50 protein-coding genes and 2 pseudogenes (2 of these 52 only partly in view) are annotated in these 57,671 nt (G+C 55.3%); 44 read left to right on the top strand and 8 right to left on the bottom strand.

Features of this window, described 5'->3' with window-relative positions; translation table 11 throughout:
- From ACR0NW_RS02655 to ACR0NW_RS02635, 5 genes are all read left to right on the top strand, one after another.
- A protein-coding gene (locus tag ACR0NW_RS02655; protein ID WP_170650623.1) for an extracellular solute-binding protein crosses the window boundary here: on the top strand, positions 1-837 show its 3' portion. The gene continues 273 nt to the left of window position 1, outside the view; the window shows 837 of its 1,110 coding nt (coding positions 274-1,110); its start codon lies beyond the left edge, outside the window; the stop codon is at positions 835-837.
- 87 nt (positions 838-924) lie between these two features.
- Complete coding sequence (locus tag ACR0NW_RS02650; protein WP_480448998.1) at positions 925-2,067, top strand: ABC transporter ATP-binding protein; 1,143 nt, start codon at positions 925-927, stop codon at positions 2,065-2,067.
- Positions 2,068-2,117: 50 nt separating this feature from the next.
- Positions 2,118-3,026 (top strand): ABC transporter permease subunit, encoded by a 909-nt coding sequence (locus ACR0NW_RS02645; RefSeq protein ID WP_480449599.1) that lies wholly within the window; start codon positions 2,118-2,120, stop codon positions 3,024-3,026.
- The gene (locus ACR0NW_RS02640) at positions 3,027-3,869 is read left to right on the top strand and encodes an ABC transporter permease subunit (RefSeq protein WP_170650620.1); all 843 of its coding nucleotides are present in this window, start codon (positions 3,027-3,029) and stop codon (positions 3,867-3,869) included.
- Between the two features lies 1 nt (position 3,870).
- A complete protein-coding gene (locus ACR0NW_RS02635) occupies positions 3,871-4,503 on the top strand; it encodes a TetR/AcrR family transcriptional regulator (protein WP_480448999.1) in 633 nt (210 codons plus the stop codon).
- 25 nt (positions 4,504-4,528) lie between these two features.
- On the opposite strand, the gene ACR0NW_RS02630 is transcribed toward ACR0NW_RS02635, so the two are convergent.
- Entirely contained in the window at positions 4,529-6,988 is a 2,460-nt protein-coding gene (locus ACR0NW_RS02630; protein WP_480449000.1) for a GcvT family protein, read from the bottom strand.
- Between the two features lie 187 nt (positions 6,989-7,175).
- On the opposite strand from ACR0NW_RS02630, the gene ACR0NW_RS02625 reads away from it, so the two are divergent.
- On the top strand, positions 7,176-7,955 hold the full coding sequence (locus ACR0NW_RS02625; RefSeq protein ID WP_480449001.1) for a class I SAM-dependent methyltransferase: 780 nt from the start codon (positions 7,176-7,178) through the stop codon (positions 7,953-7,955).
- Positions 7,956-7,988: 33 nt separating this feature from the next.
- Here the strand turns inward: ACR0NW_RS02625 and ACR0NW_RS02620 are convergent, their stop codons facing one another.
- The 4 genes from ACR0NW_RS02620 to ACR0NW_RS02605 are packed head-to-tail and all read right to left on the bottom strand — an operon-like array spanning position 7,989 to position 13,720.
- Positions 7,989-9,368, bottom strand: a complete 1,380-nt coding sequence (locus ACR0NW_RS02620) for an aminotransferase (protein WP_480449003.1) — start codon at positions 9,366-9,368, stop codon at positions 7,989-7,991.
- A gap of 13 nt (positions 9,369-9,381) precedes the next feature.
- Entirely contained in the window at positions 9,382-10,557 is a 1,176-nt protein-coding gene (locus ACR0NW_RS02615) for an aminomethyl transferase family protein (RefSeq protein WP_480449004.1), read from the bottom strand.
- Complete coding sequence (locus tag ACR0NW_RS02610) at positions 10,554-12,086, bottom strand: phytoene desaturase family protein (RefSeq protein ID WP_480449005.1); 1,533 nt, start codon at positions 12,084-12,086, stop codon at positions 10,554-10,556. Before ACR0NW_RS02610 ends, ACR0NW_RS02615 begins: the two co-directional genes overlap by 4 nt.
- On the bottom strand, positions 12,083-13,720 hold the full coding sequence (locus tag ACR0NW_RS02605; RefSeq protein WP_480791499.1) for a phytoene desaturase family protein: 1,638 nt from the start codon (positions 13,718-13,720) through the stop codon (positions 12,083-12,085). The genes ACR0NW_RS02610 and ACR0NW_RS02605 overlap by 4 nt, the downstream gene beginning before the upstream one ends.
- 139 nt (positions 13,721-13,859) lie before the next feature.
- Between ACR0NW_RS02605 and ACR0NW_RS02600 the strand changes: the two genes are divergently transcribed.
- Positions 13,860-14,498: a TetR family transcriptional regulator C-terminal domain-containing protein gene (locus ACR0NW_RS02600; RefSeq protein ID WP_480449007.1), complete on the top strand. Its 639-nt coding sequence runs from the start codon at positions 13,860-13,862 to the stop codon at positions 14,496-14,498.
- A gap of 27 nt (positions 14,499-14,525) precedes the next feature.
- On the top strand, positions 14,526-15,878 hold the full coding sequence (locus ACR0NW_RS02595; RefSeq protein WP_480449008.1) for an MATE family efflux transporter: 1,353 nt from the start codon (positions 14,526-14,528) through the stop codon (positions 15,876-15,878).
- Between the two features lie 21 nt (positions 15,879-15,899).
- On the opposite strand, the gene ACR0NW_RS02590 is transcribed toward ACR0NW_RS02595, so the two are convergent.
- Complete coding sequence (locus ACR0NW_RS02590; protein ID WP_480449009.1) at positions 15,900-17,192, bottom strand: NAD(P)/FAD-dependent oxidoreductase; 1,293 nt, start codon at positions 17,190-17,192, stop codon at positions 15,900-15,902.
- 90 nt (positions 17,193-17,282) lie between these two features.
- Here ACR0NW_RS02590 and ACR0NW_RS02585 point away from each other — a divergent pair, with 90 nt between their 5' ends.
- The 29 genes and pseudogenes from ACR0NW_RS02585 (at position 17,283) to ACR0NW_RS02445 (ending at position 47,362) form a co-directional block, all read left to right on the top strand.
- Positions 17,283-17,600: a DUF6614 family protein gene (locus tag ACR0NW_RS02585; protein WP_480449010.1), complete on the top strand. Its 318-nt coding sequence runs from the start codon at positions 17,283-17,285 to the stop codon at positions 17,598-17,600.
- A 173-nt stretch (positions 17,601-17,773) separates the two neighbouring features.
- Positions 17,774-18,442: a TetR/AcrR family transcriptional regulator gene (locus ACR0NW_RS02580; protein WP_480449011.1), complete on the top strand. Its 669-nt coding sequence runs from the start codon at positions 17,774-17,776 to the stop codon at positions 18,440-18,442.
- 75 nt (positions 18,443-18,517) lie between these two features.
- Positions 18,518-20,584: an oxidoreductase gene (locus tag ACR0NW_RS02575; RefSeq protein WP_480449012.1), complete on the top strand. Its 2,067-nt coding sequence runs from the start codon at positions 18,518-18,520 to the stop codon at positions 20,582-20,584.
- A gap of 53 nt (positions 20,585-20,637) precedes the next feature.
- A complete protein-coding gene (locus ACR0NW_RS02570; protein ID WP_170650606.1) occupies positions 20,638-21,090 on the top strand; it encodes a GNAT family N-acetyltransferase in 453 nt (150 codons plus the stop codon).
- A gap of 92 nt (positions 21,091-21,182) precedes the next feature.
- Positions 21,183-21,380 (top strand): annotated as a pseudogene (locus tag ACR0NW_RS02565) (DDE-type integrase/transposase/recombinase); the annotation flags it as partial.
- Positions 21,381-21,511: 131 nt separating this feature from the next.
- The gene (locus ACR0NW_RS02560; RefSeq protein ID WP_480449013.1) at positions 21,512-22,840 is read left to right on the top strand and encodes an alpha/beta fold hydrolase; all 1,329 of its coding nucleotides are present in this window, start codon (positions 21,512-21,514) and stop codon (positions 22,838-22,840) included.
- 410 nt (positions 22,841-23,250) lie between these two features.
- Positions 23,251-24,513, top strand: coding sequence for an ABC transporter substrate-binding protein (locus ACR0NW_RS02555; RefSeq protein WP_480449014.1), 1,263 nt, complete (start codon positions 23,251-23,253; stop codon positions 24,511-24,513).
- Positions 24,514-24,701: 188 nt separating this feature from the next.
- Positions 24,702-25,526, top strand: a complete 825-nt coding sequence (locus ACR0NW_RS02550) for a helix-turn-helix transcriptional regulator (RefSeq protein ID WP_480449015.1) — start codon at positions 24,702-24,704, stop codon at positions 25,524-25,526.
- A 172-nt stretch (positions 25,527-25,698) separates the two neighbouring features.
- Positions 25,699-26,712, top strand: a complete 1,014-nt coding sequence (locus ACR0NW_RS02545; RefSeq protein WP_480449017.1) for a branched-chain amino acid ABC transporter permease — start codon at positions 25,699-25,701, stop codon at positions 26,710-26,712.
- Positions 26,713-26,715: 3 nt separating this feature from the next.
- Positions 26,716-27,801 carry a branched-chain amino acid ABC transporter permease gene (locus ACR0NW_RS02540; protein WP_480449018.1) on the top strand — a complete coding sequence of 362 codons (1,086 nt, stop codon included), beginning with the start codon at positions 26,716-26,718 and terminating at the stop codon, positions 27,799-27,801.
- Positions 27,794-28,573: an ABC transporter ATP-binding protein gene (locus ACR0NW_RS02535; protein WP_480449020.1), complete on the top strand. Its 780-nt coding sequence runs from the start codon at positions 27,794-27,796 to the stop codon at positions 28,571-28,573. The genes ACR0NW_RS02540 and ACR0NW_RS02535 overlap by 8 nt, the downstream gene beginning before the upstream one ends.
- Complete coding sequence (locus ACR0NW_RS02530) at positions 28,566-30,749, top strand: Tm-1-like ATP-binding domain-containing protein (RefSeq protein ID WP_480449022.1); 2,184 nt, start codon at positions 28,566-28,568, stop codon at positions 30,747-30,749. Before ACR0NW_RS02535 ends, ACR0NW_RS02530 begins: the two co-directional genes overlap by 8 nt.
- Positions 30,736-31,581, top strand: coding sequence for a phosphoenolpyruvate hydrolase family protein (locus ACR0NW_RS02525; RefSeq protein WP_480449023.1), 846 nt, complete (start codon positions 30,736-30,738; stop codon positions 31,579-31,581). Before ACR0NW_RS02530 ends, ACR0NW_RS02525 begins: the two co-directional genes overlap by 14 nt.
- 13 nt (positions 31,582-31,594) lie before the next feature.
- A complete protein-coding gene (locus ACR0NW_RS02520; RefSeq protein WP_480449024.1) occupies positions 31,595-33,841 on the top strand; it encodes a flotillin family protein in 2,247 nt (748 codons plus the stop codon).
- Between the two features lie 12 nt (positions 33,842-33,853).
- The gene (locus ACR0NW_RS02515; protein ID WP_480449025.1) at positions 33,854-34,297 is read left to right on the top strand and encodes an SRPBCC family protein; all 444 of its coding nucleotides are present in this window, start codon (positions 33,854-33,856) and stop codon (positions 34,295-34,297) included.
- Positions 34,294-34,728, top strand: a complete 435-nt coding sequence (locus ACR0NW_RS02510; RefSeq protein ID WP_480449026.1) for an SRPBCC family protein — start codon at positions 34,294-34,296, stop codon at positions 34,726-34,728. Before ACR0NW_RS02515 ends, ACR0NW_RS02510 begins: the two co-directional genes overlap by 4 nt.
- Before the next feature lies 1 nt (position 34,729).
- Positions 34,730-35,545: an FAD binding domain-containing protein gene (locus tag ACR0NW_RS02505; protein ID WP_480449027.1), complete on the top strand. Its 816-nt coding sequence runs from the start codon at positions 34,730-34,732 to the stop codon at positions 35,543-35,545.
- A gap of 3 nt (positions 35,546-35,548) precedes the next feature.
- Positions 35,549-36,028, top strand: coding sequence for a (2Fe-2S)-binding protein (locus ACR0NW_RS02500; RefSeq protein WP_480449028.1), 480 nt, complete (start codon positions 35,549-35,551; stop codon positions 36,026-36,028).
- Entirely contained in the window at positions 36,025-37,770 is a 1,746-nt protein-coding gene (locus ACR0NW_RS02495; RefSeq protein WP_480449029.1) for a xanthine dehydrogenase family protein molybdopterin-binding subunit, read from the top strand. The genes ACR0NW_RS02500 and ACR0NW_RS02495 overlap by 4 nt, the downstream gene beginning before the upstream one ends.
- Before the next feature lies 1 nt (position 37,771).
- A complete protein-coding gene (locus ACR0NW_RS02490) occupies positions 37,772-38,782 on the top strand; it encodes a xanthine dehydrogenase family protein molybdopterin-binding subunit (protein WP_480449031.1) in 1,011 nt (336 codons plus the stop codon).
- A 3-nt stretch (positions 38,783-38,785) separates the two neighbouring features.
- Positions 38,786-39,658, top strand: coding sequence for an AAA family ATPase (locus ACR0NW_RS02485; RefSeq protein ID WP_480449032.1), 873 nt, complete (start codon positions 38,786-38,788; stop codon positions 39,656-39,658).
- Positions 39,655-40,782, top strand: coding sequence for a VWA domain-containing protein (locus ACR0NW_RS02480; RefSeq protein WP_480449033.1), 1,128 nt, complete (start codon positions 39,655-39,657; stop codon positions 40,780-40,782). Before ACR0NW_RS02485 ends, ACR0NW_RS02480 begins: the two co-directional genes overlap by 4 nt.
- Positions 40,782-42,347 (top strand): isochorismatase family protein, encoded by a 1,566-nt coding sequence (locus tag ACR0NW_RS02475; protein ID WP_480449034.1) that lies wholly within the window; start codon positions 40,782-40,784, stop codon positions 42,345-42,347. Before ACR0NW_RS02480 ends, ACR0NW_RS02475 begins: the two co-directional genes overlap by 1 nt.
- A 10-nt stretch (positions 42,348-42,357) precedes the next feature.
- Positions 42,358-43,113: an SDR family NAD(P)-dependent oxidoreductase gene (locus tag ACR0NW_RS02470; RefSeq protein ID WP_480449035.1), complete on the top strand. Its 756-nt coding sequence runs from the start codon at positions 42,358-42,360 to the stop codon at positions 43,111-43,113.
- A gap of 30 nt (positions 43,114-43,143) precedes the next feature.
- Positions 43,144-43,884 carry an SDR family oxidoreductase gene (locus ACR0NW_RS02465; RefSeq protein WP_480449601.1) on the top strand — a complete coding sequence of 247 codons (741 nt, stop codon included), beginning with the start codon at positions 43,144-43,146 and terminating at the stop codon, positions 43,882-43,884.
- Between the two features lie 19 nt (positions 43,885-43,903).
- Positions 43,904-44,761: a fumarylacetoacetate hydrolase family protein gene (locus ACR0NW_RS02460; RefSeq protein WP_480449036.1), complete on the top strand. Its 858-nt coding sequence runs from the start codon at positions 43,904-43,906 to the stop codon at positions 44,759-44,761.
- A 51-nt stretch (positions 44,762-44,812) separates the two neighbouring features.
- Positions 44,813-44,992, top strand: a pseudogene (locus ACR0NW_RS02455) (DDE-type integrase/transposase/recombinase); the annotation flags it as partial.
- A gap of 212 nt (positions 44,993-45,204) precedes the next feature.
- Positions 45,205-46,278 (top strand): hypothetical protein, encoded by a 1,074-nt coding sequence (locus tag ACR0NW_RS02450; protein WP_480449037.1) that lies wholly within the window; start codon positions 45,205-45,207, stop codon positions 46,276-46,278.
- 31 nt (positions 46,279-46,309) lie between these two features.
- Positions 46,310-47,362 (top strand): TAXI family TRAP transporter solute-binding subunit, encoded by a 1,053-nt coding sequence (locus ACR0NW_RS02445; RefSeq protein WP_480449039.1) that lies wholly within the window; start codon positions 46,310-46,312, stop codon positions 47,360-47,362.
- Between the two features lie 19 nt (positions 47,363-47,381).
- On the opposite strand, the gene ACR0NW_RS02440 is transcribed toward ACR0NW_RS02445, so the two are convergent.
- A complete protein-coding gene (locus tag ACR0NW_RS02440; RefSeq protein ID WP_480449040.1) occupies positions 47,382-49,253 on the bottom strand; it encodes an ExeA family protein in 1,872 nt (623 codons plus the stop codon).
- A gap of 496 nt (positions 49,254-49,749) precedes the next feature.
- Positions 49,750-50,700 carry a hypothetical protein gene (locus tag ACR0NW_RS02435; RefSeq protein WP_480449041.1) on the bottom strand — a complete coding sequence of 317 codons (951 nt, stop codon included), beginning with the start codon at positions 50,698-50,700 and terminating at the stop codon, positions 49,750-49,752.
- A 309-nt stretch (positions 50,701-51,009) separates the two neighbouring features.
- Between ACR0NW_RS02435 and ACR0NW_RS02430 the strand changes: the two genes are divergently transcribed.
- The 7 genes in view from ACR0NW_RS02430 to ACR0NW_RS02400 are tightly spaced (at most 23 nt apart) and all read left to right on the top strand, a layout consistent with a single transcriptional unit that may run on beyond the window.
- Entirely contained in the window at positions 51,010-53,424 is a 2,415-nt protein-coding gene (locus ACR0NW_RS02430) for an AAA family ATPase (protein WP_480449042.1), read from the top strand.
- The gene (locus ACR0NW_RS02425; RefSeq protein ID WP_480449043.1) at positions 53,421-54,026 is read left to right on the top strand and encodes a Pvc16 family protein; all 606 of its coding nucleotides are present in this window, start codon (positions 53,421-53,423) and stop codon (positions 54,024-54,026) included. The genes ACR0NW_RS02430 and ACR0NW_RS02425 overlap by 4 nt, the downstream gene beginning before the upstream one ends.
- A complete protein-coding gene (locus ACR0NW_RS02420) occupies positions 54,023-54,646 on the top strand; it encodes a hypothetical protein (protein ID WP_480449045.1) in 624 nt (207 codons plus the stop codon). The genes ACR0NW_RS02425 and ACR0NW_RS02420 overlap by 4 nt, the downstream gene beginning before the upstream one ends.
- A 23-nt stretch (positions 54,647-54,669) precedes the next feature.
- A complete protein-coding gene (locus tag ACR0NW_RS02415) occupies positions 54,670-55,581 on the top strand; it encodes a hypothetical protein (RefSeq protein WP_480449046.1) in 912 nt (303 codons plus the stop codon).
- A 12-nt stretch (positions 55,582-55,593) separates the two neighbouring features.
- Positions 55,594-57,192 carry a phage tail sheath family protein gene (locus ACR0NW_RS02410; protein ID WP_480449047.1) on the top strand — a complete coding sequence of 533 codons (1,599 nt, stop codon included), beginning with the start codon at positions 55,594-55,596 and terminating at the stop codon, positions 57,190-57,192.
- A gap of 22 nt (positions 57,193-57,214) precedes the next feature.
- A complete protein-coding gene (locus ACR0NW_RS02405; RefSeq protein WP_170650596.1) occupies positions 57,215-57,655 on the top strand; it encodes a phage tail protein in 441 nt (146 codons plus the stop codon).
- Between the two features lie 12 nt (positions 57,656-57,667).
- Positions 57,668-57,671 carry the 5' portion of a hypothetical protein gene (locus tag ACR0NW_RS02400; protein WP_480449048.1) on the top strand. 359 nt of this gene lie beyond the right edge of the window, so 4 of the gene's 363 nt are visible here — the first part of the coding sequence; it begins with the start codon at positions 57,668-57,670; the stop codon falls past the right edge of the window.

Here is a 57,671-nt window from a genome sequence, read left to right as displayed (position 1 = left end):
ATTAAGGCAGGAATTGTTGCCCCGCTCGATATGTCGAAGCTGGATAACATTAAACACATTGATCCGGCCATTATGGAACAGCTGGCTAGTGAGTGGGATCCAGGCAACCAGCACTTCATTCCGTATATGTGGGGAACACACGGGGTCACATATAACGAAGAACTTGTGAAAGAGACTTATCCCGACGCCCCCATCGGGTCGATGGATATGGTGTTTGATCCTGTGCACATGAAAGAACTGTCCAAGTGCGGCGTTTCATTCTTGGATTCTCCGGGCGACATTATACCGATGGCTTTAGCGCATATGGGGTTGGATCCGAATTCCACGAATGCGGAAGACTACGAGAAGGTCGGAGCGATGCTGGCTGAAATTCGGCCGTACATCAAAACCTTCGATAACTACGCATATCAAAGGATGCCTCAGAAAGAGTTCTGTGTCTCAACCACTTGGGGGCCGGATGGTCTTCTTGCGATGTCTGGCGCAGCTGAGGCCGATACTGGTGTCGTGTTAGACTTCTTCTTGCCCGAAGGTGATCGCACAGCGCAACTGTGGATAGATGGTTGGCTGATCCCGGAAGACGCGGCCAACAAAGAAGATGCTCATCTTTTCTTGAACTACATGATGCGACCAGAGGTTGGGGCCAATGATAGCAACTTTACCTGGTACGCGACTGCCAATCTGACGGCCAAGCCAATGATTGATGAGGCTGTCACCTCCAGCCCGGCTGCGTTTCCAACATCAGATCAGGTTGCCAAGATGTACACAACTGCGGTTCTTCCTCCCAAGGTCGAGCGTTTGCAGACGCGTACCTGGACTGACTTCAAGGCCGGAAATTAATCCACTCACTGTGGCAGGTGCAGCAGCGAATCCCGTCGGATCGCTGCTGCATCTTCCAACCCATACTGGCAGACTGCGAGGCCCAAATTGACTGTTACCACAACTGTCAGTCCAGCACCTTGGCTCGAGCAAAAAGAGCAACAACCTTTGGTTCAAATCAAAGGTGTAACCAAGAAATACGGTGAAGTGACTGCCGTCGATAACGTCGATCTGGATATCTATAAGGGAGAGTTATTCTGCCTTCTGGGAGGATCAGGATGCGGAAAGTCGACACTGCTTAGAATGCTTGCAGGGTTTGAGGATTTGAATGCGGGCACAATTACGATCGACGGTGTTGATATGGCCGATGTGCCGGCATACGAACGTCCAACCAACATGATGTTCCAAAGCTATGCGTTGTTCCCGCATATGACCGTCGAAAAAAACGTGGCTTTCGGGTTGGAACAGGACCATGTCCCCAAGTTCGACATAGCGGACAGGGTTCACGACATCCTTAAGCTCGTAGAGTTAGAAGGTTTCAAAAAGAGAAAACCCAAGCAGTTGTCTGGAGGACAACGTCAGCGCGTTGCGTTGGCAAGGGCCTTGGTTAAACGTCCCAAGCTTCTGCTCTTGGATGAACCATTGGCTGCGCTAGACAAGAAACTGCGTAAGCAAACACAGTTTGAGCTTGCCAACATTCAGGACAAGGTCGGTGTCACTTTTATTGTAGTGACCCACGATCAAGAGGAAGCGATGACATTGTCTTCGCGAATGGCGGTCATGGACGCTGGTCGTTTCAAACAGATTGGAACGCCGACAGAGATCTACGAGTTCCCTGAGTCCCGCTTTGTCGCCGATTTTATCGGATCCGCAAATATTTTTGAGGGCAGGGTAACCGAGGATGGGGCGGACCATGTTCGGGTTGAGACTGAATTCTGTGAAGTTTTCATTGATCACGGTCATTCGGTAAAGGTTGGCAGCAAGATTTGGGTTGCGTTGAGGCCTGAGAAAATTCGCCTTGAGAAATCGGATGAAGCTGTTGCGGGCAGCAATCAAACCTCGGCTGTAATCGACGACGTTGGATACTTGGGTGAGACCTCGATCTATAAAGTAAGGCTTCCCAATGGGGAGATCTTTGACGTCACCATGCCCAACCAATCGAGGCCGACACACGAAACGCAGCGAATTACCTGGGAAGACAAGGTGAATATCAGCTGGGATCCGTCCAGCGCCATGTTGCTCCATTCATGACTGATTTCACGGAGGATATACCTGAATCGCTTCCGGTTGAACGGCAGCCAATGTTCCGTCTGGTAATGCGGCGCATACAAAACAGATGGCGCCAGATCGTTACCGTCATACCGTTCTTCTGGCTGCTTGTTTTCTTTCTGGCGCCGTTCTTTATTGTCGCCAAAATAAGTTTGGCCGAACTTGCCATCGCAAGTCCCCCGTTCACCAGTTTGATTGAGTGGACGGACAGCGGGATCGTAACGATCCGTCTGGTGTTCGACAATTTCATCTATATCTGGGAAGACAGCCTTTACTTCGACACCTACGTTAATTCACTAAAAATATCAGTGACTTCCACGTTCTTCTGTCTCTTGTTTGGCTACCCAATCGCCTATGCAATCGTGCGATCGGGGCCTGTCGCAAAGCCACTATTGTTGTTTGCGATAATTCTTCCGTTTTGGACGTCCTTCTTGTTGCGGGTCTATTCGTGGATGGGGTTGCTTGCGGATCAGGGCACGATCAACAATCTTCTGATAGCGCTGGGTATAATCGACGAGCCGATCCGCATGCTATACACGGAATTCGCCGTCTATATCGGGATCGTCTATACCTATATGCCGTTCATGATCTTGCCGCTCTACGCGAATATGGAGAAGTTGGACAACAGCCTGAACGAAGCTGCTGCAGACCTTGGATCCCGGCCAACGAACACATTCTTCAAAGTAACGTTGCCGCTGACGATGCCGGGTATCGTTGCCGGTTCGCTGTTGGTCTTCATCCCTGCAACCGGGGAATACGTTATCCCCGATCTGTTAGGGGGCGGAAACGTGCAGATGATAGGACGGGTTCTCTACAACGAATTCTCTAGAAACAGTGACTGGCCTGTTGCCGCGGCGGTGGCGATTGTTCTGCTGTTTATTCTGGTGCTGCCCATCATGGTGTTCCAGCACTACCAAGGCAAAGCATCTGAGGAGCAATAAATGTACGCCAAACGCTCCCGCTTTTTGACCATCATGCTGACCGTGGGATTGGCATTCTTTTACATCCCGATGATCCTGTTGGTCATTTACTCATTCAACTACTCCAAGCTTGTTCCCGTTTGGGGCGGATGGTCTTTGCGCTGGTACAAGGAGCTTTTTCAATCTGCCGAAGTCTGGAGTGCTGTCTCGCTCAGTCTTCAGATTGCGGTTGTGAACGCGACCTTTGCGACAGCGCTCGGCACCTTGGCAGGGCTGGCCATGGTGCGATTTGGCCGGTTCAAGGGGCGTACTTTGTTTGGTGGCATGTTGGTCGCGCCTTTGGTGATGCCCGAAGTGATAACCGGATTGTCCTTGTTGGTTTTCTTTATTTCACTGAACCAGCTGATAGGTTGGCCGGCGGAGCGCGGTTTTGCGACGATTACGATCGCGCATATTACCTTTTCCATGGCCTATGTTGCGGTAACAATTCAGGCGCGATTGACCGGGGTGGGGCAAACTTTAGAAGAAGCGGCTGCCGATCTTGGTGCAAAACCTTTCAAAGTCCTGACTGCCATCACAATCCCGCAGCTGACACCAGCCCTAATTTCAGGATGGCTATTGGCGTTTACCCTGTCTCTCGATGATCTGGTCATAGCAAGTTTTGTTACTGGACCAGGTGCAAATACCTTGCCAATTTTGATCTTTTCGCGCATTCGACTAGGCCTCAGGCCGGATATTAATGCGCTGGCGACCATCATGATCCTTGTGATCGCCATTTGTGTCGCTATCGCCGCTATCGTTATGTTCCGGCAACAAAGGGCGGATTTGCTGGACAGGCAAATGGCTGAACGAGAGGAGAGTTAATTTGGAGACGCATGAGCTTCAAAAAAAACGACGCACCGAACCTCCTGAAGTTCGTCGCTTGCAGTTGATTATGGCGGCCATAGACTCGATCGCAAAGCGCGGTTTTTCTGACACAACACTAAAACACGTGACTGAAACGGCCAATCTGTCCCATGGCGTTGTGAATTATCACTTCGACAGCAAGGAAGCACTGTATGACGCTGCGCTGGGTTTCCTTGCACAAGAACACTATGAGAATTGGCTAAAATCTTACGACGCTGCGGAACCCACAGCCGCGCACAGGCTGGCTGCCATCATTGGAGCGGATTTTGACAAAAACATCTGCACCCACAAGCGCTTGGCTGTCTGGTTTGCCTTCTGGGGACAAGCAAAGTACCGCCCTAATTATTTGAAAATACACAATAAATATGACAATGAGAGATACGACAGAATTCTGCAATTGTGTGGTGAATTGATCGCCGATGGTGGTTACGACGACCTCGACCCGGATAAAACAGCCCGGGCTGTAGAGGCGATGTCTGATGGGGCTTGGCTCAGCTTGATGTTGTATCCCAAGGTGGCTGATCGGCGGGAATTCAGGGATGTTTGCATGCTTTCGCTGTCGCGGTTTTTCCCAAAACACTTTCCAGTCTGAGCTAAAGGCATCGAACAGTAGTGCTTCAGCACTTTATCTTCTGCATGCCGGGGTCATATAGCGGCTTTAACGAGGCGGTCGCATCGTGTTTCTCGTCGGCAATTTCGATCTGCCATTGCCCCGTTGCGACTACGTCTGCAGTTAGCGGTTCGTCAATCTCTGCAAAACCAATACCGACCGCAGCGCCGAGAGTGTGCCCATATCCTCCAACTTGAATATATCCGACTTCCTTGCCGTTTAGATAAATCATCTCGTTGCCGTACATGAGAGGCTCTGGGTCTTTTAGCAGGAACTGCAACATTCGGTTCTTGGGCATGCCTTTTGCTTTGATCGCGGCTAGTGCCTCCCTGCCGATGAATCCGCCGGGTTTGTCCAATTTGATGGCAAAGCCAAGTCCGGCCTCAAACGGGTTGTCTGTGTTGTCCACATCAATTCCGAAATCACGATAGGCTTTCTCGAGTCGCAGGGAATTAAGGGTTTGCATCCCGGCATTGCGAACGCCCAAATCACGACCTGCATCCATAATCAGATCATATGTCTGCACTGCCTGAGTGGCAGGTACGTGAAGTTCCCAGCCGAGTTCACCGATAAAGGTCACGCGATAGGCCATTACCACGGCGTACCCGATGTCGATTTCTCGCGCAGTCATGAAGGGAAAGCCTTCGTCCGACAAATCAGCACCGGATATTCTACTCAATAGTTCGCGTGACTTTGGGCCGTGAACGTTGATCTGGCAGCGTCCTGCGGTGATATCTGTGATAACTACGTTCTCATCGTCCAGAATGTGCCGTCGCATGCGCATCTCAGTATGGCCCGCCGAGTTTTCGCCCACGATAACCCAGTATTTCTGATCGGATAGCCGGGTAACTGTAAGGTCAGCCTCAAACCCACCTCGTTCATTTACCCAGGCTGTATAGACGACCCGACCGGGCTCAACATTGACTTCATTGCAAGAAAGGCGAGAGAGGAGGGCGCATGCATCTGGGCCTTCGACGCTGAAGCAAGCCATTGATGTCATGTCCATTACGATGACATCCTCGCGTGCTGCCCTGTGTTCTTCGGCGTGCCATTCAAACCAATTTTGGCGATACCAACTGTATTTCTCGACCTTGGCCTGTTCGGGCGTCGGAGCAAACCAATCAGGTTGCTCCCAACCATTTCCTTCGCCGAAAAAGGCCCCGGCCTGTTTGAGACGGTCATAGAGTACTGAACGCTTAACATTCCTGGCCGTCTTGTAGTTCTCATTTTGGTAGTGCTGGCCAAAGAGTTTTCCCAGCAATTCAGGTGTCCTGTCGCGTCGAAAGGCCGGTGTCGCCATTTCACGTGAGAAGCGATTGACGTTTATGCCGGTGACATCGATTGGCGGCAGGCCATCCACCATCCAATGGGCCAAAACCATGCCTGTGCCCGCGCCATTCAGGATGCCAAGTGAGTTCATCCCACAAGCAACCCAAAGATTGCGCAGTTCTGGCGTTGGGCCAACAAGCGGCGCAAGATCAGGCGTAAAGCTTTCCGGTCCGCAAAATAGTTTTTTGACGCCGTAGTTCATGGTGTCAGGTACGCGCGAATAGGCCTTCTCCAGGTCGGGCCCAACACGTTCCCAGTCTGGCTCGATCTCTCCAAATTGCCATTCATCCGGGATGCCATCGAGCTTCCAAGCCGCAGCGCCGGGTTCAAAAAGCCCCAACATCATCCCCCCGACTTCCTCACGGTAATATGTGTAAGTTGAAGGGTCTTCCAGAACCGGCAGATCGCGAGGTAGGCCCGGGATACTTTCCGTTATCAGGTAGTAATGTTCAGCCGCCTGAAGCGGGAGATTTACACCGTGTTTGGCGCCCAGTTGGCGAGACCACATGCCACCGCATATCACAACGTTTTCGGCTGTTATGGTGTAACCACTTGCGGTTCGGACTCCTGTCGCAGTGCCGTTCCTGGCCAAAATCTCTTCGACCCGCACGCCTTCGAAGAAACGCGCGCCTCTGTTTTTGGCTCCCTTGGTCAGTGACATTGTCACGTCCACCGGGTTGGCCCGCCCGTCCTCCGGAATCAGGAAGGCTCCAACGACGTCTGATAGGTCCCCAATAGGGAACATATCCTGCGCTTCTTTTACTGAGACCTCGTGGTTGTTTATTCCAAAACGCCGCATGAAGGCTGCAATCCTGCGCATTTCGTGCAGGCGTTCTTCGTTAGTTGCAATTTGCAGATACCCGACATCGCGGAAACCTGTGGATATACCGGTTTCCTTCTCTAGGTTCGCATAAAGGTCTCGACCGTGCGTGTAGATGGCGCACTCAGCTTCCGACTTGAGAAGGCCGGCTACAATCAGGCCTGCGGCATGCCAGGTTGTTCCTGATGTTAACTGCCCCTGTTCCAGAACCGCAACATCGGTATGGCCGAGCTTAGTCAGGTGGTAGGCCGTGTTCGCGCCAATAGATCCCCCTCCAATAATCACGGTTTGGACATGCGTCGGTAGGGTGTTGTCCATAGCGGAAAAATCCTTTCTTGGCGTTCGTTTTCCCGAATATCACTCAACACGCTTAATGTCTATTGACTGAATGATCATTCAATTTAGATCGTGCCGCTGACCTTCGATTTAGCAATAAAGCTTGTCTGAACAGGGAGAAAAGGCTTCACTACAGTGATTGACTGACAATCAGATGCGGGGAAATCCTATGTCAGACGAAATCCTTTATGACCGGCAGGCAATCAACTTTCTGGAAGAGCTTTGGGGAGAAGGGTTTCTTTCACCGGGAGGCCCTGAAGAAGTTGCTCGAGTGGTTGAAGGGGTTGATCTGAAGGATAAGCATATCCTTGATATCGGTTGTGGATCTGGGGCTATCGCGGTGTTGATGGCAAAGGAATTCGGCGCCGCTAGTGTGACGGGAATCGATGTAGAGGCCCCAGTCTGTGCCGCTGCGAGAGAGCGGGTTAGGCAGGCGGGTCTGGAAGGAAAGGTCGAAATCCTAGAGGTCACCCCGGGCCCAATGCCATTCGAAGATGGTACTTTTGACGTCGTGTTTTCAAAGGATTCGATCATCCACATCCCCGACAAAGTTGCGATGGCTTCGGAAGCCTATCGTGTGCTCAAGCCAGGTGGTCATTTCGCTGCTTCTGACTGGCTGACCAATCATGACGGGGAAATGTCACCTGAGATGGTGCACTACGTAAAGATGGAAGCCTTGGAGTTTCAGATGGCGTCGCCCTCTAAGTACCGAGCTGCTATGGAGTTGGCTGGCTTTGAAGACGTGGAGTTAGTCAACCGTAACCCATGGTATGCCCAAGTTTCTGCTGCGGAACTTGAGGAATTGACCGGGCCAAACAGAGGTGACTGGGAAGCCCGGCATGGCGCGGAGTTTATCGAACACCAAATCGAGATCTGGGACGCCATGCAGCCGGTTTTGAAAACCGGAGAGCATTGCCCACATCACATCCGTGGTCGGAAACCAGCCTGAACTGACTGGTAACTTGTCTTAGCGCGGCAGCTGTTATGCGCCGTAATCCTTGCTGACCCGCTCCATCCCGGCTTCCATAATGTCGAACATGTCGTCTATCTGCGACGGAGTTATGATCAGAGGGGGCGAGAACACGGCCATGTTTCCAAATGGGCGCAATAGCAATCCCATCTCCTCGCACGCATCGTCCAGTTTCTGCCCGAACTTAACATGCGCTTCGTAGCTCTCGGCGTTCAGTCCAGGGCGGCATTCTATACATCCAAGAAGCCCGTCACCGCGCACATCCCCAACTATTGGGAATTTTTCCTTGATTTGATGTAAGCGTTCCTGGAAGTGGGGTGTGACGCGTTGAACGTGTCCTAGAATATCCTCGCGTTCCATGATTTCGATGTTTTTGATAGCAGCCGCGCAACTCACCGGGTGCCCTGAATAGGTATAACCATTATAGAAAACATCATCGCCCGGTGCTTCGGAAATTCGTTTCATTACAGCGTCCGAGATTACGCAGGCGCCTAGCGGCAGATAACCAGAGGTTAAACCTTTTGCGCATGTAATGATGTCAGGGACGATGCCAAAAACGTCTTCTGAGGCGAACCACTGGCCCAGCCTGCCAAAGCCGGTTACGACTTCATCCGAAATGTACAAAATGTCGTTTGCCCGGCAAATTTCGAGCGTACGCTTGTGGTAACCCGGAGGCGGAACGATAACACCGCCGGAACACAGGATCGGTTCAGCTATAAAAGCGGCAATACGGTCGGCGCCTATGTCGGCAATCAGGTTCTCAAGGTCAGCAACTTTGGCATCGCACCAGGCATCAACACTCATCCCTTCGGGCCGGTGGTAAGGATTTACGTCGGGAAGGAAGCGCACCAGATCCTGAGCTTTTTCAAAGCTTGTTTCGAAACGCTCTTTCCCAGTGACAGTAGCGGCTAGAAAAGTGGATCCGTGGTAGCCTTTTTCCCTGCCAATCACGATTCTCTTTTCCGGTCGGCCAAGCCGTTTGTTCATGAAAAGCGCGGTTCGCAGTGCGGTATCAACGGCCGTTGACCCACCTGTTGTGAAGTGCACCGTGTTCAGATCGCCTGGTGTGCGTTCTGCGATCATTCGTGCCAAAACGGCTGCGGGCTCAGTCGTAAACGACCATGGCGATGCGTAAGGCATCTTCATAACCTGTTGGGAAATGGTATCGGCCATCTCCTGACGCCCGTATCCGATCTGTGTGCACCACATACCACCGGGGCCATCGATATAGCGCTTCCCGGCAGCATCCCAAAGGTAGATACCATCCGCTGTATTTACCCGCATGTACTCGTCGGACCCAAAGCCGTCGGTTCCGGCCCAAGGATGTAGGTGATGGTCGCGATCCCAAGCGACAAGGTCGCCGTCGGTTGGTGTATTGCCTAGGGTATTCACGTCTGCTTCTCCTTTAGGTGCGGGCCGGTGGCGTAGCACGTGCGCGGGGCGGTGCAAAAAAGGCTGTGGTGACAGGTGTAAGGCGCGCCATTCTGGTGTCCCATTTGCCTTCTTGCAGAGTGTAAATTTCCGCCTTTAAGCCGGATGACCGGTCTGCATCCGGCATACGGACATGCGCCAACGCGATGTTGCGTTTGGCGGTCGGTGACCATATTCCGGACGTTATGTGCCCAACTTCTTTTTTGCGCCGGTTGTAGATCAATGATCCTTCCGAGGGTTTGAATCCTTCGACATCGAAACGCATGAGGAGGCTTCTCGGAGTTTCTCGCTTGGACAGCAGCTCTCGTCGGCCATTGAAATGACCTTTGTCGAAGTCGACTAGCCGACCCAAGCCGAGTTCAAAGGGTGTTTGGCCTCGGTGCAACCGCTCGGTCGCATGAACTGGTTGGAAATCCACGCCTGCAGTCAGAAATCCTGCTTCGATGCGGGCCAAATTTACAGCTTCGTACCCAATGGCGCGTAGTCCCTGATGTGCGCCACCTTTCCAAATCCTGTCCCAAAGCACTTCTGCCTTGTCCCAATCGCACCAGAGTTCGTAACCTAAATCACCGGTAAAACCCGTCCGCGAAATCATGAGGCCAGGGTCCGTCTGGATTAGATCGAATGGCTTCAGCTTGCTGACATCTAACCCGGCGGCTTCCAAAACTGCATAGGACGTCGGACCCTGCAACGAAAGACCAGAAACACTGTGAGTCTCGTCGATTACTGAAACGTCAAAACCCCATGCTGCGTCTAGTAACCATGTCAGCATTTGTTCCTGACAGCAAAGGCGCCAATCGTTGTCGCCAAGATGGAAAAGAGTCCCGTCATCGATGACCATCCCCTCTTCATCACACCAGATTGCGTACCCCACGCGACCCACGCCGATTTTTCGGACGTCCCGTGTCACGAGGCGATTGAGCATCGCGGTCGTGTCCGGCCCGGTCAATCGGTACTTGTGCATTGGTGAGATGTCGAACAAGGACGCCTGATTGCGCAGGGCGAAGTACTCGAACTCGACACTGTCCAGCACACCCGGGGCGGCATAACCCGCCCAATCGTACCAATTTTGCGCGCGATTTTGCTCTTCAAGTTTTTTGTGAAACGGCCCGGGTATCAAGCCGAGTTTCGGATCGGTAAAGATGCTCATGGTTGAGCCTCCAGCGCTGCCAGCGCCGCGTTGCGACCAGCGAGACCCATGACATCACCACCGGGGTGCGTTGCTGCACCGCATTGGAACAGCCCTTTCGGCCCCATGGAGTATCTGGCCATCCCGTTCGCGGGCCGAAGTGTCAGCAGCTGATCCAAAGACATTTCCGCATGGTGCCAGTGGCCCCCTGGCGCTCCGGTCGCACTTTCGATTTGATCCGGTGTTATGACCTGTTTGCCTGCGATTTGATCACCCAAGCCGGGCAGGGCACGGCTAAGAGTTTCAACTGTGATTTGGGCAAGCTGTTCCTTGGCAGTCTCGGTCCAGCCGCCTTCAAGGTCAGATGGCGCATATTGCACTATGGTTGACAGCCAGCTTGCCCCATCGGCTGTCTGCATTTTGAAGGCTTCAATCACTGGTGCTTTAGACATTTGACGATACTTGGCTGGATTAAACGCAGCTTCGACGTACTCAACAGAAGGGGCATAGATCAGACGTTCGTGGGCTAGTTCGTTAGGCAGGCCGGGCAGGGAGGAGCCGTCCTTAAGCCGTAGGTTGACCTTAGCCGCTGTTCCACGAGCCCGAATATTTCGAACTCGCCGCATCGTTTCGATGTCAAAAGCAGAGGGTCCGGTCATTCGGCATGTTAGTCTTGGGGCAAGGTTGCTGAGCACAATGGGTGCGGTCAAAGTTCTCCCATCAGTCGTTACAACGCCAGAGACTGCATCCTCGTCCAACAGAATGCGGGAAACCTCAGTTTCCGGCATCAGCACGCACCCCGCCTTTTGTGCCGCTTCGACCATCAAATCGGTCAGCGCAGACATCCCACCTGCCGGTTGGGTGATGTTACCTCCGTGACCCAGCCGATAAATCAGATTGAACACGGTGCCCGGAGATCGCGGACCGGTGGCTGACCCCCAGATTGCATCAGCAGCAAGTATTCCAGCCACCGGCCCTTCCGGCAAGTCATCCAGGATAATGTCGTGGACATTAGATAAGACGGCCTGTAGGAAACGCCGCATTTCAGATTTGCCAAGCTTTTTCAGGCCGATGCCCAGCTTTGCCAGGCGCAAAAACTCATTTAGTCCGCCCCGCGAAAGGATAGCTTTTTGACCGCCGGGCGGTGGGGCCTCGGCGAGTTGACGCAAAAGGCCTCCATACGTAATCAACTGCTGTGTCAGATCGGACCAGGCGTTGGATTTCGGGTGTTTTGTTCCGTCGCTCCAATAGACGCCTTCGTTCCTGAAGACTATGTGCCGTCCATCCTCAGACAGAGAGACCGTGGACACGGGTTCGCTGGACAATACAGGGTGTTGAGGATCTAAGCCGATGTCACTCAAAACCTGCGGGCTCAGGTTGTATAGTGATTGGGCGAGAGTTGGGCCGCCGTCCACAGAATAAGAAGCCATGCCTCCAAACCTGTTGGATTTCTCAATGATACAGACATTCTTGCCGCGTTGACCGAGGAGTGCTCCAGCAATCAAGCCGTTTACACCGCCGCCAATGACAATCGCATCAAATTGGCTCATGCGGCATACCCCGTCATTCGGCCATGCCGTGTTTCTTTCCTAAGAATTGCGCGGGCAGCGTTTGCACCGGGTGCCCCCATAACCCCTCCGCCTGGATGGGCGGACGAGCCGCACAGATAAAGTCCTTTGATAGGTAGACTGTACTGCGACCAACCCGGGACCGGCCGATTGAAGAAAAGCTGATCAAACGTCAGTTCGCCTTGGAAGATGTTGCCCTCCGTCAGACCTACCTCGCGTTCGATCTCCATCGGTGAGCGAACTTCCATATGAACAACGCGCTCACGAATGTCAGGACAGGCCACAGACATCTGGTCGAGTACAGTTTCTGCCATCGCACTGCGCTGCTTTTCGTCCCAATTCTCTGCTGATCTAACGCCGTCGACTTCCAAATCATAAGGAGCATATTGGACAAAAACGGTCATCATGTGGGCACCTGTCGGCGCCATAGTCGGATCAATCTGGCTAGGGATTAGCATGTCGATATAGGGCTTTTCAGACCAGCGCCCGACTTTCCAATCATCATAAGCCTTTTCAAGTTCTAAGAGGCTCTGTGACACATGCAAATCGCCCCTTAGGAAGCTGGTGTGCTCGGGTGCAGCTGGAAAATTTGGAAAGCGGTCAAGGGCTATGTTGAGTTTCGCCGACGAGCCACGAATTTTGAAGTTTCGAACCGCCTTGGTGAAGTCATCCGGCAACTCAGCCATGTCAACGTGATGCAGAATAGTGCGTTTGATATCCATATTGGATGCGACGACGGGGGCATAAAAAACCTTGCCGTCCTCAAGAGCGACGCCTTCAACGCGCCCATCTTTGCTGAGGATTTTCTCGATCCCCGAACCTGTGTGGATCGTACCCCCGTGATCTTTGAAAGAGGCTGCAATGGCATTTGAAATTGCGCCCATTCCACCGCGCGCGAAACCCCAGGCACCGATGCCGCCATCAATGTCACCCATGTAGTGGTGCAGCAGCACATAGGCCGTACCGGGGGAATACACCCCGAGGCCGGTGCCGATAATACCGGAGCCAGCCAAATGGGCCTTGATCAGGTCGTTTTCGAAATGCTCATCCAGAAAGTCACCAATGGACATTGTCCAGAATTTCAGCGTTTCACCGAGTTCCCGACTTCCCAGCCCATGTGCCTTTTTTACGAGGTAAGCCAGTTCGCCGAGATCGCGTGGGTGGAGCGAAGCCGGGTCCGGTGCGTCTCGAAGCAGAAATGGACGGATAAAACGGCATTGCCGCATAATGGCTTGCGAATAGCCGCGATAGGCGTCGGCATCTCGTGCAGAATGACGCGCCATCTCACGCTTAAGGGCGTTGTGATCGGAATAATAGGCGAAGTAATCTCCGTCGCGCGTGAAGCTCGCGCCGCCCTCGTAGGGAATAACCTGAAGCCCGTATTTTGGTAGCTCGAGGTCCCGGGCGATCTCGCGCCTGAGAAGGGAACAGACGTACGAGCAATTCGAGTACGTCCATCCCTCGTGCAGCGACCGGCTGACTGCAGCGCCTCCAATCCAGTCGTTCTTCTCGACCACCAAAACACTCATGCCAGCGCGCGCCAAATAGGCGGCGGCAGTCAGTCCGTTGTGACCAGCACCAGCCACAATCACGTCGTATCTGTTCTCAACCGTCAAATTTATCCATCCCTTTCTCTCTCGTTTACAGATCAGGTGCGGGTTCGTAAAGTTTATTTGAGCGCTCAAATAAATTTCAAGCTATTGACGCATGTTTTTTGCGCGCTGTAGATGGCTGTATTCGTAGGAGGAGCGGCAATTGGTCGAAGCAGAGCGTAAACGCCCCCGCAAAGAGCGGAAGGAGAACGCAGATCGTCGTCGCCGACAGCTGCTGGACGCAGCTTGCCGCTCTATATTGGCGCATGGGTTGGCAAAAACGACGCTCGCAACGGTCGCGTCTGAAGCTGAGCTTTCTCAGGGTGTTGCGGCTTTTTACTTTAAGTCGAAGCTCGGTCTACTGACCGAAGCTTTGCGTGACCTTTACCAGCGCTATGAAGACCACTGGACAGCTTCTTTAGAGCGAGCAGGGGATAAGCCAGCCGAAAAGATAAGGGCTCTGATAAAAGCTGATTTCCACCCTGATGCATGTGGTCCGGGTGTCTTGCCCCTTTGGTATGCATTTTGGGGCGAGCTGCGATTTCAACTGCAGTACGATGAAGTTGCCGAGCATTTCGAAACACGTCGAAGAGAGACCTTGCGTGTAATCTGGAATGAACTGCTGTCCGACGATGACGTTGCTTCACCAGATCAAATGGCTGAATGGATGGAGACATTGACGGATGGCTATTGGCAGCGCTTGCATCTTGCTCCTCAAGGCCTGAGCCGAAAGCAGGCGGAACAGGCTGCTTGGGGGTGCCTCGTTCGCCTGGTTCCGGAATTACTTGGGGATACGGCTTAGTCAATTGCGACTGAAGGGCCCAACAATATGACGCGAGTGCGGATATCACAGCAGCCTCGGCCATCTTGGGGCGTCATCTTAAATGAGGCGCGCTACCTTGCGCGTCTTGCTTTGCCGATAGTTATCTCTCTTGCTGCAGCTGCTTTGATTGGCGTCGTTGACACCGTGATGGTGGCCCCGTTGGGAACACTTCCTCTCGCGGCGGTCTCGATCACAGCCTCGGTACTGATCATTTTCTACTCGGCGCTGTACGGCTTTGTGTCCGCAATTGGTGTGCGAATGGCTGAAGCCTTTGGGAAAACAAGTGACCGAGGGCTGGCATCGGCCACAAGCGCTGGGATTTTTGTTTCCTTGGTCGTTGGTGTCGTTGGCGCTGCTGTAATGATCTGCCTCAAGCCCGCCCTTTCCTGGATTGGACAGCCGCCCGAAGTGGTCAGTCTGATTGGCGGCTACTGGATTGCGATGAGCCTCCTTTTGGTGCCCTTCACGGTTTTCTATGCTTTGAAAGCGCTCTTTGACGCCATGAATCGCCCGTGGATTGGGGTTGGCCTCGCGTTCCTTGCAGTCGGATTCAACATCCCTTCAAACTATGTTTTGATCCACGGAATTGCTGGTTGGCCGGGTCTGGGTCTCGTCGGCGCCGGGATCGCAAGTCTGCTGTCTCAGATGGTGCCGTTAATTGTGGCATTCGTGATTTTGTGCGCGTGGAGAAGGAAGAAGGGTTTCCTAAAGGCCGCAGGTTTTGATTGGTCCGAGGTTAAGGCGCAGATCAAAGAAGGGTTCATTATTTCCGTCGGTTACCTGGGGGAGGGGGCAGCTTACGCAGTAGCTGGCCTTATGCTCGGTTGGTTCAGCGCAGCCGCGCTGGCTGCGCATCAAATCGTTTCTGCGGTCAGCGACGTCATTTACATGGTGCCCTTGGGCGTTTCGATTGCGATTTCGATACGAGTAGCTCAGGCAATTGGTGCCGATGAAAAAGAAAGGCTCAAGCCGATTGTGTTGGCGTCGCTGATGGTCGTTGTTGGTTGGATGGCTGTTGTCGTTGCTGGTATTTTGATAGGCCGCGCGCCTTTGGCCAATAGCCTTTCAGATGACCCAAAGGTTGTTTCTCTCGCGATATCGATGTTCCTTGTGATTGCAGCAATGCAGATTGCAGATGGTGTGCAAGGGACAATGCTGGGCGCTTTCCGAGGCATGATGGACAATCACGTTCCTGTTGCCATTACCCTGATTGCCTATTGGGTTTTTGCATTGCCGCTTGGATATGCGCTGGGCTTTTGGCTTGGGTTCGGCCCCAATGGAGTTTGGATTGGGTACGGCTCAGGTCTCTCTTTGGCGGCTATCGCGTTGACCTATCGCTTTTTCTCCAAAAACCGCTAGGCGACGCTGTTTGCTAGCTTACTAAAGGCCCAACTTGTCTAAGAGTTTGAGGCGTAGGATTTCTGCTTCCACAAGAGTTTCTTTCGCGAACGAAAAAGGTAGTGGTTTGAGGGGGGTGGCCGGAAATTCCAGCTCGTCCGCTTTGGTTCCTGTAGCCCATTTGGCGAGGACGCGCCCCATTGCCGTTGCGATTGCAACACCGCGCCCATTGTATCCCAAACCTGTCATAATCCCCGGAGCGAGCTCGTGCAGGTGTGGATAATGATCTTTTGTCAAAGCGACAAAGCCACCCCATTCGTATTCCCACTGAACTCCGGACAACTGGGGGAAAAGTTCAACAGAGATGCGTTTCAAACGCTCAATTTGTTTGAGAGTGGAATTGTCGTTGTAGGTGCCGCGACCTCCCATCAGAAAGCGACCTTCCGCGTCTTGCCTGAAGTACAGAAGTAGGCGTCGGGCGTCTGACAAAGCGTTGCCTTCTGGCAGAATTGTTTGGCGTATATTGTCGGACAAAGGCGAGGTAGCAACCTGAACTGACCGAACGGGCAAAACTGACTGAGCCAAGCGCGGGTGCAGATCTCCAGAGTAGCCGTTCGTACAAATCAGCACTTTGTCTGAAGTGACAGCTCCTTTGGGAGTTTCAACCCGAAGGCGCCCGGCCTCTGATATTATCTGGTTGGCGGGCGTTTCGCCGAAGATTTTCACGCCGTTGCGGCGACCTGCTTCAGCCAGCCCAAGCGCATAATTCAGTGGGTGTAAAACACCGCTGCGGCGATCCAGTACGCCACCAAGGTAAGCCGTGGTCCCGGTCAGACGCTGCATTTCGCCCTGATCAAGCTGGATCATACCCCCGCCGTGGTTGTCCCAATCCTCAGCTAGTTTGTGTAATTCACTCAGTGTTTTGTGAGTATGAGCAGCGCGCAGCCAGCCTGGGCGTTTTGCGTCACACTCAATGTCGTGTCGAGCGATTAAGTCGAACACAAGATCCGCAGCGTTACCGGCCATTCGGATCATTCTGTTTCCCCAGTGATCACCAAATTTGGTTTTGATGCCTGTCGGTCCATCCTTGAGGCCCACATTGATCTGACCGCCATTGCGTCCAGAAGCTCCCCAGCCCGGATGCTGGGCATCGATAACAACAACTTTGACGCCTTGCTCGGCCAGATGAAGTGCTGCCGAAAGTCCGGTGAACCCGGCGCCAATCACGGTCACGTCAGATTGCTGTTCGCCAACGAGCTGCGGGTATTCTGCAGAATAGCTTGCGGTTGCAGACCACAGGCTATTTGCGATGACTGGGTTTTCGTTACGGATCATCTAGTGGCCTCGCGCTTGCCTTGCGGGGGGAATTGCATAGGTTTGGCTGGTGATATCTTTCCGGTCAGTATGTGAAGAATGCCGAGACTTTTGAACCAATTCGAATTGAAACCAACCGTCGAGCTTGACGCGTTCGAACAGGCTTGGAATGCGTTTGTCGAACATTTGGTCGAGACAGGTCTGGCCACGAAAGGGACGCCTTTGTGTAAACGTATCACCGAAAGTGGTTACGATACCGACGAGCAGCGCAACCATACGCTTATGGCAGTTATCGAATTCAGGGATCAATTGCAGGCCGACACTGCTTGGGCCGCCATTGAAGATCGCATTGAGCCTCTGGGAGCTTTGCATCGCAGTGTTATTTCTTTGGTGCATGACCCAGTTTTCACTTTTTGGTCGGAACTCTAGATCGATGATTGCGAACATCCGGGTTGCTTTCACACTATTTTCTCTTCATCATTGAATGATTGTTCAATCAATGTCATATTTCCGTTAGATGTCAAATGCGCACTCGCTGGAGAAGTTTGGCTGTGGGGCCAGGCACGACCGATGAAGTGCTTTAGCAGATGGGATGCATTCCGGTGAGACAATCGCCAATCGAAAAAACAAAGCCTGAAGGGCGGCGGCGCACCGAGTCCAAAGAGGTGAGGCGTCAACAACTCATCGACGCAACAATCGACTCGATCGCCCAAAACGGAATTGGTGGAACGACCATGTCCACCGTGACCGAGATAGCCGGCTTGTCGCTGGGCATCGTCAACTTCCACTTCAAAAGCAAACGGAACTTGCTGGAGGAAACGCTGCTGTTTCTAGCAAAGGAACATCACGAGCAGTGGCTGGAAGCCTTTGACAATGCGGGATTGTCGGCGCCTGAAAAGCTGTTGGCTATTGTCGATGCGCACTTTCACCCGCAGATTTGCACTCCAAAGAAGCTAGCCGTTTGGTTCGCGTTTTTTGGAGAGGCAGGGCGGCGCAAAGTTTACCGCAGCCTGATCAATGACATCGATCAGGAGCGCTACAACATTGCGCTACGCCTGTGTTCCGAAATTGCTGAGGACGGTGGATACGACGACATGCCGCCAAGGCAAGTCGCCAATGTCCTGGAAGCTCTTTACGACGGAATCTGGTTGGAGCTTTTGACCTATCCGGAAAATTTTCGACGTCCCGAAGCCCGAGATCACATCGTCGCCTTCCTATCCAAGGTCTATCCGGATCACTTTCGAATGCCTGAGTTCAAACACGGTGGTTGAAACAGAGCGGGTATAATTTCCGGTTATCCAGACAGGACGAGCCTGTGCACAGCGCAGCTAACTAAGGGCAAAAAAATGAGCAGGGACCCTCGCTACGACATCCTTTTCGAGCCAGTGCAAATCGGACCAGTCACCGCACCAAATCGGTTCTATCAGGTTCCGCACTGTACCGGCATGGGTTGGCAATACCCCCGTACACTTGCCGCGATGCGCAAAGTGAAGGCGCAAGGTGGATGGGGTGTCATATGCACGGAATACAACTCAATCCATCCCTCTTCTGACGACCTGCCGCATCCCTACGCGTCGCTTTGGGATGACAGCGACGTTCGGGCACACGCGCTGATGACGGACGCGGTGCACGAACACGGCAGCCTTGCAGGCGCTGAACTATGGTACGGAGGCGTTAACTCGAACAACTTGTTTTCCCGGTTGCCGAGCATGGATGTCGACAGCCGACCAAACACGAAAGGACACCCCTTTCAGACCCGCGCAATGGACAAGCAGGACATCCGGGATCTACGCCGCTGGCACCGAAAGGCGGCTTTGAGGGCGCGAGACGCGGGATTTGACGTTGTCTATGTTTACGCAACGCACGGATACTTGATATCGAACTTTCTGCATCCGCGGGTGAACACACGTACTGACGAATATGGCGGCACGTTGGAAAACAGGGTGCGTCTGACCCGAGAACTGATTCAGGAAACCAAAGACGCCGTTGGGGATCGGTGCGCCGTGGCTGTCCGCTTCTCGGCAGACGAAGAGATCGGCGAGGATGGCCAGCCCATCTATGGTGAACGACGAGAAATGTTTGAGATGCTCTCTGATCTTCCGGATTTATGGGATATCAACATCGCAGATTACTCGGTCGAGATGGGTGTGTCCCGTTTTGCCAAGGAAGCAGCTCTTGAACCCTATATGCATTGGGTCAAGTCCGTGACGGATAAGCCTGTCGTGACTGTTGGTCGCTTCACGTCACCTGATACCATGGTCTCGCAAGTCAGGCGGGGGATTACTGATTTCATTGGAGCAGCGCGCCCGTCGATTGCTGATCCTTACCTTCCAAGGAAGATCGAAGAAGGACGCTTGTCAGCGATCCGCGAATGTATCGGATGCAATGTCTGTTACGCCAGCGACTCGATCGGGGTGCCGATCCGATGCACTCAGAACCCAACAATGGGGGAGGAGTGGCGCAAAGGCTGGCACCCTGAAATCATCCGAACGAAATCTTCAGACGCGCGCGTTCTGATCGTCGGGGCCGGGGCTGCCGGACTGGAGGCAGCAAGGGCACTTGGTGTGCGTGGGTATGATGTCCTGTTGGCAGAAGCCTCTCGCGAGTTGGGCGGCCGGGTAGCGCGCGAAGCGGCTTTGCCCGGCATGAGCGAATACATTCGCGTCAAAGACTACCGTGAACAGCAATTGATTGAGATGCCCAACGTTGAAATCTACCGTGAAAGTCCTCTGGCAGTAGACGATGTCTTGGCTGTTGAGGCTGACCACGTTGCAATTGCGACCGGCGCGACTTGGCGAAAGGAGTATTTTGACGAAGAACGTTTCGTCCCGGTCGCAGAAGGAGTCGCTCTAACTCGCGTTTTCACCCCCGATGACATCATGGATGGAAAGCTTCCCGTTGGACCAACGCTCGTTTTTGATGGCGATGGCTACTATATGGCCAGCGTTATTGCTGAAAAAATCAGAGCGCAGGGACATGCCGTCACGCTGGTCACGCCGTCTGACAGTGTTTCTGAGTGGGCGGGAAAAACGTCCGAACGTTGGCGCATCCGAACTCATTTGCTTCGCTTAGGGGTCGAGGTCCTGCCGTCAAAGTCGATTAACCAATTTGATGGCGAAATCGCGGAGTTAGAGTGCACCTATGGCGGGCCAAGTGTGTCCGTTCCAGTTGCCAATATTGTCATGGTTACTGCCCGGAAGCCAAATGATAGTCTTTACAGGGGAATACTGGGCCAAAAGAGTCCTGAGGACTTGCAGTTCAGTCTTCGTCGCATTGGAGATTGCGATGCTCCTGCGATTGTTGCAGCAGCGGTTTATGCAGGCCATCGATACGCCCAGGAATTGGACGATGCAGTGGATGAGGACATTCCACTTAAACATGATCGTGTAGACGTCGGCCAGCAACACATTTGACTGCGCTCTGGGATATCTGCGGTACGCTCTCAAAAAAGCAGGAGAAATCATCCATGCCGGAAGGCCTAGTTATCCGTCCCCTTGAATTGAAAGATAACGATGAGTGGCGCCGCTTATGGACGGCATATTTGGATTTCTACGAGACTTCTGTCTCAGAGGAAGTCTATGAGGTTTCATTCAACAGGTTGCTGTCGACGGATGCAGGTGAATACAATTGTCTCATCGCTGAGTTAGAAGGAAAACCGGTTGGATTAGCGCACTACCTTTACCATAGGTTCATGTGGTCGGTGGAGGATACGTGTTATCTTATGGATCTTTTCACTGATCCGCAGGTCAGGGGAAAAGGTGTTGGTCGAGCTCTAATCGAGTCTGTTTTTCAGATCGCCAAGCAGCACGGTGTTCCAACTACCTACTGGACAACTCAAGAATTCAACTACCCAGGTCGAGTTCTGTACGACAAAGTGGCTAAAAGAACGCCATTTATTGTTTATGAAAAAGATGAATGACCGTGAGCAGCCTCATCTGACTGGCCCAAATTGATTGTTAGTGCACCGTCGACCTGCAATCCATCGGGATGATGGTTTCAGGTGCAAGCGGGCGGCATTATCTTTGGCGGGATGTTGATCACGAAGGCGAGGTGCTGGAAGTCGTTGTCACCAAACGCCGAAACAAAGCTGCAGCACCGAAATTCCTCAAGAAGTTAATGAAGCGCCATAGGTGTACCGATGAGATCGTGACCGACCGTTTTGCATCTACTAACGCTACGTTCAGACAATTGGGTGCACTAAAAAACAAAGGACGGGCAGCCCATCCGGATGCCTAGTTAGTCCTTAGCTAGCTGGATTTGAGGCCCTCATCGCGATAGCATTCCCTACAGAGAAGCTTTGCAGGACGCGGCACGTTAGGGACGGAAGGGCGACCAGGCGAATGCAACCTGAAACAAAATTTACGCAAAGTGGCGAAGTAAGCATTGCTTATCAAGTTGTAGGGTCCGGGCCGCTTGATCTGCTGATCGTGCCGGGGTTCATCTCTCATCTTGAGCAGACTTGGGAAGATCCGGCCTTTAGTCGGTTTCTCCAACGTCTGGCGTCTTTTTCTCGGCTAATTTTGTTCGATAAGCGGGGCACAGGGCTTTCCGACCGAATTTCAGGAATTCCTACTTTAGAACAACGGATGGATGACGTTCGGGCAGTGATGGATGCGGTTGGCTCCAAAAGAGCGGCACTTTGGGGGATCTCTGAGGGCGGCCCAATGAGTATTCTGTTCTCTGCAACGTATCCCGAGCGCACGTCTGCTTTGATCTTGTACGGTAGTATCGCAAAAGGTTCCTGGGCTCCTGATTATCCTTGGGCCGAGAAATTGGGCAAAGAAACGGATGATTGGTTAGAAGGTTTGCGAAACGAATGGGGTGGCCCGATTGGCATCGAATTTTGGGCACCTACGGTGGCCGATGATCCGATCTTTCAGCAGTGGTGGGCCAAATACTTGCGATTGGGTGCGAGTCCCAGCGCCGCCATCAATGTGTTCCGCATGAATTTACAGATCGATGTTCGGGATATTTTGCCAACGGTTCATTTGCCCACGCTCGTCCTCCACCGCTCGGGAGATCAGGCAGTTCACCCAGAGGAGGGGCGGTATCTTGCGCAACACATTCCATCGGCAAAGTTCGTCGAACTGGATGGGGACGACCATTTGTGGTGGGTTGGCGACTCAGATTCGATTGTGGATGAAGTTCAGGAATTTCTAACCGGAGAGCGACCTGTTACGGAACCTGACCGCGTGCTGGCAACGGTCCTATTCACCGATATTGTGGACTCAACCAGACATGCAACAGAAATGGGAGATCGCCGCTGGACAAATCTCCTGGATCGTCACAACACGGTGATGCGGACCGAGATCAACCGGTTTCAAGGACAGATCGCAAAAAACACGGGTGATGGATTTCTGGCATCATTTGACGGCCCTGCTCGTGCCATCGATTGCGCATTTGCGGTGAATTCACACATGGAACGATTGGGAATTGAACTCCGGTCAGGTATTCATACTGGAGAAGTCGAGCTGAAAGACGGTGACGTTCGAGGTGTTGCTGTCCACATTGCGGCAAGGGTGTTGGAGCAGGCGAAATCAAATGAAATCTGGGCCTCACGTACCGTCAGGGACTTAGTGGTCGGATCAAAATTCCAGTTCAATGAAAAAGGTAGCTATAGCCTCAAGGGGGTTGAAGGCGAATGGCCGCTATTTACCATTGGCATTTGAACATCTCCCGAGGGTGTCTCCTTTTTGATGCCTGGTTGTGGCACGAAACTAGCAGAACTTGAAAAGCAGCAAACGGAAGCACATAGGACATTCGGATCTTCTTTCGAACGGTAGGTTTGTCCGCACAGCGGTCATTGAGGCTATGATCGGTATTCGGGTGCCTTTCTCTACATTGCTGAGAGATGCGGGCTAGCAGGTCAGCGACGAGCCCCTGGAGCGTCTATGTGCACTTGCCGGGCGCAGATCCAAGTGTCTAAAGCTGACATGCATTTCCAGACAAAAATGAGACCCTGAGTTAAATGGGCTTAAATCGGAAAATGGCCAAACACCCATGAACTGTCATCCTAACCCGGCATTTCTGAGCGCTCATAGCGGCTTGGATTCTGTGGAGACGCATATGGGAGGAGACAATGAAGTTAAGAGTAAGCATGCTCGCAGCAACGACCGCATTTGCAGTGCAGATGGTCGCGGGGTCGGCGTTGGCGGAAACCTTAAAAATTGGTTTTCTGGCGACCCTTGAAGGTACTTACACAATACTGGGTGAGGACAGTAAACGCGGCTTTGAGCTGGCCTTGGAACAAGCGGGGCACAAGATTGCTGGACGCGACCTTGAGATATTCATCGGAGCGACGGATGCCAGCCCTGAGAGCGCACTTCGCGCTGCGCGCAAGGTTGTTGAGCAAGATGGCGTGGACATCGTTGTCGGACCGCTTTCAGGTTCGGAAGGGATCGCCCTTAGGGACTATTCCAAAACCCAGCCTCAGGTGACGTTCATCAACGGGATTTCCGGGGCTCAAGAAACCACGATGGTTGAGCCTTCGGAGAACTTCTTCCGGTTCAACATGGATGGTGCTCAGTGGGGCATGGGGCTGGGAAGCTACGTTTTTAATGAAAAGGGATGGGAAGTGGTCGCGACCGTGGCCGAAGACTATTCCTTTGGCTATACGAACCTTCTTGGTTTCGCGATGGACTTCTGTTCCGCCGGTGGTGAGATCACGGAACGCCTTTGGGTGCCGCTTGGAACCAAAGACTTTGCATCGATCATTGCGGCGCTGCCGGACGATGTGGATGCGATCTATCTGGGTCTTGGCGGCGGTGACGCAGTCAACTTCCTGAATCAGTACCTTCAGGCAGGTGGCGATGCCAATCTGATTGGCGGCACCATCATGGTTGATGGCACGGTTCTGAGCTCGAAGGGGCGCGCCAAGGAAGTTCTGATTGGCACCCCATCTTCTGGTCCGCAGGCCGACACTTGGGATGATCCCAAATGGCAGGCATTTGTGAAGGATTATCAGGACGCATGGCCGCCGGAAAAACGCTTCCCGTCGCCCTCGTTGCTGGCAACAGGTTACTACAACTCAACCAATGCCATGATCCAGGCACTTGAGGCCGTGAATGGTGATCTGTCGGATGGCCACGCAGCGTTCCGTCAGGCTCTGATGGATCTGGAGTTAGACGCGCCGAACGGCAAGATCACCCTTGATCAGAATCGACAGGCCATAGGTTCTAACTTTGTCACCGAGGTTGTCGAGGTCGGTAATGGCGAGCTGGCAACCCAGCTGGTGGCCAAGATCGACGGTGTATCCCAGACCTTGGGACTGGATCCGGAAGTCTTCTCGGCCGAAATCGGCACACCCAGCAGGGAAACACCAGTCTGCAAGAAGTGGTTCTGATCCGGGCCAACAAAATCGCAAGGGATCTACCTAGATTCCGTATCCGTCACCCCCGAAAAACCCGGGGGTGACGGCTTGCATTTTGGCAAGTTTGGAAATCGTGAGAAAACGGGAAACTTGCAAAATGTGGATTTTTAGGCCCGAATTGGTCTCAAAATCTGATAAAGCAGCCAGGGGAGGGCTGATTTATGGGAGATGCAGTTGCTGTTTATCACGGCCCGTTTGGTCGTGTTGCAATTTACAATCTCAGAGATCCGATGGTGACTCACGCGCACCGCGAGGGGCACCTGACTTTCTACGTGGACGGCCCCTTTTCGCAAATGCCGGTCATGGAGACGCCATACGAGTTGAACCCTGAAACCGTTGTCGCGTGTTCACCATGGCAGCCACACTCTTTTTCGCCTAGTGAATTGGGAACACCGTCGATGTTCCTTGTGCTCTACATCAAGCCCATCTGGTATTCTGAGATTGCCCGGAATCCGCGACCGGGCCTACAGTTCGGCAGCAATTTCTTTTATCGGACCGCAAAGATTGCTGGCTATGTAAACAAGCTGATCAATCTTCTGTTTCTAAACGAAGAGACTGATTTGATTGACGGTTATCTCTATGAGCTTACTCAAGAGTGTTACGATGAGTCCTGGAAACAAGCTGAAGCGCTGGATCGAGGGATCGAACTGATAGCAGTTTCGGATTTTCGGGTCCGGCGGGCCATTCAGCTCATGCGAGAAGGCATTGGGGAAACCATGATCCTGGATGGCATTGCGCATGAATCCGGATTGTCGAGGCCGCATTTCTACAAGCTATTCAAGCAGCAGACGGGTCTGACGCCGAACCTGTATCTCAACACGCTGCGAGTCGAGACTGCGTTGAGTGATCTGTCCGATCAGAGCAAGACGATAAATTCGATCGCTGAGCACCTGGGGTTTTCCTCGCAGGCCAGTTTTTCCCGGTTCTTTTCGTCGAACGTGGGGCTGGCTCCCTCGCACTATCGGCGGGTGGCGTCCTTCATCTGATTCGGGGCGCCAACCTGGAATTCCGGACTGGAATTTCGGAGTGGCGGTTATCTCATGAGACTGTGCGGTAAATCCAAATCGACCTGAATCTGCGATCCTAAGTCAAAGCTTAGACTTGGGAGGAACGCCGGATGAAAGGTGAGGGGTGGATTGTGCATGGCCGGAGCGCGGGATGAGCGCGTTCTGGAATAGGCACCCGATCTGGTCGGCGATTTTAGCGGTCGCGGCCTTCGTTCTTTTGTGGCTGATCTTTGCCATCTGGCCGCCGGAACTCATTGCAGTAATCGGCAAGAAGAAAGTCTTTGTGAATGCTCTATTGAACGGCATTACCCTGGGCGCACTTTATTTCCTCGTCGCATCAGGATTCACGTTGATTTTTGGCTTGATGCGCAATGTGAACCTTGCACATGGGTCTTTGTATCTTCTGGGGGGGTACATAGGTTACGAAGTGGCAACCCTGACCGGTTCTTGGTTACTGGCTTTCCCGGCTGCCTTTTTGGCCATCGCATGTCTTGGCCTGGTCCTTCAGGTCCTCGTGTTCCGGCACCTTGATGGGCAGGACTTGCAACAGACCCTGATCACCATCGGCATTTCGATCGTTCTGGCGGACTTGATGCTGTGGGTTTGGGGCGGCGATTTTTACCAAATCCTTGCGCCAGATATGCTGTCTGGTCCGATTGAGACTTTCATCCAAACTGGAGTGAAGCGCTCTACGGGTGCTCCGATCTTCCTTAAGTATCCGGCCGTGCGTCTGGCCATACTTCTTGCTGCGGTCGTGATCGGTCTTGGGATGTGGCTCATCCTGAACCGCACCCGTATCGGAATGTATGTGCGCGCAGGTGTTGACGATCGCGAGATGCTGTCGGCGTCAGGTGTCCGTGTACAGTTGGTTTTCATCTGTGTCTTTGCATTTGGTGCAGGCCTCGCGGGGATGGCCGGTGTCGTAGGCGGGACATTCCAGTCGATGGCCCCGGGAGAGGACACCCGTTTCCTGCTTTCTTCGCTGGTGGTGGTGATCGTTGGGGGCATGGGCTCAATTCCTGGCGCTGCGCTTGGCGCTTTGCTTGTGGGATTGGCCGAACAATTCGGCTCGGTTTACATGCCGACCTATGCGGTCGTTCTGACTTTCCTGATCATGGTTCTGGTGCTGGCTTTCAGGCCCCAAGGCCTCATGGGGAAGGGCTGAGCCATGGCCCAATCTGAAACGATCGCTGCAAATGAGACCACGAACGCCCGCAAAAGTGAGCTGGGTCGCAGGCTTAGTGCCGTGCCTGCGCGGGTCTGGGCTGTCGCCATACTTTTGTTGCTGGTCCCCACATTCACCGGAGACTTTATCCAGTATCAGGTGTTCGGCTGGTCCTTTGTGCTGGGTCTGATCTCACTGAGCCTGATGTTTCTTGCCGGATACGGCGGCATGGTCAGCTTGGTGCAGATGACTGTTGCGGCGGTGGCGGGTTATTGTGTGGCGATCTTTGGAACCAGCGGGGTGGCCGAAATCAGCATGGGCTGGCCCTGGTACCTTTCGGTCATCGCCGCAATCCTGATTGCCACCTTGTTTTGCGTTCTGACTGGGGCACTGGCGGTGCGAACCGAGGGTATTTATACCATCATGATCACGCTGGCGATCGCGTCAGCGTTCTTCTACTTCACACGCCAGAACTACACCATTTTCAATGGGTTCACCGGCTTCAACGGCGTACTTCCACCGCATCTTTTTGGGATCGACTGGCGTTCACCAACTGCGTTCTACTACCTCTCGCTTTTCTGGGCTGCCGCCGGATATTGTGCCGTTGTCTATGTGTCGCGCACGCCTTTTGGACTGGCTCTGCAAGGGGTTCGGGATAACCCTCGCCGGATGGCTGCCCTTGGATATTCGGTCAATGCACACAGGATTGCGGCTTATGCTTTCTCCGGTGTTCTGGCTGCCGTTGGAGGCATCCTTCTGACTTGGTCGAACGGGCAGATTTCCCCCGGAACCGCTGCGATCGGCCCTGTTATCGACATTCTGGTCATTGCCGTAATCGGGGGCATCAACACTCCCATCGGCCCATTTATCGGCGCTTTGATCTACGTTGTGTTGCGCACCTATGCTTTGGACTTTCTGGTCGCCGTAAACCTGAGCGGCGAACGCTTCAAACTGCTGGTTGGGTTGGGTTTCCTCATCATCGTCTATTGGTCTCCCGACGGTGTTTGCGGACTGTGGAACAAGTTTGCTCCAAAGCTCCGCCTTCAGCGGAAAGAATTGGGCGCGACGGAAGGCAAGGTCGATGTCTGAGCAAAGCCTTAAACAAGACATCGGAACCGAATACGCGTTGGAGTTGCGCGGTGTGACGAAAAAGTTCGGAGCTCTTAGTGCTTTGACGGACATCACCATGTCCATTCGGCCAGGAGAACGCCGCGCTGTGCTGGGTTCGAATGGAGCCGGGAAAACCACACTCTTCAACTGTATCACGGGCGATTTCCCCCCAACGAGTGGTAGCGTGATGTTCTTTGGTGAAGACGTGACGGCTTTTCCAGCCCATGAGCGCATTCGTCGGGGCTTGCGCCGGACTTATCAGATTTCACTGTTGTTCGATGGTTTGTCCGTACGTGACAACGTTTATCTCGCCTGTCGTGGGGTCTCGCGCGGTCGGTTCTCAATGCGTCGGGCCAATGGCGATGACGCACTTATGCACGCCGCAGAGAACCTGATCGACATTGTCCATCTGGATGACGTTCGCGAGGCGACCGTTTCTGACTTGTCTTATGGCCAGCAACGCCAGCTTGAGATTGCGCTTGCTCTGGCTGGAGCGCCGCGACTGGTGCTTTTGGACGAACCGGCGGCCGGACTGTCCCCGTCGGAACGCAAAGATCTGGTGTCCATTCTCGGGCGGCTCCCCGCACATATGGGCTACGTGATTATCGAGCATGACATGGATGTTGCTCTGCGCGTCGCTGACCGTGTGACGATGATGCACAACGGGAAGATCTTTAAGGACGGCGCGCCAGACGAAATCGAAAACGATCCTGAGGTGCAAGCGCTTTACTTGGGAGGGGGCCATGACTGATCGGAACTCTGCCCCGGCGCTGGATGTTCGTGGTCTCAACGTCTTTTACGGTGCGTCCCACGCGTTGCAGGGCGTTGATCTGACGTTGCCTGGTGGGGTTTTGTCCGTGGTCGGGCGCAACGGGATGGGTAAGACCACGTTGTGCAAGACAATTATGGGGCTCATTCCGGCCCGGTCAGGCTCCATCAATTTTGGAGGCACGCCGTTGCTGGGCCGCGATCCCGGCTCCATCGCGCGCATGGGCATCGCCTATGTTCCTCAGGGGCGTCGGCTGTGGCCTTCGCTGACAGTGGACGAACACCTCAAGATGCTGGGAAGTGGCAAGGGTTCCTGGACACCTGAGCGTATTTATGACGTGTTTCCTCGTTTGGCCGAGCGCAAGCAAAATGGTGGTGGACAGCTCTCGGGCGGAGAGCAGCAGATGCTGGCGATTGCCCGCGCTTTGCTTTCCAACCCCAGCCTGTTGATTATGGATGAGCCGACCGAAGGACTGGCTCCGGTTATCGTCGATCAGGTGACCGAAATGCTGATCTCTCTGGCCGCGCAGGGCGAGATGGATATCCTGGTCATCGAGCAGAACATCGGGGTTGCGACCTCGGTATCGGATACCGTGGCGATCATGCTCAACGGCCGGATCAACCGGTTGATCGATGCCACTCGGCTTTCAACGGATATTGACCTTCAGCAGAGCTTGCTGGGGGTAGGGCGCCACGCCCACGATGACGACGAAGAAGCGCTTTCTTCTGATGTGGAAGAAGGGGCTGCGGCACCTCGTTCGAGCCGGTTCGTCTATATGTCGAACCCAAGTGTGCCAACGCGCTGGTCGCGCCCGGCAAGCGTGTCGGAGATCATGCGCAAATCGCGGCCTGTGACTGCAGAGCCGATACCGCAGACACCGGACGCTTCCCTGATCCGACCGCATGCTCTTCCGTCGCGTGGCGGACTTGTTCTGGTGGCCGGCACAATGGACACCAAGGCCCGCGAACTCACCTTTATCCGCGACATCCTACGTAAGCAGGGTTTGAACGTGCGCACGGTCGACTTGTCCACGCGTGAGGGCTTTTCTGCGGCTGACTTTCCAGCCCATGAAATCGCGGCTTCGGGACGACGCGGCAGAGGCATGGGGACGGATCGCGGTCAAAGTGTTGCGGCGATGTCCGAAGCCTTCCGCAACTGGGTTTCAAGGCGCAATGACATTGCAGGCATTATCTCGGCGGGAGGCAGCGGAGGTACCGCGCTGGCAACCCCTGCCATGAGAGAGCTGCCGGTGGGCGTGCCAAAAGTCATGATCTCAACCGTCGCATCTGGGGATGTTGCCCCTTATGTGGCCGGCTCAGATATCACCATGATCAACGCGGTGGCGGATATCCAGGGTTTGAACAGGATTACGCGGCAGGTGCTCGCTAACGGCGCCAATGCGCTGGGCGGAATGGTTCGCGACCGCGAGCGAGAGGCTGAGAACGCCGGGTTCAGTGACAAACCGGTGCTTGGGTTGACAATGTTCGGGATAACCACGCCCTGCGTCACCCATCTGACCGAAACGCTTGAGGCGCAGTACGAGTGCCTCGTATTCCACGCCACCGGCTCGGGTGGACGCAGCATGGAAGCGCTGGCCGAGCAGGGCATTATCGGAACAGTTCTGGATATCACGACGACCGAGATTGCGGACATGATCGCCGGAGGCGTGTTGGCGGCTGACGAAAGTCGGCTGGATGTACTGACACATCGGCGCATTCCCTACCTAGGTGCCTGTGGCGCGCTTGATACCGTGAATTTCGGTGCGCCGGAAACCATACCGGAACGCTTCAGCGACCGGGTGTTCTACCAGCACAATCCGCAGGTCACTTTGATGCGCAGCACGGCAGAAGAATGTCGGGAAATGGGGCTATGGATCGGCAACAAGCTGAACCAAATGCAGGGCCCGGTTCGCTTCTTTCTGCCGGAAGGAGGCCTGTCCGCTCTCGATGCCCCTGGGCAGCCCTTCCACGACCCCGCAGCAAACGATGCCTTGTTCCAGGCACTGGAAGAGGTGGTTCACGAAACTTCGGAACGGCAATTGGTGCGGGTGCCACATCACATCAATTCGCCGGCCTTCGCCAAAGAGGTAACCCGGCAACTCGCGACGATTGCAAAGCCGGACCGCCAAGAAAGGAGACTTGCCCATGCCACGGTTTGAGAGTTCGAAACTCATGGAAAAGTTCCGTTCCATGCGGGACAGCAAAACACCAATCATCGGTGGCGGTGCAGGGACCGGTTTGTCGGCGAAATGCGAAGAGCGCGGTGGGATCGACCTGATCGTGATCTACAACTCTGGCCGATTTCGCATGGCGGGGCAGGGGTCTCTTGCTGGGATGATGCCTTATGGGGATGCCAATGCAATCATGCTGGAGATGGCAAAAGAGGTGCTGCGCGCGGTGACGCATACGCCCGTCTTGGCAGGAGTTTGCGGCACCGATCCGTTCCGCGACATGGCGCTTTTGCTTGATGAAATTGAGAGGCTTGGCCTGTCAGGCGTTCAGAACTTTCCGACAGTTGGCCTTATTGACGGACAGTTTCGCGTAAATCTCGAAGAAACCGGCATGTCCTATTCCAAGGAAGTCGACGTGATCCGAATGGCCGCTGAACGTGGATTGCTGACCACGCCATACGTGTTCTCCGCCGACGATGCTCGGGCAATGGCCGAGGCCGGCGCGGACATCATCGTTTGCCATCTCGGGCTGACAACCGGTGGCGCTATCGGAGCAGGAACAGCGTCCAGAATCGAGGACGCTCCGAGGCTGATTGACGACTGGGCTGCCGCCGCCCTTGAGGTCAACCCAGACGCCATCGTGCTCTGCCATGGCGGACCGATCTCGATGCCGACTGATGCGGAATACGTGCTTCAACACACGGAACATTGTCACGGGTTCTACGGAGCGAGTTCGATGGAAAGGCTTCCATCCGAAGTCGCTCTGACAAAGACCACACAGGAATTCAAGAATATCGCCATGGCGGTAGCGCAAGACTGAGGGAGTAAAGGACATGACAGGGCAATTGATTGGACAGCTTGTATCCTGGCTCATCGTGGCCGTAATCGCTGTCGCCATAATCTATTGGGTTTTGAATTGGCTGTATCGACGGACCACAAAAGAGACCGCTTTTGTTCGGACCGGCTTTTTGGGTGAGAAAGTCGTTATCGACGCCGGTGCCTTCGTCTGGCCGATCATTCACAACGTTACGCCAGTGAACATGAACACGTTGCAATTGGAAGTGCAGCGCGGTGGTGAGAACGCTTTGATTACAAAGGACCGCATGCGGGTCGATGTGATGGCGGACTTTTACGTAAGAGTGCAAAAGACCGACGCTGCTGTCTCGATTGCCGCAACGACTTTGGGTCAGCGGACGATGAACCAGGAACAGTTGCACGGCCTGTTGTCGGGCAAGTTCGTATCGGCGCTGCGCGAAGTTGCGGCATCCATGGATCTGGAAGAGATCCATGAACAACGCTCTACCTATGTGTCCCGCGTCAAGGAAAGTGCGCATCTCGCGCTGGCGGAAAATGGTCTCGAGTTGGAATCCGTTGCTATCACCGACATTGACCAGACAGGGCTTGAATACTTCAACCCGTCCAACCGGTTCGATGCCGAGGGTTTGACAAAGCTGATTGATGAGATCGAGACACGTCGAAAGACACGAAACGATATCGAGCAGGAAACGGCAATCCTGATTCGCAATCGCAATCTTGAAAGCGAAAAGCGGGCGCTGGAGATTGAGCTTGAGGCGGAATTGGCGCGCCTGAAACAGGAACGCGATATCGAAACTCATCGCGCAGACCAACAGGCCCAAATTGCGCGCGAAAAGGCCGAGAAGATTGCAGAAAGTCAGGCCGCTGAAATTGCGTCGAATGAGGCCATCGAGCGCAATCGCATTGCGAAGGAAAAGTCGATTTCCGAGACCCGCATTCTCTCGGAGCTGGAAGTTCGCAAACTGGAACTGAAACAGCGCAAGGAAGTGGAAGAAGCGGAAATCGCGACCCGCGAGGCCGTGGATCTGGAGCGGATACAACAGGAAAGCAAAGTTGCGGGAGCGGAGATCGCAAGAGACGCTCAGATCGCCGACGAAAGGATCAGCTCAGAACGCAAAACTCGTGCCGCCGAGATTGCCAAGAACCGCGCCGACGAAGAAGCTGAGATTGCAGCAGCAGAAGCTGTTGAAGCAGCTCGGATTGCTCAGCAGAAGGCCTTGGAGGAGCAGCGGATCGAGGCCGAGCGCGTGACGCGTGAAGCCCGGATTGAAAGCGACGAAAAGGTGCAGGTCGCGGAACTGAACACGCGTCGAGAGCTTGAGAAGCTGCAAGTCGATACAGACTTGGCGCAGGAGAAGGAGCGAATTGAGGCCGATCGCTCGCGCGAAGTTCTTGATGTCAATCGTGACCAGGCTGTTGAAGCGGCCAAGCTCGAACGTCGCAAGACATTGGAACAGCTTGAAGTCGACCGCCAGCGCTTGTTGCGAGAGGCAGAGATTTCCGCCCGTGAAGAAGTCGAGCGTGCCCGCATCGCCAGCGAGCGAGTGCTTGACGAGGCGCGTATCCTGCAAGAGCGTGACCGGCTTTCACAAGAAATCGAACGTGACCAGAGTGTGGAAACGGCCGAACTGGACAAGGCTATCGCGGTTTATAAAAAGTCGCTGGAAGAGGCTGCTGCCCAGATTGCATCGGAAGAGGCCCGCGCCAAAGTGGCAGAAGCCGAAGAGGCCGTCCGGACCACCCGTGCAACTGAAGAGGCTGATCGTCGGAGCAAGGTCGAGCTGACCTTGGCTGAGAAGGACGCCAAGGCCCGCAAGATCATCGCAGAAAGCGATAAGATCACGGCTGCCGTGAATGCCGAGGCTCAACGCCTGATCAATGAAGCCGAGAACATCCTGACGGACGAGGCACGCCAGTCGATCTTCCGCCGCAAGATGCTGGAGCATGTCGAGGGTATCGTCTCTGCTTCGGTCAAACCGATGGAGAAGATCAACGACATCAAGATCATGCACCTTGGCGGCATGGGAGAAGGCGGCACAGGCGGTGGAGCCAAAAACACCACCGACGAGGTGATCGACTCTGCGCTTCGCTATCGGGTCCAGGCTCCGATGATCGACAGTTTGTTGTCCGAGATCGGCATCGAAGGCGGCAGCTTGGCCAAGATGGGCGGGCTGATCCGCGAGGCGCGCGACCTCAACACCTTGTCGAAATCTTCAGCTCCCGAGGCGCCTAAGTCTTCGGACTCGTCGGACAAGAAATCGTAAGGAACCGCAACTATGGCCAGTGTTTTTGTCAGCAGTATTATCCCCGCCTCAGCGGGTGATGTGTGGGAAAAGATACGCGATTTCAACGGGCTGCCTCGGTGGCATCCCGTCGTCCGGGACAGCCGTATCCAAGACGGTCTTCATCCGGACCAGGTAGGGTGCATACGCGACTTTCGCCTGCAAAACGGAGACAGGATCACGGAGCAACTGGTGGGTTTGTCTGATTACGACATGACGACGACCTATACGATACTTGAATCTCCCATGCCATTGACCGGCTATGTCGCAACTTTGCGTCTTACGCCCATTACCGACGGCAATCGCACCTTCGCCGAGTGGTCGGCCGAGTTCGACTGTGCGGAAGAAGATGAACAGGATCTTGTCGACGGGATTGGCAACGACGTTTTCCAGGTCGGCTTTGATGCTCTCAAACGGCATTTCGGACAGGGGTCATGATCCGGGTTGCCAACAGTACTGTGCTGCGTGCGCCCATCGATCGGGTGTGGGATCTCTTGCGCGACTTCAACGGCCATGACCGTTGGCATCCCGCTGTGGCTGACAGCGAGATCGAGCGGGGAGCGCCGCCAGACAAGGTTGGATGTGTGCGTGCCTTCCATCTGGGGGACGGGTCTTTCTTGCGGGAAAGGCTTCTCAGCCTGAGCGATGTCGAAACAGCTTTTTCCTATTGCCTCCAAGACACCCCGATCCCGCTGCTGAACTATGTCGCCCATGTTCGACTGGTACCAGTGACGGACGGTGACAGGTGCTTCTGGGAGTGGAAGGCGCAGTTCACAGCTCCAAAGGGGCAGGGCGCCCAGTTGGCAGAACTTGTTGGAAACGACATTCAACTGGCCGGCTTTCAGGCCATTCGGGACGAGGTGGAGTAAAATGACAGTTCAAGTGAGTAGTCTTTCAACGACCGAAAGCGCCGCACGTCTCCTGTCATCGGACAAGACCGCGTGGATGCTCGGAGGCGGTACGATCCTCATGCAGAGGGTCAATGCAGGGGATCCCAAGGTTCGCAAGCTCGTGCGGGTGGGTGATCCGGCTCTGACGGAAATCTCGTCAAGTGGTGCCAGCATCTCCATCGGGGCTGGCGTCACCATGGCCGAAATTCTCGCGAGACCTGAATTGGAGTTCTTACACGCGGCAGCCCGGTGTGTAGGCGGTCCAGCCATTCGAAACATGGCAACTGTGGGCGGCAACCTGTTTGCACGCGCCCCATACGGCGATCTGGGCGTTCTTCTTTTGTCACTCGGCGCAGAGGTAACTTTGGGTGGTCAATCCGGATCCCGCCCGGTGGCAATTGAGGCGTTGTTTGACAGGCCTGGCACGACGCCACCGCTTGTCTGCTCGATACACATTCGCCGCCCACAAGGGCAGGTGATGTTTCACAAGATGTCCCGCATGAACCCGCGCGGACCAGCCATTGTGACACTGGCAGTTCATCTGGACCACTCGGCCGGACGTGTCCGCGAAGCACGCGTCGCGCTTGGTGGCGTGGCGGACCGGCCTTGTCTTTCGACAGGCGCAGCGCGCGCACTAAGCAACTCGCGGCTCGACGATTCCACAATCGAACGCGTTGTCTCGGACTCACTTCGAGGGATCGAGGCACGTACCGATGCGATCGCAAGTGGCTGGTATCGGGAACAGATGGTGCAAGTTCATTTGCGCCGCGCACTCACTCAGATGGGAGGGGGATAAGGCATGGCTCAACTTCCACTTCAATTCCGGTTGAATGGCTCGGATGTAGCTGTGTTTGCCGATGAGGCTGATAACCTGCTCGGCGTCTTGCGAGGCAAGATAGGCGACCTGACACCGAAATTCGGCTGTGGTCAGGGCGGTTGTGGGGCCTGCATGGTCAGCGTGGACGGCGAGACTGTCCTGTCCTGTGTGACCTTGGCTCAGAATGTTCAGGGGCGCGAAGTCGAAACCCTGGCCGGGCTATCCGGAGAACAGCTGGACCCGTTGCAAACCGCCTTCATGGATGGCTTTGCCGCGCAGTGCGGTTACTGCACGCCGGGCATGATCGTAGCCGCGAGGTCGCTCTTACGCCGCAACCCGAACCCGGATCGGGACGACATCATCGAAGCGATCTCGGACAACCTGTGCCGTTGCACCGGATACGAACCGATTATCGATGCAATCCAGTTAGTTGCTGCGCAAGAGCGGGGGGCACGCGCATGAGTGTAGAGTTTCGAAAGGACCTTTTTGCGGATGAGCGCGACGATGATCTGAACGAAGTCGGCAAGCCAACACGCCGGCAGGATATCCTTGGTCATGTCACCGGACGGTCGCCGTTCTTTGATGATCACCGTTTTGACGGAATGCTGCACATCAGATGTGTTCGCAGCCCCCACCACCACGCTCGCATTCGCAACATCGATAGCAGTCGCGCAGAAACCATGCCCGGTGTCGTCCGGATCATGCGGGGTTCGGATGTTCCTGTGAACCTCAATACCCTGCTTAGCCTGTTGGATTTCGGCAAGGATGACGAGCCGGTTCTGGCCGTGGACAAGGTCGCATACATGGGAGAGCCCGTTCTCGCCATCATAGCCGAGACCGAGGCGCAGGCTCATGACGCTGTAAACGCGGTGCGAGTAGACTACGAAGAGCTGCCGCATGTGCTGGATGTCGAAGAGGCGGTCAAGCCAGGCGCGCCATCGGTCAACGTCACCTATCCGGACAACAAGTTCGAGTTCTACGGCGGGGCAGACAAGCAAAAGCTGCGCTTCGGCGATGTGGAAACCGCGTTTGCGCGTGCGGATCACATCGTTGAAGGCCGATATCAGATGGCGCCTATCGAGCAGGCACCTATCGAACCAAACGGCGCCATCGCCCTGCCAGAGACCAACGATCGTTGGGCCTGCTACACCTCGACGCAAGGCTTGTTTTTCACCCTCGGAACGGCGGCCAAGCTGCTGGATGTTTCGTCCAGCAGGCTGCACTTTATTGGCGGAACCGTGGGGGGCGGTTTCGGTGGCAAAGTCGATGGCTTATGCGAACCCTTGGCCATTCTCGGGGCCATGTTGACGGGGCGACCTGTGCGATACGTTCTGGACCGTGCCGAGGAAATGCAGGTCAGCGCACCACGCAGCGCCGAGGTTTGGTACATCAAGGACGGGCTTGCCGCTGACGGTCGGATCATTGGACGACAGTTCACCGGATACTTTGATTCCGGGGCCTACACTCGCTTGACCTCTTATGGCGTCGTGAAATGTACCGGGCACTTGCCAGGGCCTTACACGATCCCGAATGTGCATTCCGATCTCTACTGTGTTTACACCAACCGCACTCCGGCGACCGCGATGCGGGGGTTCGGTGTGACCGGCGCGGATTTTGCGATTGAACGGCATATGGACAAATGTGCCAGGGCTGTCGCTATGGATCCGCTCGAGTTCCGCCTGATCAATGCCTATCGCGACGGGGACATGAAGGCGCATCGACGGTTGGCCGGGAATTGCGCGTTGATCGAGAGCATTCACGCCGCCGCTGAGCGGGCCAATTATCCCTTGTCGCCAGAACACAGGCAAATGAGTTCGATGCAGGGTGGTGGAGGCGAGCGGGCGCTGATCCCCGAAACACGGTTGCAGAATGGCTCAAAGCTGCCGGCCGGAACCCGGCGGATTGCAGTGGCAGACCATGCGCCGGGCCTGATCCCTCAGGTCGGCGTTGATGTGCCGGTCTCCGGCAAGCCAAGTGCACCGGAAGCACCGCCTGTGCCCACGCCTGCGCCAGCCCAGAAACAAGTTGCGGCGAGCCCCGCAATGCGCGGTTATGGGGCCAGCGCCCTTGGCCACTCAGCGCCGAAACCTCCGCCACCAGCTGCACCTGCGGTTGAAGCATCGTCAATCCCGACGGAAAAACCGGACAGAGCGCCAAGTCCTCGGTACTCCCGCTATTCCAAAATCGGCAACCGGAGACGTTGAGATGGCTATTCACAAAGGGCGCGGCACCTGCGCCATGAACTATCCTATCGGCATGAACCTTGGCGGCGATCCAAGCCAGGCGCTGGTTCATTCAAATCCAGAAGGCAAGTTCACCGTTGCTTTGTCATCCATCGATCTGGGGCAGGGGATGAAATCGGTGTCTCGCCAAGTGGCGGCCGAGACTTTGGGTGTGCCGGTTGAAGATGTGTATGTCGATACCGCCGATAGTGACACCGGTCCCCATTGCATGGGGAGTTTCGCGTCACGCGGTACACATCGGGTGGGCAACGCGGTCATCGCTGCGGCCAAAGAGGCTCGCGCCATCATGCTGGAGGCCGCTGCAGAAGAGTTGGAGGTCAATGCCGCCGACCTTGTGACGGATGGTCAGGGTAACATCCACGTGAAAGGCGCCCCGGGGAATTCGATCTCGACACAGGATGCCTGTAATGCCGCACAGTTCAAGTATGGCCAATCAGTTTCGGGACGCGGGATTTTCCTGATCCCCATGTCCGATGTTGACCCGGATACCGGCGAGATGAGCACGGTTTCTTGCTTTGCCCACACTGCCATGATCGTCGATCTCGAGGTCGATGACGAAACAGGAGAAGTGTCCAATGTCCGGATCAATTCGGCCTATGAAGTCGGCAGGGCGTTGAATCCAAAGTTGGTGGAGCAGCAGTTGATTGGCGGGGCATGGATGGGGTTGAGCCATGCCCTCTATGAAACCACCGAACCCTATTATCCATCGCGCGAGCATCGGCCCTATAGCTTTTCTAGCTATCCGATGCCGGGTCCCGGGGATCTGGCACAACACGACATTTCCATTCTCGAACGTCCAGCACCTGATGGCCCATACGGCGGGAAAGGCACCGGCGAGATGTGTGCCAACCCGGTTCTGCCTGCGGTCGCCAATGCGATCTTCGACGCGGTGGGGGTCGAGATGGACGAGTTGCCCATTACGCCTGAGAAAATCCTGCGGGCCATTCATGAAAAGCGGCGGCAGGGGGCGTAATTCGTGACTGTGCAGCGCACGATAGACGGGATTGATAGCCCAGAAGCTTTAAAGGCGGCGCTGTCTGCAGCGCAATATCTGGCGGGTGATGGTCTGGCGACTTCGGCCTACCTCGCGCTGGCGCTCGGCAAGCCCTTATTGCTAGAGGGTGCTCCTGGCGTGGGCAAAACCGAAGCTGCCAAGGCACTCGCTTCGGCGCTGATGCGCGAGATGATCCGCCTTCAGTGTTTTGAGGGGATCGATGCCGCCAGTGCCATGTACGAATGGAACTATGCGCGTCAGATGTTGGCGATCCGTCAAGCCGGAGAAGGCGAAGAACCTGACATCTACGCGGATCATTTCCTAATTGAACGACCCATGCTCAAGGCTCTTAGAAATGGGCGGCACAGCTTGCTTCTGGTGGACGAGATCGACCGTTCAGACCATGAGTTCGAAGCCTTTTTGTTAGAGTATCTTTCGGACTTTCAGATTTCGATCCCCGAAACCGGAACGGTTTCAGCACTGCACCGTCCAATCATTGTTCTGACATCAAACCGAACCCGAGATCTTCACGAGGCGCTGCGCCGTCGGTGTGTCTATCATTGGATTGATTTCCCGGAACCCGAACTAGAGGCCGATATCGTCATGGCGCGGGCCGGAAGCGTGGCACGAGATACCGCGCGGGCCATCGTGGCTGCCGTGAACCGCCTGCGGCAAGAGCCGCTGGCCAAGCCCCCCGGAATTGCCGAGACGATCGAATGGGCCGAGGCTGCGACCGTTCTGAACGCCTTGGGGCACGGTTGGCCCGAGGCATTTCGCCACTCGATCGGCGTTGCGCTCAAGGATCAGGACGATCTCAGTTTTCTTGAACCTCGTATGGCGGAAATGATCGGATGACTCTCCCTGCCGCCTCCGCACATCTTCTTGGGTTTGCTCAGCTGCTTCGGGCCAACGGATTTCTGGCTACGCCGGACCAGGGGATCGCTCTACTACAGTCTGTAGAAGTTCTTGGGCCGAGGTCGATGAGGGATATTCAAAACGCCGCCTATGCGGTGTTTGGCCCACCACCAGAACGCAGAGATTTGTTTCAGGATTTGTTCGATGCGCATTTTCTTGGACGGGTATTGCCAGAGCTCGCTCAGGCGGATGATGCGGATGAAACGGACATCAACGAAGATCGTGGGGGGGAAGAAGATCTCTTATCACCGGAAGAAGTTAATGAGGCTGGCCAGCAGGCAACCCGTTTGGAAATGGCCAGCCAGCGGCAATTGATGGGTGGCGAAGAACAGGTTCTGAACTGGTTTCGATCCCGCGCGTCCAGGATGCTTCCCCAACGGATGAGCCGACGCCGGCGAAAGTCGCGCAAGATAGAGGTTCTGGACATGCGTCGCGCCATGCGCAGGGCGGTGCGCCACGATGGAGAGCTTCTGACGTTACCGGGACGGTCGCGTATCCGGACCATTCGCCCCGTGCTCTTGTTGATCGACGTTTCCGGTTCAATGAAGGACCAGACCGATGCCTACTTTCGCTTAGCACACTCGCTGAAGTCGCTGAATGCCAGGGTCGAGGTCTTTACGCTGGGCACGCAAACGACTCGTGTCACTCGGGCTTTAGCGCTGCGCAATCGAGAACAGGCGCTTGCCCGGGCCAGTGCCCTCATTCCAGATTGGGATGGCGGTACTCGACTGGGCGATACTATGAACGCTTTTCTTGCAGTGCCGCGCTATGCTGGCATGGCACGTGGGGCCTTGGTCGTAACGCTGTCTGACGGGTTGGAACGCGACGATTCTACAGCTCTGGAATTGGCGGTTCGCAGATTGTCCCGCCTTTGCTGGCAGCATCTTTGGCTGACTCCTTTGGGAGAAGATTCAGATTTCGTTCCTCAGACCGAAGCCCTGATACGCATTCGCGATGACCTTGATGGACTTGGTGGTGGCGCATCTACCGAAGCTATCTGCGAGCAGCTGCTGGGCTGGGCTGCTCAGGACAAATCCAATTCATTTCACCGGAGGCATACCTGATGACACATGAAGCGCTGGACAGCTCGTTTACCGAGTTGATCGACGTTAACGCACCCGCGAAAGCCATCGGGACCGGGTACGAGTTCACGGAGGGGCCGATTTGGCATCCGATTGAGCAGTTCCTTTTCTTTTCCGACATGCCCGGGGATGTGCGCCGTGGCTATGACCCTGCGACCGGTGTGAGTGAAATCATGCGGCCTTCAAACAAGGGCAACGGCATGACCTATGATGCCGACCTGAACCTTTTGGTCTGTGAACACGCGACATCGTCTGTTGCGCGGTTCTCGCCAAAAGGCCAGCGTGAAGTGTTGGCTTCGCATTTCGAGGGCAAAGAGTTGAACAGCCCTAACGACATCGTCGTGCAGTCAGATGGCGCGATCTGGTTCACCGATCCTACCTATGGTCGCATGCCGGGTTTCGGCGTCGAGCGTGAAGTAGAGTTGGGATTTCAGGGTGTGTACCGCATCCCCCCTGGTGGCGGAGCCCCACAACTGATGGTCAATCGCTATTCGTACGATCAGCCCAACGGGCTGTGCTTTAGCCCTGATGAAAGCAAGCTCTACGTCAATGATACTGTGCAGACAAACATCCGTGTCTACGATGTGGCTGCAGACGGTTCCCTGACCAACGAACGCGTACTGGCTTCGGGGATATCCGATGCGGAACTTGAAGGTGTGCCCGACGGCATGAAGTGTGATGCCAAGGGCAACATATGGGTCACAGCGCCGGGTGGCATCTGGATCTATGCGCCCTCTGGCTTTCTGTTGGGCAAAGTAAAGGTGCCGGAGAACACGGCCAACTTCCATTGGGGCGGTAACGATTGGCGAACCCTTTACGTCTGTGCCACGTCTTCAGTTTATGAAATTCCGGTGAAGGTCGGCCCGCATGTCGAACCATTCATGCGCAATGCGAGTTCGCAGGTGACGCCCGCAATTACCAAAACGGCAACTCTGGAATTCGATCCGGGCAAAGCAGCATTGATCATTCAAGACATGCAGAACGATGTCGTGATCGAAGGTGGGGCTTTTGCCGAAAGCGGGGCGCCTGCGCATTGCGCGGAACAGAATACAATCGTCAACATCGCTTCGCTTGCAAGTGCGTGCCGCTCAAGGGGTATTCCGGTCATTCATGTCTGGTTTGTTGTCGATCCCGGTTGTCCCGGCCTGACAATGAACGCGCCGTTGTTTCGGGGGGTGCTTGACGAGAACGCACTGTTGCGAGGTTCGTGGGGCGCAGCGCCGGTTCAGGGCCTTGAGCCGGAAGCCGGAGACTTCATCGTCGAGAAATCACGCATGTCGCCTTGGGATACCAGTCGGTTGGAAACGATATTGCGCGCACGTGGTGTCACGACCCTCATCAATACCGGCGCATGGACCAATATGTCGGTTGAGCACACCGCCCGAACGGGGGCCGACAAAGGGTACATCGTCATCAGCCCGGAAGATGCCTGTTCAACGATGAATGCGGAGTGGCACCGCGCGTCTATGGAATACGCAACGCAGAACGTTGCCCAGGTGACAGATACGCAATCGGTACTGCGCAAGCTTGGTGTCACAGGAATTTAGGAGAATTGAAATGACAGGGCAGAAATCAGGACAGATCGCCATCGTCACTGGGGGTGCGCAAGGTATCGGTTTTGCATGTGCAAGAAAGCTCGCCTCTCAAGGCGCTGCAGTTGCACTTTGGGACACAGATCTGGACCTTGCCATCACCTCAGCCAAGGCTCTTGAGGAGGAACATGGGATCAAGTCCCTGGCGGTTCGCGTGGACATCTCGCAATGGGAGAAGGTCTCTGAAGCACTGGCGACCACCGAAGAACAGCTGGGCCCCGTAGACATGGCGGTAAACAGCGCTGGAATTGCCGGGCCAAATGTCGAGATCGACACTTATCCCTTGGAAGACTGGAAGCAGATCCAGGCCATCAACGTTGACGGGAGCTTTCACGTGCTTCGAGCACTTCTGCCAGGCATGAAGGCGCGGAACTATGGGCGTATCGCTCTCATCGCTTCGGTCGCCGGGAAAGAAGGCAATCCCAACGCTTCAGCCTATTCGGCTTCAAAGGCGGCGGTCATGGCAATTGCTAAGAGCGCAGGCAAGGAGAACGCTTTGCAAGACATCTCGATTAACTGCGTCACACCTGCTGCGGCACGCACGCGGATTTTCGATCAGATGAGCGAAGAGCACATCAACTACATGCTGTCAAAGATCCCTCGCAATCGCTTCCTAAAGGTAGAAGAAGCCGGAGACATGATCGCTTGGCTCTGTGATCGAGAAAACAGTTTTACCACCGGGGCTGTGTTCGATCTGTCGGGTGGTCGCGCCACCTATTGAGTGAATTTCCAGGAAACCAAGGGAGATTGAATTTTGGGCCGATTGGCAGGAAAAAAATGCCTTGTAACCGCCGCTGGGCAAGGGATTGGTCGCGCCTCGGCGCTGGCCATGCAAGCGGAGGGTGGCGAGGTTATCGCAACAGATATAAATGCTGAAGCACTGGTTGAGTTGGCAGATGCGGGTATCACAACGCGGCTTCTCGACGTATGCGACCCTCAGGCCATCACGATGGCCAAAGACGAAATCGGCCCTGTGAACGTGCTGTTCAACTGTGCCGGTTTCGTGGGGCATGACACCGTCTTGGATTGCGACGATGATGCCTGGGCATTTTCCGTCGATCTGAACGTGACGGCCATGTTCCGAATGATGCGCGCCTTTTTGCCGGGAATGATCGATGGCGGCGGGGGCTCGATCATTAACATGTCGTCTGCGGTTTCCTCGATCATCGCGGCTCCCAACCGGTTTTCCTATGGGGCGACCAAGGCCGCTGTGATCGGCATGACAAAGTCAGTTGCTGCCGATTTCATTTCGCAAGGTATCCGCTGCAATGCGATCTGTCCGGGCACTGTGCAATCCCCTTCACTAGAAGGTCGTATGCGGGCCATGGGAGATTACGATACTGCGCGTACGGCTTTTATTGCGCGACAGCCGATGGGGCGTCTGGCCACTGCCGAAGAAATTGCTGAACTGGTTGTTTACCTGGCCTCGGACGGCTCAGGGTTTACCACTGGCACGACACATCTCATTGACGGTGGTTGGACGGCCACCTGATGCGAACAAAGGAACAGGCATGAAACTCTTGCGTTATGGCCCGGAAGGGCAGGAGAAACCCGGTGCTTTGGACGGTGACGGCAACATCCGTGATCTCTCAGGTATTATTGATGATGTCGCTGGCGAGGTACTTGACCCATCGTCTTTGGCTGACCTTGGAAAACTGGATTTGACAACTTTGCCCGTTGTCGATGGTGACCCGCGTCTTGGCCCTTGCGTTGCTGGAACCGGCAAATTCATGTGCATTGGATTGAACTATTCGGACCATGCCGCGGAGTCGGGTATGGAAGTTCCTCCCGAGCCGGTTTTGTTCATGAAGGCTACCTCGGCCATTTGCGGACCAAACGACCCAGTGATTATTCCGAGAGGATCAACAAAGACGGATTGGGAGGTTGAGCTGGGCGTCGTGATTGGCAAGCGGGCGCAATACGTATCTGAAGCCGACGCGCTTGATTACGTAGCGGGGTACTGCGTCATCAACGATGTTTCGGAACGCGCGTTTCAACTGGAACGGGCTGGCCAATGGAGCAAGGGCAAGTCGGCAGACCACTTTGGCCCAATTGGTCCGTGGCTTGTGACAAAGGATGAGGCGGGTGATCCCCAGAACCTCGGGATGTGGCTCAAGGTCAATAGTGTGATGCGCCAGAACGGGTCAACAAGAACCATGGTCTATGGGGTCGCCCATTGCCTGGCACATCTGAGCCAGTTCATGACCTTGCATCCGGGCGACATAATCTCAACTGGCACTCCCCCTGGTGTAGGTATGGGTTTGAAACCCCAAGTGTACCTCAGGCACGGGGACCAAATTGAACTTGGGATTGATGGATTGGGCGTTCAGCGACAGGACGTCATCGACTACGACTGTGACGCCAGATGAAACCGGCGTGAGACAGACAGGTTAGGGGGTCTTGTCAGAAGAGCTTGGCTTAAGGCGGGTAGGTGGCTCAACAACCGCGTTGAGAATTCGCACCTCCCGCTTCGACGACGAGAACGCGCGATGCAGCGTTTCAGGCGCATGCGAAGTTTGCAGATGTTCGCCGCCGTTCATTCCTCCGTCTACAACCACGTCAAGCAGAAGCGACCTATCACAAGTCGAGACATTTTCTAGCTGACACGGTCCGCCGCTCTCGCCAAGTGGCGCGCTTTACGTGCCATAAAGGTCAGCCCTATTTGCTAAACCAAGACTGGTTCGAATTTGTCTGACAGCACCTTTGAAAGGTCTGCAAAATAACATTTCTTTTGATTTTCGCCGGAATGTGGTAAAATTTCTCACTATTTCCTAGGTTTGGCGTAATGTTGCTGATTTTACGAGTTACGGTTTTGACAGCATTATTGTGCGTAACGTGCTTTGCGCGGGACGCGCAGGCCCAGACGTCCGAGCCTGCGGACAACCCATCAATAGACGAAAATGCGGTTGAACTGCTGTCCCGAAAGGCGGCCTCTTTCCGGAGGGTCATCGCCACGCTTGAGGCGGATGTTCAGGAGGCCGAAAAGCGCCTGCAGGACACCTATACGCAACTTCAAAAAGTTCAGGGTGAGCACAGCCAGCTTTTGAAAGAGCTCGAAATCCTTCGTCGAGATGAAGCGGAGGTTATTTCCAAGACCGAAGAATCCCGTGCGGAACTTAATGATCTGTTGGCAGAAATAGACAAGTCCCGGTCAGAACTGGCCGCATCAAATGAGGCTGCCGAGGCGAAGCAGGCCGATCTGAACAGTGCACGTGATGCGGTTGTGGATCAGACCAAGGCCGCCACTGCGGAACTGGCCGATCTGACCGCTGCCCGTGAGTTGGTCTTGGAGCAGACAAGGGCCGCCAAGACGGAACGGGATACACTGCAGGCCGGGCTTACGCAGTTGCAGAAAACACATGAAGACCTGAACAACCAGATCGCCGAAAGCGATGAGGCACGGCAAACAGCCGAGAAACTCATGCAAGGGGCACAAAAGGCACGAGATGAGGCGGTTGCCGAACACGATGCCATAAAATCAGAAATTCGCGCCGCACAGGCGGAACGGGATGCAATTGCCGCCAGTGCAGAAGTGCTGAGAACCCAATTGGAAGCGTTCCGAACCGAAAAGGACGAGACTTTGGCCGCTCTTGACCTGTTGAAGGCCGAGTTGGAGGAAGCAACAGCCCCAGTTGTTGCGGAGCCTGCGCCAGAGGATGCGGATCCGGGGGCCGCAGATCGTCGTAAGATCGCGTTGCAACCTGCACGCATCACACGCGCTATCGCCGCTGCTCCGGGATTGGAACAGGCCACGCCGCAGGAGCGAAACGAATTACAGAGATTATTAGCGAACGGAGTTTGCACGCATGATGCACTGGAAGCCGTATTTATAACGATCAACCGACAAACGCTTGTATCTCTTATTCGCGATCTTGGCCGTTGCTGAGATGAACCGCATTATCGGGACGGGGAAACAGATGACCAGTATTAACAAGTACTTTTTTCAGGCGCTGATGGTGGTAGGGGCTTTGTGCCTGGGTGCAAATCGCGCAGCTGCACAGGAATTCGAAAAGAACATTCTGACTGGTGGTCCGACAGGCACGTATATCCAGTTCGGTCGCGACATTTCGAATTTGATGGCAGGTTGCGGCCAGACCTTGATCGTCAACGAAAGCGCGGGTTCGCTTGAGAATTTTCTGGGCGTACGCAAACGCAGGGCTACGCAATTCGGAATTGTACAAAGCGATGTTCTTGAATATCTCAAGACCTATTCCGCCAATGATCCCAACATCGCACGGGCCATCGCCGGCGTTCGCATCGCGTTTCCGCTGTACAATGAAGAGGTTCACATCCTCGCCTCCAGGGACATCAAATCCACGGACGATCTGAACGGCAAGCGGGTGGCAGTGGGCGTGGCCGACAGCGGTACTTTTCTGACGGCCTCACTGTTGTTGGATCTGATCGGTGTCAGGCCTGCAGAAACTCTGACGATCGGGCCTGACGATTCCATGGCGCGACTGAAAAGCGGAGACATCGACGCCTTCTTCTACGTTGCCGGAGCGCCGACACGGCTGTTTGCAGAAGCTGACGTGGATCCGGCCGCATTTCATCTGCTGCCGATCGTGGACCCGGTTCTGCAGGCAGTTTACACTCCGGCCCAAATTCCGGAGGGCACGTATTCATTCGTTTCGGAACCGATCGATGTTGTCGCTGTGAAAGCAGTTTTGATGACCTATGAATACGAACCCCGCCGAAATGCGTATCACAGGCTCAGCTGTGACGCGGTTGCGGATGTCTCAAATCTGATCCTGACACAATTTTCGGCGTTGCAGCAGAAAGGTCATCCCAAGTGGAAACAAGTTGATCTGAACGATATCCCGCCCGGATGGGAAATCGGCGGCTGTGTCAATCAGGGGCTGGCTGCGGATTATGTTCTGAACTGTGTTCCGGTGTCGTCGGGACAGGTAGACACCGATAGCCCGGCAAACGCCGTCTATCGTGACAGAATTTGTGCGACTATCGGCTGCTGACAGTTGCTACGCTGCCGCTTTAGCGCTGGCTATTACCTTCAATAATCTGCCAGTCGCTTGGTGCGGTACCCATACTTGTAACTCTCCAGACCGCTGCGGCATCTGGGGGGCGCAACCGGGCGGCAGTCAGTGAGGTATCAAACCGCCCCAAAACCTGACCCGTATCGCTTGCGATTTCGACCGTGAAAGCGGGCGCTTCGCCTTCCCAGATCAGTTCAAGTTCTTCTGAATTCATTTCTGAGAACAATGGAGTAGGTGTTGTTTCCGGCTGGAGCGTACTTGTGCCGCCCATTATTCCTTCTCCGCTGGCCAAACTGTGCCAACGCGCTGCTACAGACGGTGCATAGACGACCCCATCACCGGTTTCGAACATCTGTGCAAGATACCTCGCTGCGCGTTCATGCCCCCGTAACGCAGCCCGAGTGTACAAAATTGCCATGACTCGGGTATCCACGCTGTTCAACGCATCCTGAAAATAGTCTTCAGCCTCGGGCGCAGGGTTAGCTGCAACCGGTTTGACCAGATTGGACAGATCCTCTGCTTCGCTATTGGTAGCTGGCAGAGGCCCAGCAATAGAGGTAACCGGCTCTGAACTCGTGCCCGCGGTCAGTTTGGCCTTATCCGGCGGTGTCTTGGGTGAGGGGCCGGGCGGGGCAGTTGATGGAGTCGTGGGCGTGGAGGTTTCGGCGGGTAGGGGTGCGGTCTCTGACAGACCTCGCACCGGCTGTGGGGCAGGCTCCGGGTTGGGTTCAAGGGCTCCTGCTGCAAGTTCCCCGACCGGCTGCGCTTCAGTCACAGCAACTTCGTCCTGATCCGGCGCAACTTCCGGGACGGTCGCGACATTCTCTGGCGTGGGTCTGATTGGAAGGCCATTGGTCAGCAGAGTCTGTACCCATGGGTTCAGGAAAACGATCACGGCAGTCAGACAACCAAAAAATCCCGCCACGACCAGCCTTCTGCGCGGCGCACGCGCCGGAACGACCGGGTCATTCAGAGCCAGTGGTGACGCCTCAACGGGATGGGCGCGTGCCTGCCTCAGAACCCTCGGCACCTCCACCTTTTCCTTGAAAGGCGACACCGGCGCGCTGACTACCTCGCCGGGTTCCGGCAAAATCACCCGTTCAACGGTTCCCAGCCGGAGTGCCAGGGTTATAGGGTCAATACATTGGTGGAAAAGCCGCTGCGCGGCAGGATGGTCTATAACCTTCAGGTCTTCCTGCGCGGCAAGAAACAGCAGCGCTTCGCATAGCTTGTTGATCAGGCGTGGAATTCCGCCTGCTTTCTTGTGGATATATTGCGCTGCATCCGCTGTGAACAGATCATTTTTTGCGCCTGCTCGTGTCAGGCGAGTGCGGATGTACGCCTCGATTTCACCAACGGGCAAATCCCGCAACTGGACTGTTTCGCCAATCTGTTTCCGTAGCGTCTGGTAGCCCAGTTGCCTCAGAAGGCCGCCAAGCTCGGCCTGACCGGCAAGCAGAATGGGCACCGGACCGGAACTGCTACCGTCTGAAATGGTGCCAAGTACCTCGGACCCTTCAGGAGACAGGTTTTGCGCCTCGTCTGCGATGATGAGAGGGGTCTTCCCCGCCTTTCTGATTTCGTCCAGACCCCGTGCAATTTCGATCTCGGCAGGTAAACTGGTCGCAGTTTTACCCATGGCAACCATCAACCGCTGCCGAATGTCGGCGGCATTGCCAAGCATATTGGTCATCAGCAGAATATGGTGGTTTCGAAGGATATCAGGATCGTTGCTCAGCGCGTTTGTCAAAAGCGTCTTGCCTGCGCCGGTTTTCCCGATCAGCACCGTAACGGGCGCATTCCGGAGTAGCTCGACCTTTATCGTGTCAAAGGCACGCCTGTAATTTTCCGACCAGTACGTAAAGTCCAAGTCTGGTGTGATCGCAAACGGCCTGTGCGCAAGATCGAAACAATCGAGATACATAACAACCCTGGATAACTATTTACATAACGCAAAACCTATATTTGGTCGAGCCCACGCGCCCGGTTCGCCGTGTATTTCAGTCGCCCAGAGGATTGCTGTTGATCCCCGGAAACATGAATTTGCCAGACGGCGCGAAACCATAGGGTTCGTTGGCATCGATGCCAGATCATTCTGGCAGCATCCCTGTGTGTAACCTAGCCAAATCGAAGCGAAATGTCAGTTTTTCCATGGCCGGGTCGGAATTCTCATGACAATTTTACGCCACGCCGTTCTTCCGATGAAATTGCCCGATCATTCCGAGCGGAACGGTTAATGGTTGGCGGCTTCAATTCGGTCACCTGACCGCCATTTGAAAATCAACGTTTCACGGCCCGGCTAAGTATATTCAGTTAATTTCCTAATCAGAACAGACGTTTCGGGGACGGTGTTGACGTTGGTGCCTTCATCTGGAGACAGCATCCAGTTGCGGAGAGGCCTGGATCATCTCGTCCAGAATGGAACCAGCCTCATACCCCAAAAGATCGACTTCCATCCGCCCCGGGTCTCCGAATGCCCACGCGCCGACGTTCCGTTGCATCCTCACATAGCCGACATGCCTGGCCAACGCGTCTTTTCCATGTGCGTTTTCTGCAAACATCACCTGACCAGCCGCTACCTTATTCGGCATCACACGCTGCAGGTACAAAAGTACAACGTTGACGTTTTCCACACTGGAGCCCCCGTGGTGTACCACGTACATCGATGCCCAATCATCATCACTCATCGCGGCACGCGCGTCGGATACGGCGGCGTGGAGAGCGATCAATTCAGCGCGCGCGGCTTCACGCATGTTTTGTGCCCATATCGGGCGGATGTCGTTGATAACTTTGAAGACGGCTTCGCGGGTTAGTTCATTCCGGCTAACTGCATTTTTTGTGAAAGCGCGCGCCTTCTCAAGCATCTCCCGTTGGCTGACCAGTGAATCTTCCGGCAGGCCGAGATCACCAATTGCAGCAAGAACCGTATCGATTTCCGTCGAAATATTTGAAAATTCGCGTTTCCAGCGTTCTTCGTCTGCAGTACCTTCCGGCCATGGCGTAACAGCACCGATGATACCCAAAAGCACATGCGTTACGGATTTGAGATGCTGATAGCGCGGAGCATTCCTTGGGTAGCTAGCCTCGCCATCTTTCGAGATTACCGTAACGTCGCGAGCAATCACCATGATGGGCCGCGTATCAGCAGTAAGTTCATCCTGACCGCGATGAAATATCGAAAGCATTGCGCTATTGAATGTTTCCAAGGCCTTCTCGGCATCACTTTGATCTGCAGATGCGTTAGTCGAAGACAAAACTATGGCCACGCTCAAACCGGTGGCGGTTTTTACAAGTCGTCGTATCAATGAATTCTGCATGTCGCACATCCCCTGAATCAGGTTCGCCAAGTCATCATACATCGTTGGTGCGAATGGTACGAACGTAACGCCGTATGGCAAACAAATGCCTGAACTGTTCTGAGGGTCACCGTTTGGCCTGATCATGGGTCAGTCGCGTCATCGGAATTTGACGTCGGCCGTTCCGAAACAAAGGCAAGGCCCGTGACAAACGGCCTATACGCGCCCAAAAACTTCCTCCCATTGGCATAGGTCGTTTCCGTGACCTTGGGGACTCACGCTGAATCCGCCCCGCGGCAATCCTGAAAGTACTGCGCTTCGGGGGAAACGATGCCACACATCCGCGTCCTGATAGGTCAATTCGAACGTCGGGTTTTCGCCGAGGGACTTTCAAGCTTGTTGCGCGATGATCCGGACTTTGATGTCAGCCTGATGACCGACGACTCTCAGGCTGTAAACCTGATGGAAAGTGACGAAAACATCGTTGTGATACTTGAGGCGCGCGACGGTATTGAGCGTCCCGAGCTGCAGCCCAAATCCGACAGTGTTGCAGTTATCTTCATGTCTTCGGAGGAGCCGGACATTCAGATCGCGCTTCGTCAGGTTGACCGGTCGCGTCTGCGGGCGGCAATTCGCCTCTGCACTGACATTCCGCCGCCACGCGTGCTTTCGCTTGGGCTGGATACACCCAACCATGCACCCTGTTCGTTGCCGCATTTCCGGAGTTCAGAAACCTCGGTGCTGGCACCGGTCGTTGCATGGCTCGACGCCATTTTTGCAAGTGCATTGGCCGAACTGGCCGAGGCGCGCGGTTCGGAGATGTCAACGGCCTGGATCGGCGACGTAACCCATCTTGCCCAAACGTTTTCCGCCGGCGCTCCCACGACCCGGGACGAGGTATCCAGGCGGTTCGACGCTTTGCTTTCCGCCAAAACCTGGCAATCCAGCCCGCTGGGCGTCGTGGCGCAGGATCCGCAGGAAATCCGTCTGTTGTGCCTGGTTGCCGCGCCTGATCTTGACTACCGATATGCGCAAGCGGTGGGTGTTCTTCAAAACGATTATGCCTCGCCCCGTCCCAACGCCACAACATTGGCGCGACTGCTTGGGCCCGACTATATCGGTGCCGATGTGGCCGCTCTGATGGCAGGTTGCCGCCTTTTCGCGCGCCTGCGGGCGATCCGCCATGATGATGGGGACGCGCCCCAGCCAGGTTACCGGGCTTCGAATGTTCTGTTGACGCAGCTAATCGGCGCGCGGCGACGGCAGGGAACGGGCTGGCGTCTACAGGACGAGGGGCTGCCACCGCAGCAGGAACTGGCCGATGCCATCGCCAGTATGCTCGGCGTGGCGAACCAACCTACGATCCTGGCTGTTGGCGATGGCCCGGCAACGGCAGATGAAGTCTCGGTAGCTGTGCGTGCAGCGGGTTTTGCCGTGTTACGCATTGATTGCAAGGCACTGGCGGGTGACGGCTTTGGTGATCGGATCGCCGATTGCGGCCTGACTGCATGCCTGAACAACGCCGTGGTTGTGTTCGAAAACTCTGAGGCTCTCGCGGAAAATCAGCGCGCAGCCTTTTTCGGGTCCGATATCTCGGATCTGCTGCCGGGTGTGATCGTTGTTGGATCGCACGCAGCCCCGGTTGGCGGAGACGCGGTTGCCTTGCGAGTGCACCGTGCCGGAATTGCCGTCACAGTACGCCGTTGGCAATCGGCCGCGACAGATCACGGTCTGTCATTGACCTCGGATCAGGCGCGCAGGCTGGGTGGAACGCTACGCTTGCCGATAGCTGACATTGATGCCGTCACACGCATGGCCGCCGGTCGTTGCCGGCTGGGTTCCGACGCTACGGACGAAGAACTCATCCTGAATGCCGCGCGCGCAGTTGCAGCGCGTCACGCACCTGAGACCGTTCGCCGCCCGCCTGCAATTTTTGGCTGGAACGATATTGTTTTGTCCGAGACGGTTCGGCAGCAGGTGGCCAGCATCCCCGATCACGTGCGCCATTCGGCTCAGGTGTTGGATGATTGGGGATTTGCCTCGCGTTTGCCATATGGGCGAGGGGTCGGTGCGTTGTTCTCGGGCCCGTCCGGGACGGGCAAGACCATGTGCGCACAGGTTATTGCCCGGGCGCTTGGTGTCGAACTCATGCAGGTCGAACTGTCCCGCTGTGTATCAAAATACATTGGTGAGACCGAAAAGAACATCGACGCCTGCTTTGCGGCGGCCGAGGCCGCCTCGGCCGTGCTGCTGTTCGATGAGGCCGACGCGCTGTTTGGCAAACGAACCGAGATCAAGGATGCGCACGACCGCCATGCGAATGTCGAGGTCGCTTACCTGCTGCAGCGGATCGAAGCCTACGAAGGTTTAGTGATCCTGACCACGAACCTAAAGAACAACATCGACACGGCGTTCCTGCGCAGACTGCGGTTCTGCATCGACTTCACCATGCCTGCCGAAGCAGAGCGTGAGCGCATCTGGCAAGTCGCAATTCCCGACACTGCGAAATGCGCAGAAGATGTGGACACGGCCTTTCTTGCCCGTCGTCTGCCTTTGTCCGGCGGTTCTATTCAGTCCATCGCGGTCAATGCCGCATTCCATGCCGCAGCAGCCGGTTGTGAAGAAATCCACATGCGCCACGTGATGACGGCCACACGCGCCGAACTGATCAAGAACGGCATGTTCAGTACCGAGAAATCGATTGCCTGGAACGATTGTGCCACTGAACGGGAGGCGCATGCATGAGCACCAATGCGATCAGTCAGACCACGCGTGCGTTTCAGAAGCTGGTGCATCAGTCGCTGACAGTTCCGGGCGCACCAGATGACCTGATCTTTATCGGGCCGCCTGCAAAGGGACAGGTTGGTGATCGCATCGTATCGCTGTTCCCGTTTCATCTGGTTCCCAATCCCGAGATGCGCAATTCCGAGCGTTACAGCAGGAATGACGACCCGGACCCGCGACCGCGCAATGCGCTGCCGATGGATATCCGTTATCTCATCAGCGTTTTTCGTCCCGAAGGCGCGACCGAACCAAGTGAGTTGGAGCGCCTGGGTGAAATTATCGCCGGAATCCACGCGAACCCGACACTTGGTGGGGCGCTTCTTCCGGATCAGGACGTGAGGCTTACAGCCGAGCCTTATCCAATGGAGGAACTTAGCCGCATTTGGGGCCTTTTTGTCAGTTCCAGCTATGTGACCTCTGTCGTCTACCTCGCCTCTCCGGTGTTCATCGAAGCCGGTGATGTGATGCGCGGTGTGCCGATTGAAGAACGCAGGCTTGGGTTCGGGCAATCCGCAGCGCCCCGCAACTACCGCGCAAGCGCAGGGCTGGAGGGGTCACCATGACCCACAACTTTGCCATCCATCCTTTTGATCAGGGCGTCTATCCGCTGGACGTGGTGGTGACGCCGGTTGATGATTTCACCGGCTTGCCAATCCTGCGCGGCGTGACTGCAACGATCCCGGCGCAGGCGGCAAAGGCGCAACGCGGGCTCTCCGGAAACCTAATCTTTGAGCGTTTGGTCGCAAAGCCGCAATACATTATCAGACTTGATCCTTCGCGCGCCGGTTACTTCACGCCGCCGGATTTCCCGGTGGATATGCCGCAGGATCGAGATGCCCGCATTGTGCGCCTGATCCGCAGACCCGATGCGATCCGGGATGGCGAAACCATGTTGGTGAGGGGCTCTGTGTCTCATGCAGGTGAACCGGTTCAGGGCCAGTTGGTCGAAGGTCGTATTGCCGACATTGCCGACCCCTTCCGTACGCAAACCGATGAACGTGGGAATTTTGCACTGCGCCTGCGCCCACCTTCGCCTGACCTGAACGCTGACCCGCGCCCGGTGCCGCTGATAGCCGACGTGGTTCTGCGTTTGCCCGGTGTGGCTGGAGTGCCGGCCATACTGCTTGATGAAGTGAAAGACCTGCAGACATGGGCACCGCCCGTGAACGTGGTGATCCCGTGAACCCAGATCCCCAGGAGGATGCCATGAGTGACAATGACAAGACCAAGACAGACGCGGCAACCGAAACCGAAGCTGCAACTCCGGCCGAGGAAACGAGTGGTGAAACCACCGAGGGTACCACTGGGTCAGAGACAGGCACGGATGAGCCCCTGGGGTTGTCCGATATCCTCAAGGCGCTTTTGGAAAAGCGCCCCGAGGCGGCCGCAGCTCAGGTGGAGGACGACATTGCCGACCTGACCAAGCTGATTGCCGAAGTTGATGCTGCCAAGGCTGGGTACACGGAAGAGGTCTATGAAAAGCTGAAGGCGGACGAAGAATATCTGAACTCCGAAACCGAGAAGCTGCGTAATTCCCTGAAGGCGGCACTGGGTCAGGATGCGCTGGATGAAATCGAAAAAATCGAAGAGGACGCTGTAAAAGCACTCCACACCGCCAAGACCGCAATGGACGATGCCAAGGCGGTTGTCGAAGACAAAGAAAAAGCCGTCGAAGACGCTGAGAAAGAACTTGCCGCCGCCAAAATCAGACTGGACGTCTGGCGCAAACCTGCCCAAAGCGTGGGTGCGCGACTGAAGCAGGCGCAGGGTTTGATGGCTACCATCAAGGAACTGCGCAACGGTCCAAATCGCGGCGAAGCCTATTGGCGACTGGCCCTTGGCGATTTCCCGGAATTGGCGGATCAGGAATTTCTGCACAAGGTTTTGAAATTCCCGCCGCCCATAGTTTCGCCTGACGAACTGGAGCCCGTGATCGTCGCGGCCTGGAAGAACTTCAAAACAAAGCGCACTGCCGCCGTCCGCGCGGGCGTGGAGCTTGAGAATGCAAAGGCGGCACTGAAGTCGGCCGAGGCCGATCACGCCGCACTGTCCAAGAATCTCGTTAAGGCGATCGCCGACGCTCTGGCCGAGCGCGAGGCCGCCCCCAACGCGGCATAAAGGAGATCTGAAATGCCCGAATATCTTGCCCCCGGGGTTTTTGTAGAGGAAATCGAACGTGGTCCCAAGCCTATCGAAGGTGTCGCGACCTCGACCGCAGCCTTTATCGGTGAAACCGAACGTGGGCCAACCCGCCCGCGGCTTGTTACCGGTTATGGTGAATACCTGAGACTTTTCGGAGACGTATTCGCCCCGGACAAATATTTGCCCTTTGGCATCAAGGCGTTCTTCGACAATGGCGGCCGTCGGGTCTACATCGCGCGTATTTGCGGCCCGAACGCCGTGCGCGCGGAATTCGACAGCGACGGCTACACAGTACAAGCAAGCGGCCCAGGCGGCTTTGGAAACCGCATATTTGTGCGTATCACCCGCTCGACCACGCAGAAGCTGAATGATGCGGGCGACGCGCTGGAGCCGGTAGGCTTCCGGTTGCAGGTCGCCTATTGGACCCGTGGCGATCCGGCGGATCTGTTTGATCCGTTTGAACAGGGTGGTGACGAACGTCTGCCGCCGCCTGCTGCAGTCGAAGAATACGACGATCTGTCACTAGATCCGGATAGTCCGGCTTACTGGAAAAAGATGATTTCGGATACCACCTCGGCGCTTATCACGCTGGAAGTGGACGATGAGAACGCCACGCAGCCGGGTGATGGGGACGTCATATCAGGCTTCATGGTAAACGGCGATGATGGCGATCCGGTGACGTCGGTTCAGTTCGACGGGGACAAGGACGATGCTGGCAATGTCTTTGACGATCCGCTGGAATTTCGCGGCCTCGCCGCGCTGAATCTGGACGCCTACCGGGACGTGGCCATCATCCATGCCCCCGGCATCGGCAATACCGACGATGCAAGTGCGGCGATTCAGCAAGCAATCGTAACCCATTGCGAACGAAATCGTTTCCGCTTTGCGGTGTTGGATTCCGCAGCGAATCTGAACGCTGTTTCAGATGATCGGCTAAACCCACGCAACCGGATCGATACGCAATACGGTGCCTTTTATTACCCATGGTACTTCACGCCACATCCGAAAACCGGTGTAAAAACCAAAATCCCGCCCGGCGCGGCAGCTTGCGGCATGTACGCGCTGACTGATAACACGCGCGGAGTTTGGAAAGCCCCCGCCAATGTGCCTGTCGCTGGCGCGATCGACCTGGAGTATGACATCAATACCGGTCGACAGGAGGTGCTGAACCCCCGGGGTGTGAACTGTATCCGCCGTTTCCCCGGTCGAGGCATCCGGATGTGGGGTGCGCGTACGCTATCGTCCGACCCGCTCTGGCGTTACGTCTCGGTCCGGCGGCTTTTCATCTTTCTTGAAGCGTCGATCTACAACTCGACCCAATGGGTGGTGTTCGAGCCGAACGACCAGCAACTCTGGGCTCGCGTCAAGCAGACCATCACGCTGTTCCTTCGGGCTCAGTGGCGCGAGGGCGCGCTGTTCGGCGCCAAGGAAGAAGAGGCGTTTTCGGTCGCGGTCGGGTTCGACACGATGAGCCAGTCGCAGATCGACAACGGGCAACTCATCGTCGAGATCGGCATCGCGCCGGTTCGGCCCGCGGAGTTTGTTATCTTCCGCGTTTTCCAGAAAACCATCGAAGCCAAAAGCTGACGCTTTGTCAGGAGGTTAAGACATGGCACGTAAGGACCCGCTCAGAAATTTCCGCTATCGGTTGGAGATCGAGGGCATCGACCAGGCCGGGTTTTCCGAGGTCGCTGTCGGCGACGCTTCGAACGAACCCATCGAATACCGCGAAGGCACGGACATTACGACGGTTCGTAAGCTCAACGGTTTGAACAAATACGCCAACATCACGCTCAAGTGGGGCATCACCGACAGCACGGAACTTACCGACTGGCATCAGTTGGTCGTCGATGATGCGACGCCTCTGGACGATGCGCGGCGCAATGTAGTGATCCGCGTCCAGAACGAGGCGGGCGAAGATGTCGTAGCTGTTGAGGTCGTGAACTGCTGGCCGACCAAGCTGGACTTTTTCGACCTCAACGCAACTGGAAACGAGGTTGCAATCGACACGCTGGAACTGACCAACGAAGGCATCCGCCGCATTCAATAGGAGGGCAACTAAATGG

Source organism: Ruegeria sp. CF5 (assembly GCF_056537325.1).
The sequence above is the reverse complement of the archived record's forward strand: the minus strand, read 5'-3'. Positions and strand labels throughout refer to the sequence as shown.

Coding starts and splice junctions, on each gene's coding strand:
- ACR0NW_RS02540 (WP_480449018.1), top strand. CDS start 26,716: ATGGCCCAATCTGAAACGATCGCTGCAAATGAGACCACGAACGCCCGC.
- ACR0NW_RS02535 (WP_480449020.1), top strand. CDS start 27,794: ATGTCTGAGCAAAGCCTTAAACAAGACATCGGAACCGAATACGCGTTG.
- ACR0NW_RS02610 (WP_480449005.1), bottom strand. CDS start 12,086: ATGAGCCAATTTGATGCGATTGTCATTGGCGGCGGTGTAAACGGCTTG.
- ACR0NW_RS02640 (WP_170650620.1), top strand. CDS start 3,027: ATGTACGCCAAACGCTCCCGCTTTTTGACCATCATGCTGACCGTGGGA.
- ACR0NW_RS02430 (WP_480449042.1), top strand. CDS start 51,010: ATGCCACACATCCGCGTCCTGATAGGTCAATTCGAACGTCGGGTTTTC.
- ACR0NW_RS02575 (WP_480449012.1), top strand. CDS start 18,518: ATGAGCAGGGACCCTCGCTACGACATCCTTTTCGAGCCAGTGCAAATC.
- ACR0NW_RS02545 (WP_480449017.1), top strand. CDS start 25,699: ATGAGCGCGTTCTGGAATAGGCACCCGATCTGGTCGGCGATTTTAGCG.
- ACR0NW_RS02560 (WP_480449013.1), top strand. CDS start 21,512: ATGCAACCTGAAACAAAATTTACGCAAAGTGGCGAAGTAAGCATTGCT.
- ACR0NW_RS02405 (WP_170650596.1), top strand. CDS start 57,215: ATGGCACGTAAGGACCCGCTCAGAAATTTCCGCTATCGGTTGGAGATC.
- ACR0NW_RS02520 (WP_480449024.1), top strand. CDS start 31,595: ATGACAGGGCAATTGATTGGACAGCTTGTATCCTGGCTCATCGTGGCC.
- ACR0NW_RS02570 (WP_170650606.1), top strand. CDS start 20,638: ATGCCGGAAGGCCTAGTTATCCGTCCCCTTGAATTGAAAGATAACGAT.
- ACR0NW_RS02470 (WP_480449035.1), top strand. CDS start 42,358: ATGACAGGGCAGAAATCAGGACAGATCGCCATCGTCACTGGGGGTGCG.
- ACR0NW_RS02530 (WP_480449022.1), top strand. CDS start 28,566: ATGACTGATCGGAACTCTGCCCCGGCGCTGGATGTTCGTGGTCTCAAC.
- ACR0NW_RS02420 (WP_480449045.1), top strand. CDS start 54,023: ATGACCCACAACTTTGCCATCCATCCTTTTGATCAGGGCGTCTATCCG.
- ACR0NW_RS02415 (WP_480449046.1), top strand. CDS start 54,670: ATGAGTGACAATGACAAGACCAAGACAGACGCGGCAACCGAAACCGAA.
- ACR0NW_RS02625 (WP_480449001.1), top strand. CDS start 7,176: ATGTCAGACGAAATCCTTTATGACCGGCAGGCAATCAACTTTCTGGAA.
- ACR0NW_RS02445 (WP_480449039.1), top strand. CDS start 46,310: ATGACCAGTATTAACAAGTACTTTTTTCAGGCGCTGATGGTGGTAGGG.
- ACR0NW_RS02510 (WP_480449026.1), top strand. CDS start 34,294: ATGATCCGGGTTGCCAACAGTACTGTGCTGCGTGCGCCCATCGATCGG.
- ACR0NW_RS02515 (WP_480449025.1), top strand. CDS start 33,854: ATGGCCAGTGTTTTTGTCAGCAGTATTATCCCCGCCTCAGCGGGTGAT.
- ACR0NW_RS02550 (WP_480449015.1), top strand. CDS start 24,702: ATGGGAGATGCAGTTGCTGTTTATCACGGCCCGTTTGGTCGTGTTGCA.
- ACR0NW_RS02615 (WP_480449004.1), bottom strand. CDS start 10,557: ATGAGCATCTTTACCGATCCGAAACTCGGCTTGATACCCGGGCCGTTT.
- ACR0NW_RS02500 (WP_480449028.1), top strand. CDS start 35,549: ATGGCTCAACTTCCACTTCAATTCCGGTTGAATGGCTCGGATGTAGCT.
- ACR0NW_RS02495 (WP_480449029.1), top strand. CDS start 36,025: ATGAGTGTAGAGTTTCGAAAGGACCTTTTTGCGGATGAGCGCGACGAT.
- ACR0NW_RS02475 (WP_480449034.1), top strand. CDS start 40,782: ATGACACATGAAGCGCTGGACAGCTCGTTTACCGAGTTGATCGACGTT.
- ACR0NW_RS02595 (WP_480449008.1), top strand. CDS start 14,526: ATGACGCGAGTGCGGATATCACAGCAGCCTCGGCCATCTTGGGGCGTC.
- ACR0NW_RS02590 (WP_480449009.1), bottom strand. CDS start 17,192: ATGATCCGTAACGAAAACCCAGTCATCGCAAATAGCCTGTGGTCTGCA.
- ACR0NW_RS02555 (WP_480449014.1), top strand. CDS start 23,251: ATGAAGTTAAGAGTAAGCATGCTCGCAGCAACGACCGCATTTGCAGTG.
- ACR0NW_RS02490 (WP_480449031.1), top strand. CDS start 37,772: ATGGCTATTCACAAAGGGCGCGGCACCTGCGCCATGAACTATCCTATC.
- ACR0NW_RS02630 (WP_480449000.1), bottom strand. CDS start 6,988: ATGGACAACACCCTACCGACGCATGTCCAAACCGTGATTATTGGAGGG.
- ACR0NW_RS02525 (WP_480449023.1), top strand. CDS start 30,736: ATGCCACGGTTTGAGAGTTCGAAACTCATGGAAAAGTTCCGTTCCATG.
- ACR0NW_RS02435 (WP_480449041.1), bottom strand. CDS start 50,700: ATGCAGAATTCATTGATACGACGACTTGTAAAAACCGCCACCGGTTTG.
- ACR0NW_RS02460 (WP_480449036.1), top strand. CDS start 43,904: ATGAAACTCTTGCGTTATGGCCCGGAAGGGCAGGAGAAACCCGGTGCT.
- ACR0NW_RS02425 (WP_480449043.1), top strand. CDS start 53,421: ATGAGCACCAATGCGATCAGTCAGACCACGCGTGCGTTTCAGAAGCTG.
- ACR0NW_RS02410 (WP_480449047.1), top strand. CDS start 55,594: ATGCCCGAATATCTTGCCCCCGGGGTTTTTGTAGAGGAAATCGAACGT.
- ACR0NW_RS02505 (WP_480449027.1), top strand. CDS start 34,730: ATGACAGTTCAAGTGAGTAGTCTTTCAACGACCGAAAGCGCCGCACGT.
- ACR0NW_RS02480 (WP_480449033.1), top strand. CDS start 39,655: ATGACTCTCCCTGCCGCCTCCGCACATCTTCTTGGGTTTGCTCAGCTG.
- ACR0NW_RS02645 (WP_480449599.1), top strand. CDS start 2,118: ATGTTCCGTCTGGTAATGCGGCGCATACAAAACAGATGGCGCCAGATC.